Here is a 57,671-nt window from a genome sequence, read left to right as displayed (position 1 = left end):
TACTCCGAGGACGGCCTCAACTGGAGCGCGCGCCCGCGGGTCGTCCCGGAGGGCGCCACGTCGGCCGGGTTCCGCCAGGTCGCCGTCCACCAGGACAAGCTGGTGGCCATCGGCACCGCGCTGACGGACGGCTCCCGGCGGGCCTTCGCCGCCGTCTCCGACGACGACGGCGCGACGTGGCAGACGGCCTGGCTGCCCGCGGACCAGGCGGCCGCGGTGCACGACCTGGCCGCGACCGCGGAGGGTCTGGTGGCGGTCGGCTGGCACGGCGTGCCCGGCGAGGGCGACAGCGCGGCCTGGACCTCGCAGGACGGACTGTCGTGGAACCGCATGGCGCTCACCAAGGACCGGCTGGCGGGGCAGGGCATGCAGTGGCTGACGGCGGTGGCGGTGTCGGGGGCCGAGGTGGTGGCGCTCGGGCGGTCCACGACGTACAACGCCGACCATCTCATCCTGTGGACGTCCAGTCTCACCTCAAGCAGTTGACGGGCTCCCCGGGCTGAAGCCCGGGGACTCGGCCTGCGACGCCCGGTCATACGGCGACGCTTCCGCGGCTTCCTGCTTCACCGACCGCCCCCCTCCGCCCACGCGTACGCACGTGCGGCCTGGTCTTACCGGTCTCCACAGGCGTTTTCGGTCTCCGCTTCCCGCCCATCCCAGGCACGGGTTTCCGTCCAGCGGCGACCAGTCGCCTCCCAGCGGCCAAAATGTTGATCGCGGCGTTGACATCCCGATCATGGACCGTCCCGCACGCCCAGGCCCACTCCCGCACCCACAGCGGCATACTGTCCACGACCGTCCCGCAGGCCGAGCACAGCTTCGACGACGGAAAGAACCGGTCCACACGGGCGAACCTGCGACCGTACAGCCTGGCCTCGTACTCCAGCATGCGGGTGAACGCCGACCAGCCCGCATCGTGCACGCTCTTGGCCTGCCGGCTGCGCGCCGGCCCCGTCACCGGCAGGTCCTCCACGTAGATCGCTTGATTTTCGCGCACTATCGTTGTGGAGAGCCGGTGATGGAGCTCGCGGCGCGCGTCGGCGACCTTCGGGTGCCGCCGGGCGACCTTGAGGCGGGCCTTGGCCCGATTCTTCGATCCCTTCTCCTTGCGTGACAGCGCCTTCTGCAGGCGCTTGAGCTTCTTCTCCGCCCGGCGGAGGAACCTGGGCGAGTCGATCTTCCGGCCCGTCCGAGGTCACCGCGAAATGCCCTAGCCCTAGATCGACGCCGACCCCGGCGCCGGTCTCGGGCAGCGGCTCGGGGCGACCTCGACCACGAACGAGGCGAAGTACCGGCCCGCCACGTCCTTGATCACCGTGACGGACGAAGGTTCGGCGGGCAGAGCGCGGGACCAGCGCACCGCCATGTCGCCGATCTTGGGTAGCCGCAGTTTGCCGCCCGCTGTGACGGCGAAGCGGGCGTTGCGGGTGAAGCGGATCGCCTGCCGGTGGTCCTTGCGGGACCGGAAGCGGGGCTGGCCCAGCTTGCGGCCCTTACGCCGGCCGGAGACCGAGTCGAAGAAGTTGCGGAACGCCGCCGTGCAGTCGGCCCGCGCCTGCTGCGACGCCACCGCGGACACCTCACAAAGCCAGGCCCGCTCCGGCGTCTTCTTCGCCGCCGTGATCACCCGAACCGACAGTTCGGCGTCGGTGACGAACGGCTCACCCTTCTCATACGCGTCGTTGCGGATCGCGAGCGCGTCGTTGAACACGACGCGGGCGCACCCGAACGCCTTGGCCAGCGCGATCCGCCGGCCGGGGGTGGGGTCCAGCCGGTAGGAGTACCGCTACCTAAGATTCTCCTGACCTGACCCGGCACCCGGTGTTCAGCGGATCCCGCTTGGAACACTTGGAGAAGATCATGCGGGATGTGTTCGCCGAGGCTTCTCCTCCCGCAGGACGCGCCAGCAGTTCCCCAGTCTCACGCCACCATTACTGGCGGGCGACCAAGCTGTGAGCGGGCTCCTACTTCGCCGGTAAGGGGTGCCCCGATCGGTGTGCTGCGGCACTACATCGGACAACGCGTGAGACGCCGTTCGCCTGGCGGCGAAACGGCTTTCCCTGACCCGCTACGCGGGAGGGCCCGCTTCACCCCTATCTGAAGGCCGGAGCGCCGCGGACGATGCCGGTAGCACGCCCCAGCCGGTCAGGGTCTCCAGCAGGCCCTCGGAGAGGGGCAGGCGAGCCAGCTCGTCCGCCGTGCACCAGCGCACCTCGGCGGCGTCGTCCCCGGCCGCGGGGACGCCGCCGGCCACGGTCGCGAGGTAGTCGCGGATCACGTACGTGACGCCGCCGGGGCCGGGGCGGTCGACCGTGCCGGCCATGCGGCCCACCTCGACGTGGAGGCCGGTCTCCTCCAGGACCTCGCGCCGCAGGCCCGCGGCGTCGCTCTCGCCGGGCTCCAGGCGGCCGCCGGGGATCGACCACAGGCCCATGCCAGGCGGGTGTCCCCGCTTGATCAGGAGGATCCGGCCGGAGGCGTCGAGGATGATCGCGCCGACACAATTTACGCGCACATGACCAAGATTACGACGGGATAACGAGATGCGGCCTTGACGTGGCCGTACCAGAGAACGCACCGTGGGTAGTTGTGAGAGCGGCTCCAACCTGCCCACGGTGTTTTGGCCCGCTTCACGGGCCGAGCGCGTGGTCTAGTGCGTTTCGATGTGACACACACGGTGACGTCCTGCCCTATCAACCTCCATGGCCGCCGACCAGCACGGCGTTGGAGGCGATGCGCAAGAACTCCGTGGTGCCCGTGTGGCTCCCCTGGCCGTTGCCGGCCGGCTGGCTGGTGACCGGCTTCGGCGAGGTGGGTGATCAGCGCACCGGCGCCCGTGCCAGCATTGTCGCGCTGACCGGGCCGTCGTTGATGGAGGGGCCGGCCGACATGCTCGTCATCGCCGAGGAGCCGGGCATCGGGCTCGGCGCGGCGTTCGCCGGGCTGGGCGGTCCCGACCCCGGCGAGGGGTTCGACTCGGGGCCGCCGAACGCGAAGATCGAGGTGCTGGGCCATCCCACCCCGCTGTGGTGCGTGGACGGGGAGAGCGACCGCGCCGTCTACGCCGGCGAGGCCCTGGGCAATTGGCTGTGGACGATCTGCTGGCCGGCCGACGCCGGCTGCATGATCGCCCTCGCGGAGCTATCACTGATCGACGCGCGGGATCACGAGCTCGACGTGCCGTTCGGCGCCTTCTCCCCCCGACTGGAGGATTAGCGAGTCGCGTCGTCAGGCAGACCGACTAGAGTTCGGAGGCGTGACAGCGCGTATCGAGCGAGTGGTGACCGAGGGCGTCGTCGACATCGACGGCACCGAACACAAGGTCGAGAACAACACCTGGATCGTGGGTGACGACGACGAGGTGATCGTCGTCGATCCGGCCCGCGACGCCGAGAAGATCATGGAGCAGGTGGGCGAGCGGGAGGTGCTGGCCGTCATCTGCACGGCGGGCCTGCCCGACCACGTCGGCGCGGCCATCGAGGTGGCCAGCAGAGACGAGGCCGTGGTCGCCCTCCACCCCAAGGACAAGCCCCTGTGGCGGGAGACCTGGACGGAGACCTGGCCCGACATCGACATGGAGGACGACGGCGTCTTCGAGGTGGCCGACGTCCAGCTCGACGTCATGGAGACGCCTGGCGTCACGCCCGGCGGCGTGTCGCTCTACTGCGAGGCGCTCTCCGCCGTCTTCACCGGCAAGGCCCTGCAGGCCGACGGTCCCGGCAAGCTGGGCGGCGAATACCCCGCCCTGGCCGACCAGCTCACCTCGATCGGCGGGCGGCTGTTCACGCTGCCCCTCGACACGCGGGTGCTGGCCGCCCACGGCGACGAGGTGTCGATCGGCGACCTGGAGCCGCACTTCGACGACTGGGTCTCGGGCTCCCTGACCCGCGTCGACACCGAGGCCGCGGACGACGACGAGGGCCCGCTGCCCGACGGCACCAAGGCCTCCGGGATCAAGCTCAACCCGGGCGACGACTAGGTGGGGAGCGGCGGGAGAGAGGCGAGCGGAGGGATCGACGGAGGAAGGCGGCGTCTGGCGACCGAGCCCGCTTCACGGAGTGAGGCCGAATGAACACAGAGCAGCTTCCGCTGGAGGGAATGCCGCGGCGGCTCTATGCCTGCACGCCGTCGCGGTTGAACGCCTGGCTCGACTGCCGCCGCCGCTACCGGTTCACCTATCTCGACCGGCCTCAGCCGTCCAAAGGGCCCGCCTGGGCGCACAACAGCGTCGGGGCGAGCGTGCACAACGCGCTGGCGGGATGGTGGCGGGAGCCGTACGAGCGTCGCACCCCGCTGACGGCCGCCATCCTCGTCACGAACGGGTGGATCACCGAGGGGTTCAGGGACGCCGAGCAGTCGGGGCGCTGGCTGGAGCGCGCCCGTGACCTCGTGTCCGGATATGTCGCGACTTTGGATCCGTCCGACGACCCGGTCGGCGTCGAGCGCACCGTCGCCACCCGCACCAAGGTCATCGCCGTGTCCGGCCGCATCGACCGGCTCGACCGGCGCGGGGACGAGCTGGTCGTGGTCGACTACAAGACCGGGCGCCGCCCGCTCACCCAGGACGACGCCCGCGGGTCGCTCGCCCTCGCCGTCTACGCCGTCGCCGCGTCCACGATGATGCGCACGCCGTGCCGCACCGTCGAGCTCCACCACCTGCCGACCGGCGAGATCGTCGACTGGCGGCACACCGACGAGTCCCTGGCCCGCCACCTTCGGCGCGCGGAGGAGCTCGCCACCGAGGCGGCCGAGGCCGACGAACGCTACCGCGAGGCGGTCGCCCCGCCCGCCGGCGGCCGCTCACCCGGAGGCGGCCGGTCTTCCGGCTCGACAGGCGGCGGGCCGGCGGGCATGAGGACAGGCAGCGGATCCGCCGGTGTGGCGGCGGGCGGCCGAGCCGCCGCCGTGGCAGGCGGCGAGTGGCCGTCGGCTCCGGCGGAGCGGCAGGTGGTCGGGCCCGCGCCGGTGCCGCCCGAGATCGACGAGCTGTTCGCGCCCAACCCCGGCCCCATCTGCTCCTGGTGCGACTTCCGCCGCCACTGCCCCGAGGGCCGGGCGGCCGCCCCCGACCGCCAGCCCTGGGACGGCCTGGCGGAGTGACCGGCCGCCGCTCACACGGCCCCGCGCTCCCGCCGCCCGGTCCGGGAGGCGGGAGCGCATGGTGCCATCGGTCAGGACCCTGCGGCCGCTCGAGAGGTGAAACGGCGACGTCTCTGCGCCGACGTTCGGGACGACCGAGCCGCTGCGCCAAGGAACGGGAAGCCGGAAGGCCGTCGGGTCGCGGGGGAGTCGGTACGCCCTCGTGCTCGGGGAGCGGGTACGCCGTCGGGGCGATGCCGTTTTCGCGGTGAAACATTGGTTATGGACCATTTGTGACACGTGTGGGGCGGTTACCGGCAGCGGTGGTGCTGGGGTCCCTGTTCAATCCTCTGAACTCCTCCATGATCGCCGTGGCCCTGGCCGGCATCGAGGCCGAGTTCCGCGTCGGGATAGCCGCCGTGACCTGGCTGGCCGCCGGCTTCTACCTGACCGGCATCCTCGTCCCGCCCGTGATGGGCACGCTGGCGGATCGGCTCGGCCCGCGGCTGGTGTTCTGCGCCGGTCTGGTGACGATGGCGGTGACCGGCGTGCTGGCCGCCCTGGCGCCGACGTACCCGCTGCTGGTGGCGGTGCGGCTGCTGCAGGCGTTCGGGAGCTGCGCGACGATGCCGGCGGGCATGGCGATCGTCCAGGCCGCGATGGCGGGCGAGGACGGCAGGCCGCCGCCCCGCGTGATCGCGACGATCTTCATGGTGCTGACCGCCAGCGCCGCCGCGGGGCCCGTGCTCGGCGGATTCCTGATCTCGCTGTGGGGATGGCGGGCGATCTTCCTGGTGAACGTGCCGCTCGCGGCGGTCGCGCTCGTCGCGGCCCTGCGCTGGCTGCCCCGGGTACGCGTGGACGGCTCCCGCCGGGCCGTGCTGCCCCGGCCTGACCTGCGGCTGCTGGCCACCTGCGGCCAGTTCGCGATGGTCAACGTGGTGTTCTACTCGGCGTTCTTCGTCGTGCCGCTGTGGGCGCAGCGCTCGGCGGACGTGCCGGCGCACGTCGCCGGGCTCCTGGTGCTGCCCATGGCCGCGCTGGCGATCGTCATGACGCCCGTCGCGGTGGCGCTGGCCGCCCGCGCGGGCATGCGGGCCGTGCTGGTGCTGAGCGCGGCGCTGCTGCTCGGCGGCTCGCTGGCGATGCTGGCCGTCGGGCCCGTCGCGCTGGTCCTGGTCGCCGTGTCGCTGCTCGGCCTGGCCTCGGCCTTCAGCCAGTTCGGCCTCAACTCGCTGGTGTTCGTGCACGCCGCCGGGCGCGACACGGGGGTCGCGGTGGGACTCTTCCAGGCCTCCAGGTACGTCGGCGCCGCCACCGCGTCCTCCCTGCTCGGCGTGCTGTTCGAGCGGGCGGGCATGGGCGGGAGCGCGTGGACGATGATCGGCGTGTCCGCGGTCGTGCTGGCGGGCGGCCTGCTCCTGCCCGTCAGGCGGCCGGTTTCGCCGGTCGGCGGCGGGGATCGGTCAGGCCCCTGAGCCCTCTGCTGACGTCGTAGCCGGCCGCGCCCAGCCGCTCCCTGGCGGCCTGGAGCATCTCCCGCGTGGCCGGCATGAACGCGTGGTCGTGCACGGACTCCGGCAGCGAGTTGAGCCCCAGCCTGAACGCCTTCAGCGCCGCCGTGACCGTGGCCTGGGGCACCTCGGGCAGCGCGCCGTACATCTGCCTGGCCCAGTCCGGCAGCGTGTAGTAGCACAGCGCGCCGAAAGGGAAATAGGCAGGCTTGCCCGCGGACAACATCCTGAGCTCGCGCGGCAGCCGCGGCCACAGCAGGAACCTGACGGTCGAGGCGGCCTCGGGGGTCACGCGCAGGCCGGGGCGCACCTGCTTGAAGTACGCCTCCATCTCCGCGCACGTGCCCGGCACGTCCTCGGGGTGCAGGCCGACGTACGCGGCGCTCTTGCGCTGCTCGGACAGGTAGCGGTCGGCCTCCCGCTCCGTCAGGCGCAGCCCGCCGCGCCTGGCCACCTCCAGGTACGACGACACCTCCGCGCAGTGCACCCACAGCAGCAGCTCGGGGTCGTCCACCCGGTGCGTCCGCCCGGTGTCGGGATCGTGGATGCGCAGCGCCTTGTGGATGCCGCGCACTCGCCGCCCGATCTCGTCGGCCTCATCAGGGCTGCCGAACGTCACCCGCCCCACGAAGTCGGCGGTGCGCCGCAGCCGTCCGAACGGGTCCTGCTGGAAGTCGGAGTTCTGCCAGACGCCGCGCATGGCCAGCGGGTGCAGCGCCTGCAGCATGAGGCCGCGTACGCCGCCCACCCACATCGAGCGGTCGAGATGCACCTGCCAGGTCGCGCTGTGTGGCGGCTGGACGACGATTTCTTCGATGCTCGCCATAGTAAGTGCATGATTACATGACATTGGACCTGGTGTCCAAGAAGTGCTTTTCGGCCGCGTTCCAGAACCGGACCAGCGCCGCCGCGGTCGTCTCCGGCGCCTCGACGGCGGGGGAGTGCGCCGCGCCCGGCACGACCACGCATTCGGCCCCGAGCCTCGCGGCCATCTCGGACTGCGTCTCGGGGGACCAGCCGTCGTCGTGCTCGCCGTACAGCACGAGCGTGGGCACCTCGATCTCGCGCAGCTCGTCGGTGCGGTCGCGCATGGTCAGCACCTGCTCGGCCATGCGCGCCAGGCCCGTGGGCGAATTGGCCAGCAGGCGCTTGTGCAGGAACGCCAGGATGTCGTCGGGCACGTCGTCGGCCAGCGCCTCCGGCTCGAACCTGTGGTGCCACACGTGCTCGAGCCCGAGCGTGGGCACTTCTTCCACGAGGTTCCTGCCGTGGCTCGCCCGCCTGCCCCCGATGGCCGCGGGGCCCGAGCCCATCAGCGTGAAGGAGGCGAACCGCGTCCGGCCGTCGATCACCGCCTCACGCGCGACCAGACCGCCGAACGAGTGGCCCACCAGGTGGACGGGGTCGCCGGCGCCGATGGCCTGGGCCAGCGCGTCGAGGTCGGCGCCGAGGGCGGCGCAGGTGTAGGCCTCGGGGTCGTCGGGGCCCGGGGTTTCGTACTGGCCGCGTAGATCCACGGCCACCACGCGGCGGCCCGACTGGGAGAGGGTCATCAGGACCGCGAGGAAGTCCTCCTTGCTGCCGGTCAGGCCGGGTGCCAGGAGCGCGGGCCAGCGCTCAACCACACCACTGACCGGAAGCGCCTCCAGGACCGCGAACGTGCCCTGTGGCGTCTCGATCTTCTGTGGTGTGACGCCAGGAGGCAGGTCGAGGAATCGCGGCGTACTCACGTGGGGCAACAATACCCAGAGGTCAGCGCCTCGACACCGGCATGGCGATTACGCTGGTGCGAGTTCGGAGGAGATGCGAGAAATGCCTGAGGTCGAGATCCGGCCCGCCGACTCGTGGGACGACGTCCAGACCGTCTTCGGTCCTCACGGGGCCTACTCGGGCTGCTGGTGCATGTGGTTCCGGGTGGCCGGGGCGGATCAGGGAGATGCGTCCCGGAGACCGTCGTGCGCGCCTCCAGGCCCTCGTGGAGGGCTCTGGACGGGCGCCTGGGGGCTGGCCTACCTCGACGGTACGCCGGTGGGGTGGTGCGCCGTAGCGCCGCGTGAGGAGCACGTACGGCTGCGCCTCGCCCTCCCGTGATCCGGCAGCGCGTTTCGCCGCGCTGCCCGACGGCCCACAGCGCACTCACGGGCGTCGCCGCATGCGATCGTCTAAGGCGGGCGTCTTACCTCTGACCCATCGGCCGCAACCTGTGTGACGCGATGGTCGCCAGGTCTGTGGCGCATTGGTCGCCGTCCCATGGACCCAAGGGCCGGCCCGATCATGCGCCTGGCCCTCCTGTACAACGCAGAGGCGCGCACCCGCGATCGGATGCGCGCCTCTGGGCGTGCCTCAGCCGGTGCGGCGGCGGTTGCCGCCCCCGCCGCCTCCGCCACGGGACGGGCGGCGCTGCTGCTTGCGCTCGCTGGCGGCGGACGGCGCGATGTCGTCGTCGTCCGTCGCCAGGTCCGGCGACTGGAAGATCACCGTGAACGGGCTGGGCGGGATGATCCGCTCCGGCTCCTTGCGGACCGGGGGCGGCGGCGTCGACAGGAAGCTCGGCTCGGCCTCCTGCCGCTCCACGACCGGCGCGGACTCCTCCATCACCGGCTCGGCGGCCTTGGCGGCGGCCCGCCTCGAGCGCGAGCCGTTGACGGGACGGGTGTCCGCAGCGGGCACGTCGGCGGGCCGGGTGTCCTCAGCGGGCACGTCAGTGGCGCGGGTGTCTTCAGCGGGCACGTCGCCGGCGTGAGTGCCCTCGTCCGGCGCCTCGGCGGCCGCCTTGCGGGAGCGGGTCCGCTTCACCGGAGCCTCCGCCACGTCGTCGTCCGCGGCCTTGCGCGTACGCGTGCTCTTGACGGGAGCCTCCGGGGCGTCGGCGAGCGCCTGCTCGATGGCCGACGTGGCCGCCCCCCTCCGCGTACGCGTGCGCCTCGGCTCGGTGGCCGCGGCCTTGATCTCGTCCGTTGAGAAGATTGCGGGAGTCTCCTCCGCCTTGGCATCCACGAGCTCGACCTCCGAGGTCTCGACGGGTGCGGTCTCCGCCAGCTCCCTGCCGCCACGGGTGCGGCGGCGCTGGCGCGGCGTACGGGCAGGACGTTCCTCGCGCTCGTCGCGGCGGCGGCCGCCACGCCCGCGGGGCCTGCCGGTCTCGCCGAGATCCTCGATGCGCTCCGCGGACAGCCCGGCACGCGACCGTTGCGCGTGCGGCAGGACGCCCTTGGTGCCCTCGGGGATGTTGAGCTCGGCGTAGACGTGCGGCGAGGTGGAGTAGGTCTCCTCGGGGTCGGCGAAGTCGAGCCCGAGCATCTGGTTGATCATCTTCCAGCGGGTCAGCTCTTCCCACTCCACGAACGTGACGGAGATGCCGGTTTTCCCGGCCCGGCCGGTGCGGCCGATGCGGTGCACGTACGTCTTGTCGTCCGTGGGGCAGTCGTAGTTGACCACGTGGGTGACGTCGTCGATGTCGATGCCGCGGGCCGCCACGTCGGTGGCCACGAGCACGTCGATCTTGCCGTTGCGGAACGCGCGCAGGGCCTGCTCGCGCTGGCCCTGGCCGAGGTCGCCGTGGACGGCCGCGACCGCGAAGCCGCGGGTATCGAGCTGCTCGGCGACCATGTCGCAGGCCCGCTTGGTCTCGCAGAAGACCATGGTGAGCCCGCGGCCGTCGGCCTGCAGCAGCCGCCCGAGGATCTCGATCTTGTCCATCCGGTGGGTGCGCCACACGATCTGGCGCACCTGCGGCGTGGCCTCGCCCTCGCCGCTTTCGTGCTCGGCGCGTACGTGCGTCGGGCGGTTGAGGTATTTCCGCGACAGCGCGACGATCTCGCCCGGCATCGTGGCCGAGAACAGCATCGTCTGCCGCTCCGCGGGGATCAGTTTGAAGATGCGCTCGATGTCGGGAAGGAAGCCCAGGTCGAGCATGCGGTCGGCCTCGTCGAGCACGAGGCTGGTGACCTGGCCCAGGTCGAGGTGCTTCTGCTTGACCAGGTCGAGCAGGCGGCCGGGGGTGCCGACGATGACGTCGACGCCGGCCTTGAGCGCCTCGATCTGCGGCTCGTACGCACGGCCGCCGTAGACGGTCAGGACGCGGGAGCCGAGCTTGCCCGCGGCGGTGACCAGGTCTTCGCTGACCTGCACGGCCAGCTCGCGGGTCGGCACGACGACCAGCCCGCGGGGCTTCTTACGGTTCTTGCGGGGCTTGCCGATGCTCTGCAGCATGGCGATGCCGAACGCGTAGGTCTTGCCCGTGCCCGTGCGCGCCTGACCGATGAGGTCCTGGCCGCTCAACGCGAGCGGGAGCGCCATCTCTTGGATGGGGAACGGTGTGACGATGCCCTCAGTCTCGAGGGCATCGGCGATCTCCGGTGTGACTCCGAGGTCTCGGAAAGTCGTCAGCTTGGCCTGCCTCAATCTCCAATGAAGGCGGGCCTGCCGGGACCGACGGGCGGAAAACGCCCCTGTTTCGTGGGTCCTCGCGGTAGAGCCAGCCCTCTCGCGTCATCAGCGACCGCATCTCCGGGAAGTGGAGGTATTCGGGAGAAACCCCCGAATTTACACAGTGCGGTCGCACTTTCACAGAGCAGTGTACTCGATACCACAACGCTGGCCGAGCTTACGTATGTTCCCGAAGATTTGCCGAAGTACGCTGCCTTGCATGAAGGAGTCCCCAGGAGTCGTCGACCTGCTCGGTGTGCTGGCGTACGCGGAGCTCAGCGCCTACGCCAGGATGACCGAGGACGCCGCCACGCTGGCGCCCTCGCTGGCCGACCGGGCGGCGCTGAGCGAGCTGGCCGTCACCGAGTACGCCCATTTCCGTCTGCTGCGCGACCGGCTGGCCGAGCTCGGCGCCGATCCCGACGAGGCGATGACGCCGTTCGTCGCGGCCCTGGACGCCTGGCACGCGCAGACGCGGCCGGCCGACTGGCTGCAGGCGCTGGTCAAAACGTACGTGGGGGACGGCATCGCGCTCGACTTCTACCGCGAGGCGGCCAGGCATCTCGATCCCTCGATCGCCGAGCTGGTGGACGAGGTGCTGGTGGACGAGGGACGGTCGCAGTTCGCGGTCGAGCGGGTCAGGGCCGGGATCGAGGCGGATCCGCGGGCGGGCGCGCGGCTGGCGCTGTGGGCGCGGCGGCTCGTGGGGGAGGCGCTCAGTCAGGCGCAGCAGGTGGCGACGGCGCGGCCGGAGCTGGCGTTGCTGGTGGTGGACCCCGATGGGGGACAGAGTGACATTTCCCGACTTTTCGCGAAATTGACGGAGGAGCACGGGAAGCGCATGGCTGCCATGGGCATCTGAGCCGATCGTCTTCTCATTGAGCGGCGCGAGGGCGGGAAACGGTTGTACCGTGCCAGGCATGAGGGCCTCGCGCCGCTACGGCAGTTCCTTCACGAGATGTGGGCCGAATCGCTGGACCATGCGCGCCGTCTTGAGGAGGGGCAGCGCGGTTTGTCCGGCCACCGAGCACCGGCGGCATGACGCCCCTCGCCGCCCACGCCCCCGCGGCTGCCGGCTCGGCACCCCAGGCCGCTGACCCCGTCGCCACGGCCCCGCGCCGCTGAATCCCCGCCGCAGGGGCCACGGCACTCGCACGGGCCACGGCACTCGCAGGGGCCACGCCGCCCGCAGGGGCCACGCCGCCCGCAGGGGCCACGGCACCCGCACGGGCCAGGCAGCCACAGGGGGCACGCTTCGCGCACCGCGCCACGTCATGGGCACCGGCCACGTCATCGCCCAACACGGGCCACCTCACCCCCAGGCGCCACGGCACTCGCACGTGACGCCTTACCCGCACGGGACGCGTCACCTGGGACGGGAGCAGTGCGATCATCCCTGCGCCAGGGATGGCGCAACGTCCCCTACGCGTCGACACCGCTGGTTTCCTACACCTGTGCGGGATGCTGCCTTCCGGACGCTCCAGTGGCGCCACTTGCCCTGCGCCCCGCCGGAACCGCCTCCCCTGTGTCAGGAGCCCATACGCCGGTGCCGGAGCCCATACGCCAGCCCGCCCACCGCCGCACCAGCCCAATGACCGGCACGAAAGCGACCACCGGCCGCACACCCGCCGACCAGGACCGCGGCCCGGGCGTCGTTCGCGCTCTGGATCCGGCCGAGGGACCGGATGGCGCGGCCCGGACGGGGGGACCGGATGGCACCCCACACAGATGCCCGGTATCGGCGCGCGCTCACCGCCACCTGCGTTCCTGTACGCCCGTGCAGGGGTACGGCAACCCGCGGCCGTACCCCCGGTCATGAGCCCTTAGAGGGTGCCGCCGAAGCCCACCGGCCTGGCCTCGTCCTCGCCGATCTCGACGAACCCGAGCGCGGCCACCGGCACGACGACGCGCCTGCCCTTCACGTCGGTGATGGCGAAGACGCCACGATCAACCGACAGCGCGTTCCTGATCTCCTCCTCCACCTGCTCGGCGGTGAGGTCGGTCTCGACAACGAGTTCGCGGTGTACGGAGCGTACGCCGATCTTGACTTCCATCGTGGCTCCTTAGTCGACGGGGCTGGCTCATCTCCATCGTGGCCGCTCGCGCCCGCCGACGACGTAAATGATCGCGCCGAGCGAACGTGTTATGCCGTACGCGGAAAACCGCTGATGCCACGCCAGGCGAGCCGGGCCATGAGCTGCTCGGCCGCGTCCTTCGGGATGGAGCCGTGTGTGGTGACCCAGTAGCGGGCGCTCACCTCCGCCATGCCGACCAGACCGACGCCGAGCAGGTGCGCCTCGTCACTCGTGCACCCGGTGTCCTCCTGGATGAGGGCGCTGACCATCTCCGCGCACTCCTGCAGCGACCGCTCCACCCGCTGCCGCACCGGCGCCACGTTGCGCAGGTCGGACTCGAAGACGAGGCGGAAGGCCTCGCCCTGGGTGGAGACGAAGTCGAAGAACGCCTGGAAGGTGGCCTGCACGCGCAGCTTGTTTTCGTGCGTGGAGGCCAGCGCCTCCCTGACGCGGTTGACCATGTCGTCGACGTGCACGTCGAGCAGCGCCAGATAGAGCTCGAGCTTGCCGGGGAAGTGCTGGTAGAGCACGGGTTTGCTGACCCCGGCCCGTTCGGCGATCTCGTCCATGGCGGCCGCGTGATAGCCGTTTTCCACGAACACTTCCTGCGCGGCGCTCAGCAACTGCCGACGGCGGGCGAGTCGGGGCAGCCGGGTGCCCCGGGGCTTGGCGTCCGGGGTTGCGGTCACGCGGGTCTCCATTGGTCTCTCAGCGGGTCGTGCGGACATCCTACGTGCGCGAGGCTAACCCGCAGTGATTGTCATCACCTACGCGTGCGCCTGCGGTGAAGCGACCGCACGCGGATGCCCGTCACACCGATAACAGGTGACACCGACGGTTCGGCGCTCGGCGTCGGTCAGTCGGTCAGTCGGTCATCGATATTCGTCGTCGTCGAGGTCCACCACGCGGTCCTGCTCGGCCGCGTCGCCGGGGTCGACGTCGATCGGCAGCTCACGGCGCAGCGTGCCGCCGTTCTGGCGCATCTCCCGATGCTGTTCGACGGCGTCGGCCTCGGGCGTCTCGATCGACAACTCCGTCTCCTCCTCGTCGTGGAAGCCCTCGTCCCCGCGAATGTCCATTTCCGACATCTTTTGGTCCCCCTCTTGGTGCGGACGCAACCAGCCTACGCCCGGCCGAAAAGGTCGCCACGCTTCTCCACTCTGACGAGCACGTCCGGAGCCGTGAACACCAGATCCTCGGGCCGTTCGCAATCCTCGACCTCTTTCCAGGTCAGCGGCGTGGAGACGGTCGGCTGCTCCCTGGCGCGCAGGGAGTACGGCGCCACGGTCGTCTTGGCCGGGTTGTTCTGGCTCCAGTCGATGAACACCTTGCCCGGCCTGGCCTTCTTCGTCATCACGCTGACGACCTGCTTGGGATGTTCCTTCTCCAGGAACTGGGCCAGCCTCTTGGCGTACGCGGAGGGCTCCTCGCGGCAGTCCCAGTCCGCGTACAGCTGCATGCCCTTGCTGCCGCTGGTCTTCGGCCTGGCCTTGAGCCCCTCGGCGTCGAGCACGTCGCGCAGCATGAGCGCCACCTCGCAGCACTCCACGATCGTCGCCGGCGCCCCCGGGTCCAGGTCGAACACCAGCAGGTCGGGCGGCAGCGCCTCGCCGTCCTCGTCGACCCGCCACTGGGGTACGTGGAGCTCCAGGGCGGCCAGGTTCGCGTAGTAGACGAGCGTCGGCAGGTCCTCGACGACGGCGAAGTCGATGCTCTCGCGGTTCTTGGTGCTGCCGGGGACGGGCAGGTTGACGCGCCTGACCCAGTCGGGGGTGTGCTCTGGGGCGTTCTTCTCGAAGAAGAACTGCCCGGTGACGCCGTTCGGGTACCGCTTGACGGTCAGAGGGCGGCCCGCGAGGTGGGGCAGCAGGACGGGGGCGACGCGGCTGTAGTAGTCGATGACCTCGGCCTTGGTGAAGCCGTAGTCCGGATAGAGCACCTTGTCCAGGTTGCTCAGCGTCAGCTCGCGCCCGTCCACCTTGACGGGGACCTTCCTGGGCATGTCGTCACCTCCACACCTCCGCGGGGATCTTGTCGGGCCGCAACCCGCGCCACACGGGGTGCCGCAGCCGCTGCTCGTCGGTCCACATCGTGTAGGCCACCTCCCCGACCAAATCTGGCCTAACCCATCGATTACGCCACGGAACCTCGTTGCAGAACGGGCTGCTCGGGATCTCCAGCGGCCGCAGCACCCGGTAGAGATCGTCGAGCAGGGCGTCGGTGAAGCCGGTGCCGACGTGGCCCACGTACGTCAGGCCCGCGTCCGTGAACACCCCCATGACCAGCGAGCCGATCCCGCCCGCCCGGCGCCCCTTGCCCGGCTTCCAGCCGCCGATCACCACGTCCCTGGTGCTCAGGTGCTTCACCTTGATCCACCACGGCGAGCGCGTGCCCGGCCGGTAGGGGGAGTCGAGCCGCTTGGCGATCACCCCCTCCAGCCCCTGCTGGGACGTCGCGGAGAGCAGGTCGGACTCGCCGGGGAAGTAGGGCGGCGCGCCGATGTCGAGCTCGTCGAGCAGCGCCCGCCGATCGCGGTACGGCAGGTCGAACAGCGGGATCCCGTCGAGGTAGAGCAGGTCGAACGGCATGTACGTGACCGGGTACAGCTGGAGCATGACCGGCTCGGGGTCGGTCAGGTGCATGCGGTGCTGCAGGCGTACGAAACTGGGCCGCCCGCGCCGGTCGAGCGCCACGATCTCCCCGTCGATGATCGCGTTCTTGATCCCGAACCCCGATATCTCCGGATACCGCCGCGTGTACTCAACCCCGTGCCGCCCGGTCAGCCTCAACCCACCGTCGAGGTGCACGATGGCGCGGATGCCATCCCACTTGACCTCGAGGCCATACCGCTCGCGATCGGAGGGTAGTTCCCCAGGTACGGCGAGCATTGGTTCGATCGGGTATGGCATTGGTTGCCCCATGCCGGGTATGTGCCCATTGCCGAGCCGTTGAGAGCGGAGGAGTGGCCATGCGCAGCATCTGGAAGGGTGCGATCTCCTTTGGCCTGGTCACGATCCCGGTCAAGCTCTACTCCGCGACCGAGCAGAAAGACGTGACGTTCCACCAGGTGCACCGCGAGGACGGCGGCCGCATCCGCTACAAGCGCGTGTGCACGATCGACGGCGAGGAGATCCCCTACTCCGAAATCGCCAAGGGGTACGAACTGGCCACGGGCGAGATGGTCGTGCTCACCGACGAGGACTTCGAGGACCTGCCGCTGAGCACGTCCCGCAGGATCGACGTCCTCCAGTTCACCCCCGCCGAGCAGATCGACCCCATTTACTTCGCCAAGTCGTACTATCTGGAGCCCGACGCGCAGGGGGAGAAGCCGTACGTGCTGCTCCGCAACGCCCTGGAGAGCTCGGGCCAGGTCGCGGTGGTCAAGGTGGCCCTGCGCCAGCGCGAGTCCCTGGCGACTTTGAGGGTCCGCGACGGCGTCTTCGTCCTGGAGACGATGTTGTGGCCGGACGAGATCCGCAAGCCCGACTTCGAGTTCCTGGAGGAGGACATCGAGGTGCGGGCCCAGGAGCTGAAGATGGCCGAGTCGCTGATCAGCACGATGGAGTCGGACTTCGACCCGAGCGAATACCGCGACAGCTACCGTGAGGCGCTGCAGGCGGTGATCGAGGCGAAGGTGGCGGGCAAGGAGGTCATCGCCCCGCCGGAGGAGGAGGAAGCCGGCCCGGCCGTGGACCTGATGGCCGCGCTGAGGGCCAGCGTGGAGGCGGCGAAACGCGAACGCGAGGGCGCACCCGCCAAGCCCAAGAAGGCCGCGTCCGGCAAATCCAAGGAAGAAGAAAAGCCGCCTGCCAAGCGCAAAGCCCGCAAATCCGCCTGAGCCGCAGGCGCTGCTTCGTGCGTGAGGCCGGGTGCCCGTGTTCCATGTCGGGTCATCGCCTTGCCGGAGCGAGTGATGCCGCTGTGGACGCGGGCGCCCGGCCGCGGTTCGCACCGATCGGGATGCGGCGGCACGGCCACCTTTCGGCCGTTCAGCACGCTGCTGTAGAGGGTGGGAGGATCACTCCTCTTCGTCCTCCGACTCGACCTCCGCACACTTGTTGGCGGGTTCGAGCTCCCCCTGGTTCAGGAACTCGGACGGGGTCCAGGAGGGGCTCTGGGATGAGCTCTGGTACGAGGAACGGGTCTGGAACTGGCACGCATGCTGGTCCCCGCCATGGCTTGTGTAGCCGGTGGCCGTGGCGGTCGTGGCGGCCGTGGCGGCCGTGGCGGCCGTGGCGGCGTCGGCGGAGGACGTGGTGGCCAGCGCGCCCACGCCGATGATGGCGCCGCACGTGGCGGTGCCCAGTGCGACGCCCACGATGACACTTGTGAACTTGGGCATTGAATTTCCCCCCAAGGGTTCGATTACTCCAGTTCTTCTCGACATTTTCCGGTTTGGTAGGAAAACATCGCGCATGATGGCGAAGGTGCCATCTATTGCCACTTGTTACCGGGCGAGTGTCACACAAACGGGCTTTGTGGTGTTTTGCCCAACTCAAGCGCTATTGCCGCGGCTACTCGAGAGGCTTATCTCTGAAATAAGATGATTTCGTCTGATTTGTTCCCGTTGCGCGGCGGCACAAGGGGCCCTCTGCTTTGAGACATCGCGAGCGCATATCCGGCGCCCTCGATCCACGAAGGGGCACCGCAACCGGGTGGTCAGACGAGATCCGCAAGCCCGGCTTCGAGTCCTTCGAGGAGGTCATCGCGTCGCCGAGAGAGGAGGAAGCCGACCCGGCCGCGGACCTGATGGCGGCGCTGAGGGCCGGCGTGGAGGGGCTCATGGATACCAGGCGGTGCGGCGCCTGGCGTCAGTGGTGTGAGTCGAGTCGGGTACGAGTCAGTCGTTCACGTCGTCGTCGTCGCTATGCGCCCGCGGTCGCGGCCGGAAACTGCTCCGGGACTGTGTCCGGGACCGTGTCCGGGACCTGGCCCATGTCGTCGTCGCGGTCCCATGCCTCCCATTGGCGCAGCGCCCAGAAGAGGGCGTACCAGGGGTGCCAGTCGTCGTCGTTTTGGAGTGCGACTTGCTTGTGCTGGGCAGTGGTCGTCTCTGCGAGTGCAGGAGTGGCGTACAGCGTCGCGGCCCCAATGGCGACGGCGAGTAGAGGTGTGAATAGACGCACCGTTCTTTCCCTTCTGTAATGATGATGTTGCTATACGTAGCAATGCGGGATGGTGCAGTCCAGTTCCCTCGCCGGTTAAGTTAGTGCCCATTCGCCGGGCCGGCGCAGGTGTCAGGCGGTAGATAAGCAATCGTTTCAGCAGTCATCGCGTGAAAGGCCAGATCAACCGAGGGGCCCTCCATGGACCAGGCGTCCAACCCACCCGATCCCGCCGGCGTGGAGGTATGGCTCCTGCAGATCCTCTGCCTGGCAGGCGCTCCATCTTCGGCCATGGTGAGCGCACCTGACGCCTCTCCGGCACCGATTACTCGCACCGGTGTGGCGGGGGAGCCATACGCCGCCTCTGTCCCGCCAGGCGATATGCCTTGATCGAACAGCGGCGGGATCCGCCGCCGACTGTCTGCTGTAACTAGCCGGGTACGGCCCTGGGCCCGCGATAGGCCCCGTTCCCTCACATCGACGAGTTCTGCGACCGTATGGACCGCCTTCGGTGGTCCTGCGGAAGGGATGTGAGCGCCGTCGGCCGATCGACCAGGTGCCGACCACGCTGGCCATCGGGGTCTGCTCACGATGATCGTGCAGAAAGCCGAGAGGGGCGATCCACGCCATGTGGAGGTCAAAGCCGGCCCTTGACCCTTGCCTGGTCCTGGCGCGGCATGGAAAGGCTGCTGGCCGCACGGTCCATCCGGTGCGGCCAGCAACGCAAGACTACGACGACGTCACGTCGTGACCGAAAGGCGTTGCGTTACTGCATGCCTCCGAACGGCTGCTGCTGTCCGCCTTGCTGCATGCCTTGGCCCAGGGTCGTGCCGTAAGGCTGTCCCTGCGAGATGCCGGCGCCGGCGCCGACGAGGTCGAGCAGTCGCGTCTCGACATAGCGCGGAGTGTGGTGCGACTTGTCCGCGATCCGCTCGATGAGATCGTTGACGTTGCGGGCGAAGTCGAGGTCCGCAGGGCTGACCTCGGCGAACTGGTCGAGAATCCGGTACCTGATCTGCCGCCAGTTCTGCCGCAACTGCTGCTCGACCTGCTGGGCTTGCTGCTGTTCCATCAGCTGTCCTTTCCTCGTGGTCCTCGCGGGAACCACCCGGAACCTACCCTCCGTATCGAGAGAGTTACTTATTGTGCAGTCACGGATGCTTTAGATCATTTCGTGGTCGATCAGGCGACGGTTCTCCATGTTCAGACCGTCGTTGATCTTCCTCCTGCCGCCTCATGGCTGCTACTGAGGCACTTGTGAAGGAGGCCGACCGGTGCCTCACCAGGCAACCTCTCGCTGTCGCCGCCTCTGGAAGGAGCGGAGTACGGCCGACACTGCCGAGCAGGCGTCTACCTGGGACGTTCCTCACCAGCCATGCGCGCGTTCCGATCAACCTCGCCGCTGAGCCCGAGTGAGGGACATCATCGCTGCAATCGGCATCACCGAGCGCCCCGCTCATGCCATCGTCACCGACCTGCACGAGGCGGGTCACGCGCGAAAGGTCCGCGACGGCCGCCGTAAAGCTACGAGGCTATCCGGGGCAGCGTCTACGGAACCCCGGCGTCCCCGTCCAAGCGCTCATCGACCTCCTCGCCACCCCAAGTCCAGCGGCTCACACGCCGCCCTGCTGAGCGCCCGCCGTTACGCTTGGGCCGCGCCCTGTGCCACGAAACGCGGAATGATGCGCCATGCGGGGACGGCATCCCCTCCGATGCCGTCCCCGTCTGGGCCCATCCTCGGAACACCACGGTCCGAGGTACCGGCGAAAGGGCTAATCAAGATGCCGGTCGGCCTGGTTGTGAGCAGATTGAAGGCCGTACACCACATCATCAGCAACCCCGCCCGCGCATACGCGTCATGCCCGGACACTTCCGGCGAATGTTGGTTCACTCTTGACCAGCCGGAGACGGCGGGCCAGCGTCGGGGACTTACCCCTCCCTCGGGGTCGGAGGTCGATATGGAGACGTCGTGAGCTCCAACCGAGTCGATGCACTCCCACCAAGTGGACTGCGTGCCACACCGGGCCCGTGTGACCAACGCCTCATGCATCCATTCGCAAACCACGGGTACGTAAATCTGACGATGGCGCGGAACCTCTCCCGTCCCCTCCGCCCATCAACCGGGCAGGTGACCATGAGTGAGTGACCATCCATCCATCCGCCTCCCCATCAGCCACGACCTTCAACGTATCCGCGATCTCGTCGCCGGCTACGCCGCCCGCCTAGGTCTGCCGCCTGACCGCGTGACCGACCTCGTCCTTGCCACCAACGAAGCGGTCACCAACGTCCTTGAGCACGGCGGAGGAAGTGGAACCGTCATCCTCACCGCCGACGACGCGCAGCTCACCGTGGACATCACCGATTCGGCCGGCAGGCTCACCTCACACCATTTGGCCGCCGCGCGGATCAAGCCCGCCCTCGCTCCCCGGGGCTTCGGCTTGTGGCTGATCCACCGCCTCTGCGACCACGTTCACCTCGATCACCCACGCGGCCAATCCCGCCTCCGGCTCGCCCTCCACCTCCCAACCTCGCAGCAGACGCGCACACGGCCCCGCCATTCCGCGCTCGCCGACGCATAGCCACGCTCACATGCAAAAAGGGCAGGCCCTTCACCCTGCCCCGGTTGATTCCCGCTCAGCGAGGGAACTTACGGCGGACCATTTCTCACGGCGGACCATTTCTCACGGCGGACGATTATCGTTCGAGACAACCCCGCGTATCTCTCACTCGTTGTCCCCCTCGGTCATCGCGACGTTGATCGCCGTCGATTCAACGGACCGAGAGTGCACGCACCCGTCCCCGCACGCCGGACCGCGGGGGCGAGCGTGCCGGCGGGCCGCCACGGACACACCTTCTCGCCCGAGCCTGTATCGCCCGCCAGTGCAGCCCGACGCGAAGCCGTCGTCACCGTGGCCCACGCGGCGCCTGCTCGGCTGAGGTTGATTCAGGTGTCAGCGGCTGCCGAATCAGGGCTGCTCCTGTCGACCAGGGATCGCGGCCCTCGCCATGCTCAGGCCGCACAGTCTCCGGGCAACGCGAAAGGCGAGGGGCAGATGAGAGCGCCGCATGTCGTTGACACGGTCCTGGAAAGTGAGCGGTGACCGGACGCCGGGGAGGCGTAGGCCACTGCCGCTCCGGTTTCGCCACCACCCGCACGGCTCGACGACCACCGCGAAACAGTAACCAACGAAGACCGCACGCGCTCGTGATGACCGACTCGGCGCTGTGGCTCCACCCCCTTGATCACCCTCTGTGATAAACAGGTCGCAGTGCGTCAACCTGCAGATTAGGTGGCGCGCTGACACCCGCAGAACATCCAAAAGGGAAAGCCATGCCAAAAATCGCAAGTATCACCGCTGCCGCCGGAATTGCCGCCGCGCTCATGGGTGGGGTCTTCGCACCCGCGGCCAGTGCCGACTCCAACCACAAGTACACGTGCACCAATCAGGGCGGCGGCCCGAACCACAGGGTGACCTGCATCGGCAATATCACCCTGAGCAACGCCCTCAATGACACGACCATCAATGTTGGGGACGTCAACGTGCTCAGCGACATCCAGCTCAGGAACCTGGAGGCCGAGCTGGTCGAGGTCGCCGACAACCACGTCAACGCACCTGTTCTTGTCCAGCTCGCCGCGCTCCAAGAAGCGGTGGTCAACGTCTACAGGAACAGGCTCGGCATCATCGTGCTGCCAAGTGCGATCAACGTTTGCAGCCCAGTCGTAAGGATCTGTGTCTGACCGGACCCCGCACTTCACCGCAGCATCGCGCATGATCGAATGGGCCGCCTGCAGCATGGCCGCGCCTGGGTCGAAGCTGCCTGCGGGGCCGTCCAGACCCTTTCTCAAGGTCGCCGGCCCTGGCCGCCTCCCGCATCACCGTGCCCTCCCATCGGCTGCGGCTCCCCCCTTTGTCCCAGGTCATGGGTCGGCCGATGACGGCAGGCATTGGCGAGACAGTAGAAGTTGTACGCCGCCTCACCCGCGATCGGTCGCATACGTTCTGATGCGCCACCCACGATCACATTCCTAAGCTGATCACGCTTGCCGAGACGGTCAGCCACTGGCGCGCCGAGATCGCCGCCGCGATCGTGTGGAAGATCTCCAATGTGAGAGCGACGACACCAGCCGGGTCATCAAGCAGTCGCCCGCATCCCCTTTGGTTTCCGCACCCTCGTCAACCCAGCGTCGCCGCTGCCGTTACGCCACCACCCGCACGACCCGACGCCCACCACAAAGGGTAACAAACGAAGATCACGCGCTGCGATCAAGTAAGAACACGAACCCCAGGAACGCAGCCCCGGCGAGCACGGTGATCAAGGCCATCGCCAGGACGTGGGTCGCGCTGCGGCCTTCTTCAGAGAAGCCCTCGGGGCGCTCGCCTTCGGCTCCACGGAGGCGTCGACCTGGTGTGGCTGGACCGGGATGCCCATCAGCCGTCATCTCGTCACAGCAAGCTTCTCCTCCACCGCACGCCGGGCGGGTGGGAGGGTGAGCGCGCCGGCGGGCCGCCCATGCACACAGCTTCCCGCCCGAGCCTGTGTCGCCCGCCAGCGCAGCCCGACGCGTACGCGGAACTCGAAGTCCGGCGCGCCTGCTTTCAGGTGGTACGGCGGCTTCGGCCGCGGTCCGTGTCGGAGTCGACGGACAGGACGATGGCGCCCCAGTAACCGTCACCGTCTTCGACGACCGTCACCACCAGGCGGTCGTCGAAATACGGATCATGGGTGTTGTACGTGTCACGCCCCCTGTGCTGCGCGTACGGCGGCTGGGACAGAACCTTCCAGTTGAGCTCCTCCTCGAACAGCAGTTGCGTGGTCAGCACGCGCGAGCCGCCCATGTGCACCATGGCGTGGATGTGCACCGTGCGCCCCGGATACCACCCCGGCCATATCGTCGTGAACTCGACGACGCCTTCGCCGTCCGTCACCTGCGCGCCGCGCAGATAGCGCTTCTCGTCAGTGGGTTTCAGGTCGGGCCAGGCCCTGTCGCCGGTGATCTCGCGCGACTCGACATGCTGGATCATGGACCCCCGCTCGCCTCCCGAGTAGAGCCCGGAGGCGTCGCACTGCCAGACGTCCACCACCACGCCTGGCAGCGGCTGGCACGTGGCGCTGTCTTGCACCTTGATGGCGAGGCGCAGCCGGACACCGGGCTTGTTGTCCCGGATGTCGCTGCGGATCTTGTCTGTGTCGAAGTAGAAGGGTCCTTTGGTCGCGGCAGGCGTGAGCTCGCAGGTCTGAGCCTTGGCGAACAGATCCTTTAGGTCTGTGGCCGCCGTGGCGCCGGCGCTGCGGGTGGCCAGGAGGCTGCCGAGCCCGAGCGAGCTGATGCCGATGTTCGTGATCAGCCGCCGACGGCTGACCCGCTGCCCTTCATGATCGTGTCTCACTGAGATCGTTCTCCGGCAGGTCAGGAGGAGCCCCCGACGTCTCCTCCGCTCCAGTAGAAGCTCTCATGAGATGTAGGGATTTCGATTGAGGCACGGCGCGTATCACCTGAAAAGCTGATCGAAAACCTTGTCGGCGATATGAAGATGCGACCAACCGCTCACCGGCTGATCAAGCTTCATGCGGTGGCGTGCTCCGGATGGCCGGGGGAGCCGGGCCATGGGCAGGAAGCCGGGATGCCGGATGACCTACAGACTCCCTTTCTGCGAGCCCGTCGATCAGCCACGTCCATGCGGACATGAGAGTTGCTCGAAGTGCTTGGACTGTTCAGGCCGCATCGGTGCAGTGTCCGATGAAGCCCATTTGGGTGTCATCGGTGTCGAGGGCGATGTTCAGGGTGGCGTCCAAGGCTTCGGCCAGTTTGGCGAGAAGGGGTAGCGTGGGGACGGTATCGGAGCCTTCGATCCGGGAGATCTTCGCCTGGGTAAGCCCCGCGCGGTCGGCCAGTTCTGTCTGGGTGAGACCGAGTTCGGTGCGCCGGTCGTACACGGCCTTCGCCAGGGCCATGGACAGCCGAATCTCGCGACGAGCCTCAGCCACGTCCTCCGGCTCGGTGAATCCCTCGGCGAGCTTGCGCTCACGCAAAGTCTTCCAGCGGCTGTGGATCATTACTCCACCTCTCCTTCCTCAATGATGCGGACGAACTCCTCATGCGCCGGGCCGTGCTCGGCCTCGCCGACCTTCTGAGCGAGTTTGGCGCGCCTGACCTCGGCATCTTCCCGCATCCTTGTCTTGTGGAAGACGGTCAGCAGGACCGCGGTGCGGTTCGGCGTGAGCCAGCACGTGATACGTATGGCAGCACCGTCGAGTGTGGGGCGCTGCTCCCGGACTCCGTCGCCTAGGTAGCGGGCGTAGGGCACGCCGAGTGCGGCGGCATGTTCGGCGAGTAGCCCCGACATACTCGTCGATCTTGAGGAAGTGCTTGGCGGGCGATGCCTCTTGCTAGTCCCGCACCGCCGGCTCGACCTCGATGGTGAAGAGTGCATCCCCCTATATGTCGTAGACGACATATTCAAGACAGTGCCCCGATGCCAACCGTGGCTGGAGCCCTCGTGGCGAGGGTAGGAGAGGGGGCTAGTGTGGTGGGCGGCTACGATCCGCCGCCGCGCTGTGGCTGAGCCCCAAGTTTCGTCACAGCCGTTCGACGTTGGGGCCCCGGCAGCGGTTGCGCGTGTCGAAGACGAACGGGCTCACCTGCTCGATCATTTCATAGTCGAAGCAGTCGTGGTCGGTGAGGATCACCACGACGTCAGCTTGCGCGAGCTCCCAGCCCGTGGCTTCGATGATCTCGATGTTCAGCGGTAGCAGGGAACGGTCGACGTGGGGGTCAGCCGCTCGTACTCGGGCGCCGAGCTTGCAAAGAGACCTGGCCACCTCGATCGCGGGGGACTCACGGCAGTCTCCTGCGTTCTTCTTGTACGCGAGTCCGAGCAGGACCAGCCGACTGCCCTTGATCGGCTTGGCGCGCTTGTTCAGCGCTAGGCCGAGCCGATGTACGACGTGGCTCGGCATGCTCCTATTGATGTCGTTGGCCAGCTCGACGAACCGGAAGTTGTGTCCCAGACCTCGCTTGACCGCCCATGACAAGTACGACGGGTCGATCGGCAGGCAGTGCCCGCCGACGCCGGGGCCCGGGGTGAAGCGCATGAAGCCGAACGGTTTGGTGGAGGCGGCGTCGATTGCCTCCCAAACGTCGATCCCGAGCTGCTGCGCGAAGATGGACAGTTCGTTGACCAGGGCGATGTTGACGTGCCTGAAGGTGTTCTCCAGGAGCTTGCACAGCTCGGCCACCTGGGGAGAAGAGACGGCAACGACTTCCCGGACGATCTGCCGGTAGAAGACCTCGATCTTCTTCAGTGAATACTCGTCGATTCCCGACACGACCTTCGGCGTGTTCTGCAGGTGCCATCGGGAGTTGCCCGGGTCGATGCGTTCAGGGCTGTAGCCGAGGAAGAAGTCATCGGGCGCGCGCAGCCCGGAGCCCTTCTCCAGTATCGGGAGAAGATACTCCTCCGTGGTGCCGGGATAGGTAGTGGACTCGAGAACCACCGTGGCACCTCGCCGGATCAGAGGCGCGATGGAATGGCCGGCCGAGGCGATATGACGTAGATCCGGAGCCCCCTCGCGCAGAGGAGTCGGTACGGTGATCAGGCAGATGTCGAAGTCCTTGGCCTTGGCGTAGTCGGTGCTGGCCATGTAGCGGCCGCCGCGCAGCGCGGCCTTCACCTCGTCGTTGTGGATGTCCTCGACGTAGGACTCGCCTTCGCCCAACCGCTTGATCCGCCACTCGTCCACGTCGATCCCCACAACTTCGAACCCCGCCTCGACCCCACGCATCGCCAGCGGCAGACCGACGTACCCCTGGCCGATGACCACCAGTTTCTCTCTCATAACCGGCCCCCGTCACCTCGATATGAGTTAAGACTGACTGTAGGTGCCCCGTGTCCTCATATCGCCCATTTCAGCGCTACCTCTGGCGTGTCGTGTCCCAACCATCCCCACGATGGGCTCAGCCGCGCCGAATCCATCCCTTCCACGATTTGGCGTAGCCCGGGGCGACAGCTGAAGTCGGCGACTTGGGATGTGATGGCAGGCCCTCGTTCTCGAGCCACGGTGTGGCGCCACCGCTACCTTCACCGGATCCCGGCTACCACTGGCGTGTCGGCAAAATTCAGCAACAGTGTCGAGGCTCGCAACAAATCGCCCGTTTTCGAGGAACAGCAAATTTAATGCAAATTTGCGACAGTTACCCTGTTTTGGTCAAGGCCTGCTGGCTTTCACCGATACCGTCTTGCAGTGTTCGGGTTCGGCGCGACAGAGGAGACCGGTATGGGGCGAATAGCAACGGCCCAGAGGTGGGCCAAACACAGTGGTATCAGGCCCGTCGCCGAGGTCGCAGGTAGCTGGATCACCGCAAAGATCGCGCCAGGCTGGATACATCGGAACAGTGCGCCGACTGTCCGGGACTTCCTCGGTATGAGCTCTCCATTCGCAACATCGAGCCAGGTCTTTCTAGAAAGACTGGGCTGGTCGGCCGCTGACATCGCCATCCTCGTCGACGAGTACAAGGAGATTCAGGAACGCCTCACCCGACAGTACAAGAGCACCACCCTCGCACTTCCGCTGAGGTTCGGCGTGGAGCGGGAAACGGGATTCTTCCTGTATGCGGCCACCCGGCTGACGAAACCGCAAAAAGTGGTGGAGACCGGCGTTGCGGACGGTCGATCCTCGTTCATATTCCTCGCCGCGCTCGAACGCAACGGCGGGGGTCTCCTCCACAGCTTTGACATCAATTCCAAAGCCGGCGGGCTCGTGAGAGCGCATGATCAATGGCACCTCAAGATCAGTGACCCGACGGCGCCGGAACTCTCGTTCATCCAGTCGCTACTGAAACTAGGCAAAGTGGACTTTTTCTTTCACGACAGTGACCATCGCTATCTCGGACAGCTTTTGGAATATGACTTCGTCTGGCCCAGGATGCGCGCTGGCGGCCTGTTCGCGAGCGATGACGTCGACGTCAGCAAGGCGTTCCTCGACTTCTGCAGGCGACATGCCCAACGCCCTGAATTCCTGTTCGACAGCCGGAAGATCACCGGAGCGCTGAGGATTTGATCCATGTGGAGTGAATGAGCCAAGCACTCCGCCGCTGACATTGGCCGCCCAACGCCTCGGCACTATGAAGCGATTGGAATTCCGGCATGACTGACCTGCTGCAGCGTGTCAACGCCTGCACCCGCCCGCCGAGCCGATGCCTGACGATCTTCGCGTCGCTCGGCATGGCAACTCAGACGGAGGCAGGACTGTGTATGTGGCTTTTCGTTCGAGACTCGCGCTTGGGGGACACCAGGCAGTGCTTCGTCTCCCTCCGGCTGGACGCCGGGATCGCGTATCTGTGCGTCGCGATGACCGTCGGCCTCCTGGCCACCAGCGTGCTCGTGGTCAAGATCGGGCGCACTGTTGTCGTGGCGCTGGGAAGCCGGCCAACAGGGCGAAGCCGCCCTCCGATCGGTTGTGCTAGCACGGTGGTGGCACAACTCCACTCTCGGCTGACCGCGGCTGTCTTCCGCCATGACGGCGCCGGGGAACGAGGGGATGTCCTCCGAGCGTCGGCACGGCTATGGAGCGTGGGATCGGCTTCGGTGGCTGTGCTGCGACCGCTTGCCGGCACGATGCCGGAGTTTATGTACGGATCAACTCATGTCACGTTGGCGCCCGTCATGCGCTCATGGTGGGACCTCTTGCGTTCAGGGACAGTCGTGTGGTCTGAAGTCTTTCCTCTGGCTGCGTCATCATGAGGGCTGTATCTCCAGGAGCCCGTTGGAAGGTGAGCGTGGGCCGACGGCGCATTGACCCGATGCTGCCGATGCGGTTGATGACCAGCCTGACCCTCGTGGTACTCGCCCAACTCGGGGGCGCATCCAACGACGCCCCGCTGTCGGTGGCACTGATGTGCCTGGCACTCCTCATAGTCCCGACCGATCTCCTCCCCGCCATCGTCCTCATCACGGTACGAGATGACGGGGCCTTCATCGGTCCTCTCTTCCTGAGCGATGTGGCCGCCCTTGTCTGTGTGACGCGGGTGGTGTTGAGTCCGCAGGGGCTCAAGATACGTTTCAGTGCCTCACGCATCGCACTGTTGGCCTTTTTCCTGTGGACAGCTTTTGTCACGATCACTGGACTAGGGGTCTTGACGGCTCTAGGACGGGTGGCCCTCTACGCAGCCATGGGCGTAGCGGTCAGTTACCGGCCGCCAGCCAAGCGATACCTGTTCGCAGGAATCGTCGGACTGGCCGTGATGGAGATCATTCTCCATATGCCGTATCTGCCCAGTCGGTTGCACGGCCGATTCATCGACGATCCATCCCATGCGGGCGGGCTCTTCATCGCAGCCCTCCTCGTCGTCTGGACATCCCGTCTTCACCGGCCACTCAAGGTCCTCCTGGTGGGACTGATTGCCTTCGGAATCGCAATGACGCTCACGCGCTCCGTTTGGTTCGCGGTAGGCGCCGTCGCCTTCGCCGCCGCGCTGCCGCGCCGATGGTACGTCCCACTGCTGTTGCCCCCCGCCGCCGGTCTGGCCGCGCTACCGCTTGTCCCCTACGTCAACAGTATGCTCGGATTGTACGAGTACTCCGTGACCGTTCGCGTCAAAAGCATTTCTGCCGGGTGGCGGCAGTTTCAGGAGAATCCGATCGTCGGTCACGGCTGGCAGCTCGCTTCGGCGGTTCGCGAACTCGGGATCATCGGACCGAGCGACGTGGCGATTTACAATCTATGGATCCATCTCGGAGTCAGCTCGGGCATCGTAGGACTCATACTCTTTCTGACTTTCGTCTCCACGCTGGCTCGTGAGGCCCTCAGCGACCAGAAAGCCTACCTTTTCCTGGTGGCGACCCTGGCCATGTCGCTTTCTGAGATGCATCTCTACGGCCAGTCCCTGCTGGCGCTGCTCTTCTTCACCATGACGTTCACATGGAGACCGTTGAAGGCCGCACAACCCTTTGCATCCTTCGAAGTTCCCTGCCGCCGCATCGGCCAAAATAGAGCAAAGCGCCGTCCTCTGTTTGGTTGTCCGGGTGGTCCGGCAGAGCTCCATGAGACGGGGAACACTACACTCACCGGTATTCGATTGGCCATGAGAGGAGGCCGTCGTGAGACGGGTGGCGACGGCTCGGCGGTGGGCGAAGAACTGTGGAATCAAGCCGGTGGCAGCGATAGCGGGCAGCTGGATTACGGCAAGAATCGCACCTGACTGGATCCACCGAAACAGCCCGCCGACCATTCGCGACTTCACCGGCATCTGCACGTCGCTTGCCACGTCGGGCCGGGCCCTCCTCGAAAGACTGGGGTGGGGCTCAGCTGAGACGGAGAAACTCGCTGACGAGTACGACGAAGTCTCCCAGCGTCTTGCCGGCCAGTACCGGACGGCGAGCCTTTCATTCCCGGAGAGATTCGGGGTGGAGACGGAGACGGGATTCTTCCTTTATGCTGCCACCCGGCTGGTCCAGCCGGTCACGATTGTGGAGACCGGGGTGGCGGATGGTCGATCCTCGTTCATATTCCTGGCCGCGCTCGAACGAAACGGCTCCGGGCGCCTCCACAGCTTCGATGTCAACCCCAGGGCGGGCGTCCTGGTAGGTGAGCATGATCAGTGGCAGCTCACGATCTGCGGCCGCAGCGCACCGGAGTCCTGCTTCGTCCAGTCTCTACGGCGGATCGGAACGGTGGACCTGTTCTTCCATGACAGCGATCACAGGTACCTCAATCAACTCCTTGAGTACGACTACGTCTGGCCTCTCATGAAGCCCAATGGGTTGTTCGCGAGTGACGACGTCGATGTCAGCAAGGCGTTCATCGACTTCTGCAAGCGGCGAGGACTGCATCCGGAGTTCCTCTTCGACAGCAGAAAGATCACAGGGGCGTTGAGGACCTGATGTCCGTCGAGTTGAACGGTGGACCGGCGTACGACCGCCTCGTAGTCATGGCGAATCGACGTCTGCGTGTTCTCGGGAAGGTGCCAGAACGACGGTGTGCGGGATAGCCGGTGTGGTTTCGACGGAGCGGCCGGATGCCGACCTTGTCCGCCGGATGTGTGACGCGCTGATCCACCGCGGTCCGGACGACGTCGGCTACCACGAGGACGCGCATGCCGCCCTCGGGATGCGCAGACTGGCCATCATCGACGTGGTGGGCGGAGCCCAACCCGTCTACAGCGAAGACGGCTCCATCGCGGCGGTGTTCAACGGCGAGCTGTACAACTTCCCCCTCCTTCGGGAGGAACTACGCAAGAGGGGGCATCGCTTCAGGAGCGACGGGGACGCCGAGTGCCTCGTACACGCCTATGAGGTTTTTGGTGACGAACTCGTCCACCGCCTGCGCGGCATGTTCGCCTTCGCCATCTGGGACGCCCCACGACGACGGTTGCTGCTTGGCCGCGACCGGGTGGGAAAGAAGCCGCTCTACTGGCGGTCCCATGGAAGATCACTGATCTTCGCCTCTGAGTTGAAGGCCTTGGTGCAGGATCCCGCGGCGCCTCGCGAAGTGGACCTCGTCGCGCTGCACCACTATTTGACCTTCCAATACGTCCCCGCGCCCTGGTCGATCTACCAGGGAATCCGCAAAGTACCTCCAGGACACCTGCTCGTCTGGGAGCAAGGCGACGTCGACGTGTTCCCCTACTGGCGGCTCGACTGCACGCCAGGTGAGATCCACTCCGAAGCCGAAGCTGCTGCTCGCCTCCGCGATCTCCTGCTAGACGCCACGCGGGCTCGCCTGGTAAGCGAACGTCCGCTGGGAGCCTTCCTCTCCGGCGGTGTCGACTCATCGGCCGTCGTGGCGGCGATGGCCCGCGTGAGTGAAGGGCGCATCAAGACGTTCAACATCGGCTTCGCCGAACAGGACTTCGATGAACGACGCTATGCACGTTTGGTTGCGGAGCGGTATGGCACCGATCATCACGAACAAGTTGTCACCCCCTCGGCTTTGGACGTGCTGCCGGAGCTGACGTGGCATTTCGACGAGCCGTTCGCCGACTCGTCCGCCATCCCGAGTTTCTACGTCGCGCGGATGAGCCGCGATCATGTCGCCGTCGTGCTCAATGGAGACGGGGCCGACGAGAGCTTCGGAGGTTATCGCCGGTACGCGGCGATGGCGAAGATCCAGCGGATCAGAGCGCCTCGGCCCGTCAGAGGTGTGCTGGAGAAGGCGGGAGCGCTCCTGGCCGCGCATTCTCGTGCCCGCTCCCGTTTGAGCGATGTCGGTCGTGTCGTCGAGCTTCTTGGCCTTCCCGAACAGCTTCGCTACGCACGGCTGATGTCCTGCTTCACCCCGGAGCAGAAGATGACTGTCTACTCCGACACCTTGCGAGAGCAGCTTGCGGGAACAGACAGTTTTCGGCTCCTGAACGACGCCTTCGCCGCTTCCCGCGCGGACACGTGCGTCGGCCGCCTCCTGGACGTCGACGTGAACACCTACCTTCCCGGCGATCTTCTCGTGAAAATGGACATCGCCACGATGAGCAACTCACTGGAGGCGCGATCTCCGTTTCTCGACCACCATCTCATGGAATGGGCCGCGTCCCTTCCGTCTCATTTCAAGGTACGATCCGGCACCACGAAATATTTGCTGAAAAAGGCACTCGCGGGATGGCTGCCGGCGGATCTTATCAAGCGTCCGAAGATGGGGTTCGGCATCCCGCTGGCCGCGTGGCTGCGGACCGACCTGCGAGATCTGTCATGGGACGTGCTGACGGATAGAACCGCACGCTCTCGTGACCTGTTTCGGAACGACGCGGTGACCAAACTACTCCGCCAGCACGGCAAAGGCCATGATCATGGCAGTCGCATCTGGACCCTCATGCAATTCGAACTGTGGCATCGCATGTTCATCGATGACCGTTGTACCGGCATTCGACCGCGCGGGTGCCAGGCTGCGCAGGGCTCGTCCCCGCATGCGCGTCCAGGGAATTGACCGTTTCATGGTGATTCCATGTCCACGAATATTCTGATGGACATGCCCGGCGAGTTGGGATACAAGGGGATCGGCCCCTTAGAATCCGAATTATGAGCATTTTCGCCATCGCTCGTAATGCGATGCGCCCGACATATCTGCCGGTCATGACACACAAGGTCTACGTGCGAATAAGACATGGACATGACCGGGAACGCAAGGCCGCCACCGCATGGGCCTCCAGCCAGGCGGAAAGCCTCGACGAATGGGGTAGTCGCATCGATCCCCTCCTCTGGAGGGAGGCGGAGAATTATGCCCGCCTCCTCACCGAGTCGGCGGAGCCACGGGTGAGGGCCCTGGCGGAGCTCGGCGTGGACCTCGGTGGGCCGGGTGGCATCGAACTGCTGTACTTCCTGACCAGGATGCTGTGCCCGAAAGTAGTGGTGGAGACCGGTGTCGCCGCGGGCTGGACCACCGCCGCCATTCTCGCGGCAATACAGGCGAACAAATTCGGCCACCTGTACTCGAGTGATTTCCCGTGCTTCCGGCTCGGCGACCCAGAGCAGTACATCGGCCATGTCGTCGCGGAGCCGCTGAAGGACTCATGGACGCTCCACCTGGACGGTGACCGACGAAATCTCCGCCGTATACTCCGCGCTCGGATGAAGGTGGACCTGGCCCACTACGACTCTGACAAGACGAGAGCGGGAAGAGAGTTCTTTCTCCGGCGGATTTCCCCGCACCTGACGGATGGCCATGTCTTGGTAATGGACGACATCCAGGACAACCTGGTATTCCAGGAATATGTGGCTGCAAGGCAGCTCTTTCACGTCTTCGAGTACCGCGGCAAGTACATCGGCATGACGGGACCTGGGCTAGCGGACCTTGAGCAGGGCAGGCATTCTCGATGACTCCTTCATCACCCGTTCCGGGCAATACGGATTTCCAGACCGACTGGCACGATACACTGTGCTGTATTCACTGCGGATGCTCACTCAGGGCAGGAAGGAAGCTCTGCTGCACGCGATGTGGGGCGACATACCCGATTGACAACGGAGTGCCAAGGTTCGTAGCCAAGGACAACTATGCCGCGGGCTTCGGCTACCAATGGAACCAGCATCGGCTGACCCAGCTCGACTCGCACTCGGGAATGCCAATCTCGCGCGACCGGCTGATGAGCGCCAGTGGTTGGTCCGTCGCCGAGCTGCACGGCAAGAACGTGCTGGAATGCGGCAGCGGCGCCGGACGCTTCACCGAGGTGCTCTGCGAGACCGGTGCCTCCGTCACATCGTTCGACATCTCGAGCGCTGTGCACGCGAACGTGGCCTCGAACGGTCACTTCCCCAACCTGAGACTGGTCCAGGCCAGCATCTATGAACTCCCGTTCAAGAAGGAATCCTTCGACTTCCTGGTCTGCTTCGGTGTGCTCCAGCACACGCCAGACGTGGAAAAGGCGTTCAAGACGATATTCCAGTACTTGCGGCCGGGAGGTCGCTTCTGCATCGACGTCTACGCGGCGATAGTCGCGTATACGCACCCTCGGCACCTACTGCGTCCGCTCACCAGACGAATCCCGCCGGCTAGGCTCTATACCGTGGTGGAGAAGGTCGTGCCACGCCTGCTCCCGCTTTCGATGATGCTCAGCGCGGTTCCGGCGGCAGGACCGTACCTGGCCCGCCTGGTTCCGGTCGCGAACCATCGGTATCTGGGCCTCAGGAACAAGAACACGCTTCGCAACTGGTCGGTCCTGGACACATTCGACTGGTTCGCACCCCGGTACGAAACACCACAGACGCGTCGACGTCTTGAACGCTGGACGACCGAACTACACCTGCGAGACGTGTCGATCGAGCGCCGTCGTGGATTGTACGTGATTCGCGGCACTAAATAGCCGATCGTCGCCTGCAGCTCATGACCGGGTGACGACCGCGAATGATTCAGAGGGTTTACGAGAATGAGCACAAATGCCCGCGACTCAGCGACACATGTGGCGAGCCAGTCCATGCGACAGCTGATCGCCTCAGGGGCAGCGTGATAGGTGTCGGTTATCTGGGCGCGACGCACGCCGCCAGCATGGCTCGGCTGGGTCATGAAGTCGTCGGCATGGACATCGATGAAGAGAAGATCTCTCTGCTCTCCGCCGGAATCGTTCCCTTCTACGAGCCCGGCCTGAGCGAGATGCTCCGCAAGCTCGTGGAGGCCGGACGGCGCGTTTCGCCACCTCCTACAGAGAGGTCGGGGCCGAGGCGGACGTGCACTTCGTCTGTGTGGGGACACCGCAGCTCACCGGATCCCACCGGGCTGATCTCAGCTGGGTGGAAAGGGCGTTCGCGGAGCTGGCTCCTTATCTGCGCGCCCCCTCCCTCGTCGTGGGCAAGTCAACCGTTCCGGTCGGCACGGCACGGCGAATGGCTCAGATCGTTCGCGGACATGCGAAGGGAGGGGTCAGGCTGGAAGTAGCGTGGAATCCGGAATTCCTGCGAGAGGGCCGAGCGCTCGAGGACATGCTCAGACCGGATCGCCTCGTTTTCGGTGTCGCATCGCCATGGGCGGAGCATAGGTTGCGTCATGTCTCTCTCACCGTAGCGGTAGCCGTCCGGGAGGAAGGAGCAGACGTTGTCGTCCACGACAACGTCGCCGAGGGCAAGGCCCGGCGGGCCCACCCGGAGCTTGAATACGCGGACACTCTCCTTGCCGCGGCACGTGACGCCGATCTGCTGATGCTGCTGACCGACTGGACCGAATTCCGGGATATGGATCCCCACGTGCTGACTCAATCGGTTCGACAGCGAAATGTGGTGGACGCCCGCCACGCCCTGGCGCCGGACCTCTGGCGCTCGGCGGGGTGGAGCTACCGGACATGACCCGGATTCAGAGTTGTGCCATGAGCCGCTGTAGGCACTGTTTCCGCAGGGCGCAGCCCCCGGTCGCGGGCATGTTGACGCCGGGGCGTTCCCGGGTTCGTGGCGGCCGGCGCACCCGGCTACCTGGCCAAGTCTTGGTTGATCCTTCGCGACGCTTCGGGGACGTGGCCTCAAGGGTCAATGAAAGGGCGTCGTGGAGCTCGATTCCGCAGGAAAGATGCGTGCGTTCCCCAAAGAATGAATCAGCCAAGGTGTGGCCTTCGGCACGCTTCCGGATTCATGCCGCACCCTGGCAAGGCGAGAGTCGCGGCCATGAACGCGCCTCCACCTGTTCAGAGAGGACCATGATATGGCTGGTCGACAAGGAATGCTGAGGGTTATTCTGGACCACTCCGCAAACCGTGGCGATCGTGGAGCGGCTCTCGTCCGTACCGCTGTCTGGCAGGTATGGAAGAGATTGATACGCCGTCCATTTGACTTGACCGTGTACGACGACATGAAACTCAGGGCATACCCCGACGGCCAGGCCAGCCGGTTCTTCTACTTCGGCCGACTGCCGGACTACGTCGAGATGACGTTCATGCACCGCTATCTTCGGCCCGGCGACGGCTTCATCGACGGCGGCGCGAACGAAGGCGTCTACACGCTTCTCGCGGCCAAGCTGGTCGGCTCATCTGGAGAGGTGCATGCCTTCGAGGCGGTCCCTCTCTACCTTGCCAGATTGCGTGGGAACATCCGGGTCAACCACCTCACGATGGTCACGGTCCACTCCGCCGCCATCGGCGCGAAGCCAGGCCAGATGCCCTTCGTGCTCCGCGGAGTCGGCTCCCGTATTCAGACCCGGGAAGACCGCGCGTCCGACGTCAGCACTGTCGACGTGGACGTGGTCCGCCTGGACGATGCGTTGCCGGACCGTGAATGGGCGATGGGCAAGCTCGACATCGAAGGGGCGGAGCACCAGGCTCTGGCCGGTGCAGAGAAGCTTCTCGCTCGCGGCGAGCCCGCCGTCTGGATGCTGGAACTCGTCGATCGCTTCCTCCTTCGATTCGGTTCGACCGTGACGGAGGTTCGAGAGTGGCTCGCCGACTACGGCTATGACTTCATGTACTACGAGCCCGGCCACAACGGTCTTGTCACGTCACCGAGGTCAAATATTGAGACACCGAATGTCCTCGTCGTCTCACGGGAGCGGCGAGCCGAAGTGGAAGCTCGGCTGAATGGAGCGCGGTGAAAGGCTTGCTCGGGTTCGTATCGCGCCGTTGGCGCAGGCGGACGGGGGCTCGGTCACTGGCAGGCCCGTGTCATCGGCGCGTCGCAAAAGCAGAATATCCTCTCATGCGATTCAGCCAGCCGATGCACAAGCCCACGATGAATCGCTTTGCCGCGCTCAACTCTTGTCGCCAGCGGTCGTCTTCGCGGACTTCTGCGGCTCGGGACGCTTTGACCTTCGGATTTCCGCCGATTCCCAGATAAGGATGCGCGCGGAAGTCCAGCATCGCTTCGTGATAGTCAAGATCGAGGAAGGTGCAGATATCGCGAAGGGCCTGATCCGGTTGTGAGGCGAACTGTTCGTACCGGACCTCCATCCACTCGTCCGGTGAGAAGATCCGGCGGAGATACAGGGAAGCGAGTTCCGCGCGACTCCAGGTCCGCATCCCCTCATAGAGGCTTCCGTACCGGCGGAAGTAGGAGTAGGAGACTGCCCGGCCATCGCGGACCAGGTGGATCACCTTGATGCGAACCGCGCGTGAGCGCTTGAGGAGCAGGAGACGTTGCGGGGACTTGCTCGCGTCCGACAGAACGGGGCAGCCGGATACGGCGTGTGACGCTCTGAGAATCGCCAGGTTTCTCTGGATCCATGGCTCCGCCTGCGCCTGGCTCATGCGCGCGGCCTTCAGCAGGCGTGGCTCTATGATGTCGATCTTCTCGAACGGCTGGTACGTGTCCTTCTCGTACGCTTCCTTCACCTGGCTCCAGAACCTGCGGTACGACTTCCACGACCGGAGCGTCGCATAGTCGTCTTCGGGCGGGTCGAAGGGGTTGTAGATTCGGTTCAGAGTGGACAGTTCGCCCAGTGCAAGTATGCTCGGATGGCCGGCCAGCATGAGATCTATGATGGTGGATCCGTTGCGGCCGCTGCCCAGCAGATAAACAAGGGTGTAAGGTTCCTTGGTCATTCGACTCCTCATTTTGGAAATGTCTCGTGCCTCGGTTCACTGCCGCCTCGCAATGTTTAAAGAAAAGTCTTGGTGATTTCTTTGCCGAGGTCGCGCGGTCCAGGATTCAGGCGGCGGTGCTCGCAAAGCGTTGGAAGAGCGGTCGCATCAGGCTCAGCCACGTCGTCCCGTAAGCGATGGCGACGGCAAGACTTCCCCACGCGAATATGAGCGCGCACTCCTCCGCGTGTGCGCCCAGCCGGGTCGCCACGACCAGCATGGCCGCGATCAATATGCCCTCGGCGACGACTACGGCGAATCGAACCCCGGGCACGCCCACCGCCAGCGGAAAGACCTTCGACCACACCACTGTCTCGCGCACACAGGCGGCCGCCAGCAGGATTACCAGCGTCGGGGCGAGAGTGACATAGGCAGGCCCGTAGACGAGCGTCAGCAAGACGTCGGCGACTGGCAGCACCATGGCTACCATGCCGAGTCCAATGACCGACAGCAGCGCGGTCGCTCGTAGGAGGTCCCGCTGGGCGCCGGCGCTGTCGTTGCTCACGACGGCGTTGGCCAGCCGTGGATACAGTTGCGCCGCCACCGTGCTGAAGCAGCTGCGCACCATCCGGGCGGGAGTGCCGGCGATCTTGAGAAACGTCACCAGGGTCGGAGCCCCCAGAAGGCCGGCGAGAGCCAGCACCCCGCTGTCCGACGCCAGAGCAACGGAAGTGGCCGCCGACGTCGTGCACGCGAAACGGATGAGCCCTTGCGGGGGGCGGCTGCACTCGGTGCTCGGACGGCCGAACGCCAAGACGATACTGCGAGCGGCCATGGCCACAAGCATGATCGTGGTTGCCAGGCCGGCGACCGCTGCCACCACCAAGTAGGCGATCAACCCTCCCATGAACAACGCCGTCATCGTCGCCACAAAGGAGAGGCCCGCGGCGACCATGCGCACTGCCCCGAGGAGCCTCAGACGTTCCGACAGGGCGAATCCGGCCACGGCTGTTCCCCTCGATACCGTCACGCCGCAACCCATCAGCACCAGAACGAGCAGCAAGGCCTTCTTGTCGTCGACCCAATCGACGTGATGCGCGAGCAATACGAGACCGGTGCCCGTGACGGCCGTGGTGATCCCGATTCCGGCGTCTAGGCGGAGCAGCCAGAAGAACAACCAGCTGCCAGGCCCGCCCTCGGTCCTACTCTGTAGTGGGACGAAGCGTTGCGCCGTGTCACCCAGGCGCGGATCCCATAGCAGAAACCACAGGTTCCCCAGGGATTGCGCAAAGAAGACTTCTCCCGCCTCCTCCGCACCCACCATGCGCACGAGTGCGATGGTGGTGAGAACGGCCAGGCCTGCCTCGACTTGCCCCGCAGCACCCAGCGAAAAGAAGACTGTCATGTGGCGTCGGCTGGGCAGGCGAATCCAGGTGCGAACATGGTGCAGAAGATCAGTCATGCGGCACCTTCATGCGCGTCACTGTGCGGAGGCATGGGAGTGCTAGGCCAACGCGGCAACGGGATGGCTGGGCCGGGACAGAAGCCACTTCCACTGCTGACTCATGCCTTCGACGAGTGGGGTCGCCGGCTCATAGCCGAGCAGTTCCCTGGCCTTGGTCAGGTCCGCTTCGGTGGCTTCCACGTCACCCGGCTGCCGGGCTTCGTGGACGACCGGGACATCGAGACCGGTGATCTCCGCGGCGCATTCGAGGACGTGGAGCATGGAGAAGGTCCGGCCACCACCGACGTTGACCACCTCAGCACGGGTGGGCGCGAACGCGGCGGCGATCGTTGCCGCGACCGCATCGTCGACATAGGTGAAGTCGCGGCGTTGACTGCCGTCGCCGAACAGGTGCATCGGACGGCGGGTGATGGCGGCCTCGAGAACTCGGCGGATCGCCATGTCGGGGCGTTGCCGGGGACCGTACACCGTGAAGTACCGCAGAGCCACGACACTCGTCGGCGTACCGGGTTTGATCGCATACGCGAGCGAGAGTCGCTCAGCGGCCAATTTCGTGACCCCATAAGGAGAGAGAGGGACGGGGAGGTCTTCCTCGCGCGAAGCACGATCGATGTTGCCGCCGTACACGCTTGACGACGACGCGAGGACGAGCCGTGGCACACCGACGGCGATGCAGGCCTCCAGCACCTGCTGGGTGACTGCGACGTTGGAGGTGAGATAGTCGCGGAACCGCTCGCCCCACGATGGCCTGACACCGGGCACACCGGCGAGATGGAACACCACGCCTGCGCCCTCGGCGACCGACGGCAGATTCAGCTCCGTCAGATTTTCGTTGATGAAAGTGAATCGCGGATGTCCCAGAAGTCCGGCAAGGTTCTCGGCCGCGATGGGATCGTGAGAGGGATGTCGCCTGTCGATCCCGAGGACCTGCGAACCTTGTTCCACCAGGGCTTCCGCCAGGTGAGAGCCGATGAATCCGGCCACCCCCGTGACCACCGCCTGCTCGATCCGGTTTACGTCGTCCACTGTCGCCCCCTGTCTGTCCGTTTGCGCACGGCCCTGCGTGCGTCGTCGATCTCAGGTGTGTTGCGTCATTGCGAGGTCCTCGTAGAGGTTCTCGAACCATTCGGCGGTGCCGCCCATATCCACGGTTTCGGAGCTGGCCAAGGCTCCGGCGCGGAGCCGGCTCAGTGTCGCGGGCTTCATCGCATCGAGGATCGCCTCGCAGAAGGCGCTCGCTGAATCCGGTTCCGTCAAGATTCCGTTCTGCCCCGAGCTGATCAGCTCTGGAACGCCGCCGACCCTCGTCGAGACGACGGGCACGCCTGCCGCCAGCGCCTCCATGACCACCACCGGCAGTCCTTCGTAATGGGAGCTGAGGACCACCAAGTCAGCGGCCGCGACCAGCCTCTTCGCCTGGGGGACCGGCCCCAGGACCCGAACCCGATCGCCCAGCCTGCGCTGTTCCACATCGCGGGCGACCTGCTCGCGCAGAGGCCCGTCACCGGCAAGCAGGAAAACCGCGTCCGGTCGCGTCTTGAGCACCTCTTGCGCGGCGTGGATCAGCAGCCGGTGATTCTTCTGAGGCCGGAAGTTGGCGACGCAGACCACGAGGACCGCGCCGTCAGGGACGCCGAACTCTCGCCGGACCGTGTCCGACCGCTCGGCCCAGTACCGCAGTTCGGCAACGTCGACCCCGTGAATACGAGTGAGAACGCGGCGCCCCCTGCTACCGGCCAATGAGCGAGCGACGAGTGACGAGACGGCAATCGTAAGATCGTCAAACCGTCGCGTCAGCCGATCGAAGAACACCGTCGCGGACGTCGCCAGATGATCCAGAAACACGCTCGTAGGCCGATGCGCGAAATGCACGGTCGATACGAGCACCGGCCGCTTGCGGGCGAATCTGACGAACGGTCGCAGGACGATGGCTGGTGTCGGGGAATGAATATTGATCACATCAGGGCGTAGCCGGCGAATCGTCGTGACCAGCTTGGCGTAGGCGAGCAGACGCGGCCGGCGATCGAGATTGACGACTCTGATTCTCGACGCACGCAAGCGGTTGATGAGTTCGTCGGTCGAAGCACGCAGACATACGACCGTGTACTCCTTGTCTACTTTGGGAGCCTGCCTCAGTCGCTCGACGAGCAGCACCTCGACACCGCCGACATCCAGGGTCTTGACCACCTCGCATACGTGCAGGTTCATCGCCCACCACCGCGGCCGGTGCCCAGCGCCATGCCGTACCACTCCTCGAATCTGTCGGCGACGGCAGGCCAGTCCAGCGCGGCAGCCGCACGCGCGCCCAAGACACTCATGCGGCGGCGGGTCTTCTCATCGCCGAGCACAGCGCCGAGAACAGCGACCAGTTGGTCGACCGATCCTGACGTGAACGTTCGGTACGCTTCACGATCTTGTATAACCGGATCAAGCGTCGCGTCCGACGACACGATGACCGGAGTGCCGAGTGCGAGAGCCTCCAGAGCGGCTGTCGGGACGCCTTCGCCCTTGCCCTCGAGGCGGCGTGAGGCGAGAACGAAGGCTTGTGCCCGCCGCATGAGCCTGTAGACCTCCTCACGCGGCAACTGGCCTGGCAGTTCGACACCGTTCCCTTCTCCAGCCAGCCCTCGCAGCCGATTCATTTCCGGCCCGTCGCCGACGATGACCAGCCGAAGTTCCGGTCGGGTCGCACGCAGGACGTGGAAAGCGTCGATGAGGAGGGCGTGATTCTTCATCGGCTCCAGCGAACCGACACTGACCACAAGGCCTGGCTGTTGTCCGGAGGAAGTTTGTGGGAGCGAGGTGATCGCCCGAAGGTCCAAGCCGCTGGAGGCAATGTGGATTCGGCGTGGATCCACGCCACGCCGGACGAGGTCATCGGCCGTGGCAGAGCCCAGAGCGATGAACGCATCGACGTTTCGCAGAGCCATGCTGGCGAATCGGTGGTGCCGTCGTGAGAGTGCGGCGTGCACGGTGAGCACGAGTGGGAGGCCGAGCCGCCGGCAGACCGGCCCCAGAATGGATGCCTCCATGTGATCTCCATGCAGATGTACGAGATCAGGGGTACGACAGCTGCGCAAAGCCCGTCCGACCTCGGCTGCGAAGGCCAGCACATCCGACTTCGCACTCAGCGCGCGTGACAGCGTGGTGGGCGTGGTGGCCAACACTTTCGCCCCCTCGGGCACCACCTTCCCCCGGCGGAACGCCAGGACGACTTCATGCCCGCGATTCAGCTGTTCTCGGGTGAGGCATTCGACATGCCGTTCTTTGCCGCCCGGCTCGGGTGGCACGCGGTAACTCACACGGACGATCATCATCGGGTGGCCATCCTGGGATTGCGTGCCGCCACAGCAGCGATGAACTCGGCGTAACGATCAAGGCTGCTCTCGACGCCGTGACGCTCGATGACCAGCGCTCGCCCGCGACGTCCCAGCTCGGCCGCACCCGTGGGATCGCGGAGGGTCGTGAGGATCGCGGCGGCCCACCCATCGACGTCGCCAGGCGGCACCAGGAGCCCCGCATCTGGAGGGACGATCTCTCGATGTGCGGGTATGTCGCTGCAAATGACCGGCAGAGCGCAGGCCATGCCCTCCAGCACGGCGCGCGGTTGTCCCTCGGACCAGGAAGCCTGCACGAAGCATTTGGCCGACGTGAGTATGTCCGTGAGCCGGTCATGTGGCACGAAGCCCCGCAGCTCCACGTTGTAGTGGAGATCAAGTGCGGCGATCTGGGCTTCCAGCCGTCGCCGGGCCGGCCCGTCGCCAACGATCAGCAGCCGGGCGTCGGGCAGCTGTTTCATGATCAACGACCAGGCCTGCAGCATGGTGCGGTGGTTCTTAACCTCGGCGAGCCCGCCGACCATGACGGCGTCCACCTTGCGGTCACCGGCGTGGCCGTCACTCCTCGGGGGGCGGAACACCTCGGTGTCGACGCGGCTGCCGACGACCGCGACCGGACAACGAGCGCTGGGCTCCACCGCCGAACGCAGGCTCTCACTGACCACTCTTACTCCAGACGCGCGTCGTGTGGCGAGCCTCGTCACCGCGCCCAGGGCAAATCGTTTGAGCCGGCCACCGTACTCCGGCCCAGGCGACACGATCTCCCCCTGGATATGGAAGATGTGGGGGCTTCTTCGCCTTGCTCGGGTGATCTCGATGATGATGGCGGCAAGCGGGTTGCTCGACATCAGCAGCCGCCGCTGCTCCACGGCGATGCGATCGACGATCCGGCGGGCAGCGAAAACATAGGCCAGGCGTGTTCGCCCTTTCACCCGGTGTATGTGGACGGGATGCAGATCGAGCTCCCCGGGCTTCGCCGCGCCGCAGGGCACGATGAAGTGGTAGGAGCCGCCGAGCCGATCGGCAAGCCCGTGGGCCACCTGGAGTTGAGGGTCGTCGTCGGCCATGGGAGTGGTGCCCACCACGATCACAGACACGGATGTCATAGCAGTCCCTGAAGCATTGCGGCGACGTTTTCTGTGGAGTAGTTCGCCTGGACCCTGGCCCGAAGCCGCGCGCCGAGAGCTTCGCGTTCCGCTGTCGACATCTGTGCGACCGCCATCAGGTGATGAACGAGTCCGCTAACGTCGCCGACTCCGGCGACGAAGGGGTAATGCGGCGAGAGCACGTCGACCGAGCCTCCGGCATTCGTCGATACGACAGGGAGTGCCGCCGACATCGCCTCGAGCAGCACTCGCGGAAAACCCTCTTCGAGGCTCGGCATGAGCAGGCAGTCGGCCGCGCCGTAGATCTTCGGCAGGTGGTGGTTCGGCAGTGCTCCCATGAGCTGCATCCGGCCACGAAGCGCAGGATCGGCGGCACTCTGCTCGATCCGGGCACGCTCCGGTCCGTCTCCCACCACAACAAGGCGCACCGGGAAATCCGCTTTGGACAGGAGCGAGTGAAGCAGCGGCGCCAGCAGTCGCGCGCCCTTGCGATACGACAGCCGGTGCACGAAGAGGATCACGAACTCGTCCTCGCGCCACCCCAAGCCTGTCCGCACGGCCTTGCGTTCCGTCAGGGGGAGAGGGGTGAACCGCTTGGTGTCCACGTCGTTGTAGAGGAGACACATCTTTCCAAGAGGCACGCGCCACCGGCGGCTCATGTAGGTCACCATGGACTCGGGTCCGGTGACAAATCGGTGCACGAAGCGCAGCTGCGCCCGGTTGATCGCGTTCTGAAGGCGGTGCCGCAGGGATCGCCGCAGCTCGGGTTGAACGACATCGCTGATTCCGCTACGCCAGAGCAATATGCGATGCCGGAAGAAAGGGCGAGTGACGACGAGAGCGGCCAGAAACAGCTGGGAGTAACGCAGGAAATAGGTGTCATAGCCGGCTGCGGAGCAGCGCCGGATGACATTGACGGTGCTCAGAAGCCGTCCGGCCCTGGTCCTCCCCGTCACTTTGACAACGTCTCGCACACCGTCGAGACGCGCTGGTGGTGCCCCCCGCTCGACGACCGCAATGACATCAACATTCTTGCCCAGTTCGGCAAGAAGCGCTGGGATATGGGCGAAGTGCTCGCACTCGTCCCTCGAGAGATGAGGTATCACATAGACCAGCTTCGAATGCTGATTGCTCTTTTCTGTCATGGGGAGCCGCCTCCGGATGGGATCGTCAATCCAGCGGGGCGGCGCGCCACCCAGACGCAGCACCTTCCCCAATGACGCAGGACGGGCAGATAGTCCATGATCGCAAGCGGCTTGATCGCCCACGGGGGAAGTCGCCAGCCGGCAAATTGGATAAACGTGTCCACCGTGTCGTACGTCCGTACAAACGGCACCTCGAACTGGAGATCCTCCAATAGCCGCCTCATACCCTCGGGGCTGAAGGCGAACTGGTAGAACTCCCCGGTGCGCTCCGCGGTGGGGGTGAACCGATCCGCTCGTGCCTGCAGCCAGCGGTTGAAACACGGAGTCGTGATGATGGCGATGCCACCGGGCCGCAGGATTCTTTGCGTCTCCCTGAGTATCTGTACGGGCCCTTCCTCGAAGTGCTCGCACACGCCGGGAGAATATACTGCGTCAAAGCTGCCGTCATCGCATTCCAGCTTGCGGACGTCCCCCACGTGCCAGGGAATCTCCGGAAAACGTCTCCGCAGTTCTTCGATCGTTTCCGAGGACCAGTCCAGACCTTCTGCGCGGTATCCGAGCACACGCGCGGCGACCGTGAAGTGCCCCATGCCACAACCCGCTTCGAGCACTCGGGCGCCCGGCTCGACGAATCTGCTGAACGTGCTGCGGAGCTGGTGCGGCAGGTGGCCTGCCAGTTGGCGGTCGTACGACCACTCCTTGGATTTCCACAGATCGGTCCAGTAGGCCGCGTCCGCGACCTGCGAATAGTATTTGAGGCGTCGCCCGGTCTCTCTGTTCTCATCCAGGACGATCACGTGATCCCTCATGGGACCTCCTGTTGTCCAACGCTCGGGTCTGCGAGCGGCGCCATAGCCATACGCGGTCGTTCGGGGCCGACGGCCGTAATCACCTCGAGCGGCCGCCTAGCTGCATAAACCATGACACCTGATGGTGTACGTAGCCTCCGTCGCCACGTGCGATGGCGAATCGTTTGTGTGTTGTTGACAACCGCACGCCGGTTCGTCGGGGCAAGGGATGACCGCGAGAACAACGATCACCTGTTGTGAGAAACTCCGGTCGTCCGCCGAACAGATCACGGTGCTGTACGCGCCGTCCTGGTCGGCGTGGCGAGGGCGGGCCGGCGCGCCACCCAGACGCAGCACCTTCCCCACTGCTGGAATACAGGCAGGTAGTCCATGACGTGAAGCGGCCTTTGCAGCCGGCGAGGAAGCCGCCAGTTCCCAAACTCCATCAGTGTTTCCAAGGTGCCGAAATGCCGTACCTGCAGCACCTCGAAGCCGATACGACGCAGGAGGCCGGTTATCCCATCGGAGCTGAACGCATACTGATAGAAATGACCCACAGGCACCGAGCCGGCGAAGAGCCGGTGTGCGCGCGCCTGCAGCCACCGGTTGTAACACGGTGTCACGATGACGGCGATTCCGCTCGGAGAAAGAATCCGCCGCGTCTCGGCCAGGATCTGAGTGGGGCCTTCCTCGAAGTGCTCACACACGCCGGGGGAGTAGACGGCGTCGAAAACGCCGTCGTCGAATTCGAGCTTCCGAACGTCTCCAACATGCCACGAAATGCCGGGAAACCTGGCCTTGAGTCTGTGGATCGTCTGCTCGGACCAGTCCAGTCCCTCGGCGCGGTATCCAAGCGCGTGGGCCGCCACCGTGAAATGAGCTATACCGCAACCCGCTTCGAGCACACGAGCACCGGGCCTCACCCATTTCAGGAACGTGTCGCGAAGGTAGCGGGGCAGATAACCCTTCAACTGCCGATCGTACGTCCATTTCTTGGACGCCCATAGAGTGGTCCAATAATCGACGTCAGCGTTTTTTGAGTAGTATTTAAGGCGTTGACCAGTCTCCCGATCCTCATCTACGACAATAACGTGATCACCCATATGATTCCTTTGTCACAGTCTGCGGAAGATTGCCTCTTGTCGTCCACGCGCACATCGCGGCGTTCGCCGACATCACGCGTCGGGTACAGCCCTGTCGTCGCCGGTTGGTCAACGGCCACCACCACATTACGTGGTTCTCCCGATTTCTCATTGCTAAGGAGGATCCGGCGTGTCACGGGCGGCCTTGGCGCTGCAATCACTCGATCATCCACAGGTAGGGAAATAGGAAACTTTTCGCCACCCATGCGACGTGATCGGCGGATTGCCTCGATCGCCGGGTTAGTTTCTCCCGTGTTGGCCGAGACAGTGGTTAGGAGTCCGCATGAAACCGGATGGCCGGATCCGTGTCATGGAGATCATCGCCCGGTTGAACGTGGGCGGCCCCGCCACACAGGTATCGGGACTGTGCGAGCGGCTGAACCACGCCGAGTTCGACCATCGGCTCTACACGGGGCATGTGGATGCCGATGAGGGGGATCACCTCGACCTGAAGGCTTCGAGGGTGCGGGTTCACCGCGTGGCGGGTCTGGGCCGCGCGGTCAGGCCCTCGGACGACTACCGTGCTCTCCTCGGGTTGATGGCCGCCATGCGTACCTTCCGGCCACATGTCGTTCACACCCGGACGGCCAAGGCGGGCGCTCTCGGGCGGCTGGCGTCGCTCCTGTCCGGTGTCGGCGCCGCCCGGGTTCATGTGTTCCACGGGCACCTTCTCCACGGCTATTTCTCCCCGGCCAAGCGTGCTCTCTACGTGCGATCAGAACGGTTCCTCGCTTCCAGATCCGATCGGCTGGTGACAGTCGGATCGCGGGTTCGCGACGATCTACTCCGGGCGGGCATCGGCCGTCCCGAGCAGTATGTGGTGATCAGGCCCGGCGTTCGACTCGGTCCCGTCCCCGACCGCACTGCGGCTCGTCTCGCTCTAGGCCTGCCACCAGACGCGCCAGTCGTCGCCTACGTGGGGCGACTGACCCAGATTAAGCGGCCTGACCGGTTTGTTGCGGTGGCCAGAGCCGTGCTCCAGCAGGTGCCTGACTGTCATTTCGTGGTCTGCGGTGGAGGCGAACTCCAGGAGCAGCTCGAACGGGACATCCGATCCGTGCGGCGGTCCTTCCATCTGCTCGGCTGGAGAAAGGACGTGGAGTCTGTCTACTCCGCCGCCGACGCGGTGGTGCTGACCTCCGACAACGAGGGGACGCCGCTCACCCTCGTCGAGGCGGGGATGGCCGGCACACCGAGCGTCTCCACGCGGGTGGGAAGCGTCGCGGAGATCGTGAAGGACGGGCAGACCGGGCTGTTGGCCTCGACTGACGCAGCCGAACTGGCCGAAAAGACGATGAGCCTGCTCGCCGATCCCGCGCTTGCCCGCCGGATGGGGGAGGCTGCCCGTGACTGGACAAATGCCTCCTTCTCCGTCGAACGCCTCGTCGCCGATACCGAAGCCCTTTATCGATCGCTGGTCCAGGACCGGCGGGATCGACTCGCCGCCGCCTGAGCGAGAAGGAGCGAGCAGATGAGAGTACTGGTAACCGGCGGCGCGGGCTTCATCGGCGCGAACCTGTGCCGCGCGCTCACAGCGCGAGAGGAAGTCGAGAAGGTCACCGTCCTGGACGACCTGAGCACGGGGAATCTCGCCAATCTCGACGGCGTCGAAGTGGATTTCGTGAAGGGCAGCATTCTGGAGGACGATCTCCTGGCCACTCTCGTCGCCGACGCCGGCGCGGTCGTCCACCTGGCCGCCCGGCCCTCAGTGCCTCGATCGCTGGAAGATCCCCTGGCCTCGCACACCGTGAACGCCACGGGCACACTCAACCTCCTCGAGGCGTGCCGTGCAACCAAGCCTCACGTGATCGTCGCGTCATCGTCCTCCGTCTACGGAGACGCCCAGGAGCCGCACAAGCATGAAGACCTTCCTCTCCGGCCGCTCAGCCCCTACGGGGCGAGCAAGGTGGCTACGGAGGCTTATGCGCTCGCGTACGGCAGGAGCTTCAGCCTGCCCGTCCTGGCCTTCAGGTTCTTCAACGTATACGGCCCGCTGCAGTCGGCCGACCACGCCTACGCGGCCGTGGTGCCGACCTTCGTGTCGATGGCCCTGCGCGGCCGTCCGGTGCCCATCTACGGCGATGGGAATCAGGCCCGGGACTTCACCTATGTGGGATCCGTAGCGGAGGTGCTCGTCGAGGCGATCAACCGCATGGCCACGAACACTAAACCGGTGAATCTCGCATTCGGTACCCGCGTGACCCTGCGGCATCTAAAGGACGTCCTGAGCGAGGTTCTCGGGCGGCCGATCGAAGTGACCTTCCTGCCTCCCCGGATCGGCGACATCCGGGAGTCTCAGGCATCGCCTCATCTGCTTCGCCACCTGTTCCCCACAGTGCGTCCCGTACAGCTCGACGAAGGACTCCGCGCGACGGTGGCCTGGTTCGAACAGGCTGCGGTCTCGAGGCCCAGTGCCCATGTTGACCTGCCGCTTCCCCCCACAAATAAGACCTTTCCACATATGTGACAAGGGGAAGCCTGTGACCAAAGCAGAAAAGAGCACCTACCTGATAACAGGCGGCAGCGGATTCATCGGGTCGCATCTGGCCGATGCGTTGCTCGCCCGCGGTGACTCTGTCGTGGCTCTGGACAACTTGTCGACCGGGCGGCGGGAGAACCTCCGGCCGCATCCCAACCTCCGCTTTGTGCACGGGTCGGTCCTGGATGAGCTCATGGTCGACGAACTGGTCCGCCAGTGTGACGTGGTCGTCCATCTCGCGGCGGCGGTCGGGGTCAAGCTGATCGTCGAACAGCCGCTGCGGTGCCTGACGACCAATATCCGCGGCTCGGAGATCGTCATCGAGGCCGCGTATCGCTACAGGAAAAAGTTCCTGATCACCAGCACCAGTGAGATTTACGGCAAGAACTCTTCAGGGCCGCTGCCGGAGAGTGCTGACCGCATTCTCGGTCCCCCGTCCGTCGTGAGGTGGGCCTACAGCACGGCGAAGGCCGTCGACGAGATCTTGGCCAATGCATATCACCGGGAACGGGGTCTTCCGACGATCGTGGTGAGGCTGTTCAACACTGTGGGACCGCGGCAGAGCCCGGCTTACGGCATGGTCATCCCGCGACTCGTACGGCAGGCGATCAGCGGGGCCCCCCTAACGGTCTTCGGTGACGGGAGCCAGACCCGTTGCTTCGCACACGTCGCGGACGTTGTTGACGCGTTGCTCATGCTTCTAGATCTTGAGGCGGCAGAGGGGCAGACCTTCAACATCGGCTCAGAGGAGGAAGTGAGCATCCTGGAGCTTGCGAAGCTGATTATCCGGCACACCGGATCCACGTCCGGGATCGAAGTCATCCCGTATCACGAGGCGTACATCAAGGGCTTCGAGGACATGACACGCCGGGTGCCCGACACCACGAAGCTTCGCGAGCTCACCGGCTGGACTCCACGGCGCACTCTGGATGAGATCCTCACCGAGGTCGTCATGGAAGCCCGCGAAGACATTGCGGCGTCGGTCCCATGAACGCCACGACCATCTGGGCCGTGGGCGTGGCCGGGTTTCTGATCTGTTGTCTGGCCGTCGTCCCGCTGAAGCGCCTCGCGCTCCGGTGGGGACTGACCGATCAGCCCAGCGCCAACAAAGCGCACGCTCGCCCAACTCCTTATCTCGGCGGCATCGCGATCGCGCTGGGCACGCTCGTCCCTGCGGTCACGGCACTCGGCCTCGCTGATCAGCGCATCACCGCCGTGCTGCTGGCCGCCACGGTGATGGCCTTGGTCGGTCTGATCGACGACATCAGGCCGATGCAGCCCTTCACCAAGCTGACCGTGGGGACCGTGGCGGCGAGTGGAGTCGTCTCCTCTGGAGTCCACGTCACTCTTTTCGGCGGGTGGCTGGACGGTTCTCTCACGGTGCTATGGATCGTCGTGGTGGCCAACTCCTTCAACCTGCTGGATAACATGGACGGTGCGCTTGGAGCCGTCGCCACGGTCACTGCGGCTCTCCTCGCAGGGACGGCCTTCGTATCTGGTCATGAGTCGCTGGGGCTCCTACTGACAGCGCTCGCCTGCACGAGCCTCGGCTTCCTGCCGCACAACTGGGCACCTGCGAAGACATTCATGGGCGACTCAGGGTCCCTCTTCATCGGATTCATACTTTCCTGCTCCGCCGTTTTCCTGGTGTCGGGACAAGACCCGGACACAATGGTCGCCGGGCTGCTGCTTCCGACCTTCGTGGCGACCGTCGACACGGGCGTCGTGTTCTTCTCACGGCTGCGGGTGGGGCGCTCTCCTCTGACGGGTGGCACTGACCACGTGTCCCACCGCCTGCGCCGAATGGGCCTTCGCGTACGAGCGGTAGCTGTGGTGCTCGGCCTGGTGGCCGCCGTGGCCGGTGCCTGCTGCCTCGCGATGGCATTGAAGTGGATATCGCCGCCCGTCACAGCAATGATCTCGGTTGGAGCCGCCATCCTACTCATCAGTTTGCTACAGGGTGTAAGCGTCTACGCGCCGATAAATCACCCTATTTCCCGAAACCGTGAAAGGCAGGGTTGATTCAGTGGATCTGCTGACATGCCTAAGGCTCTTGTATCGCAACTGGCTGCTCATTCTCATCTCGCTGATCATCGGTGTGATATCAGCAGTCTGGATCACCGCGAACACGCCACCGAAATACGCCGCGGCGATCACATTGATGGTCAAGAGCGCAAAGGTTGACGCTCTTGGCGCGCACCAGCCAATCTCCACGCAGCAGGTGAAGTCCTACGCCAACCTCCTGTCCAGCCGGCGCCTGATCAGCCAGATCGCGGAGACTGAGAACGAGATTGGAGCCCTTCAGCAGAACATTACAGCGCAAGTCATACCGGATACCCTGCTTCTACAGGCGACGATCACCCATGGCGATCCCATCCGTGCCGTGCGCCTCGCTGATGCTCTCGGCGCCAGGTTGGCCACCATGGTGGAAGAAATGGAGCGACCAACCCCCGGCAGCTCTCCTAGCGTTACACTAGCGGTGGTTGACCCGCCGAGCGTGCCCAGCGGACCGATTAGTCCCAAACCGCTGGTAAATGTCGCGTATGGACTGCTTATTGCACTTTTCATCGGCATAGGATCAATCTTTCTCCGCGATCACTTGGACACCACCATCAAGACCTCCGAGATGCTCCAGCGGTTGGCTCAGAGCTACATGCTTGGAATCATCGGCTACGATAAGGACGCACAGCGTCACCCTCTGGTCGTCCATAACACGCGAAGTCCGTTGAGGGCTGAGGCGTATCGCTCGCTGTGTGGGAATCTGCAGTTCATCGATACCGACCGGCAGCCGAAGTCGCTTGTGGTCACCAGTTGTCTCCCGCGCGAGGGGAAGTCCTCGACCGCGTCCAATCTCGCGATAGCCCTGGCACAGGCGGGACGAAGGGTGATTTTGATCGATGGTGACCTTCGCCACCCGCGAATCCGAGACTACTTCGGTATCAACAGCGAGGCGGGTCTGACGGATGTGCTCATTGGCAAGGCACAGCTGGGTCAAGCGACACAGCAGTGGGGGAAGCTCGACCTGTACGTGCTGCCCAGTGGCCAGATCCCGCCCAATCCGAGCGAACTCCTCGGTTCGCGTGGCATGAGGCAAGTGCTCGAGGAACTCGTGAAGAGCTACGACATGGTGATCATCGACGCACCGCCGCTCCTCAACCTCACCGACGCAGCGACGCTTGCGGGGGCCTGCGATGGCACGATGCTCGTCGTGCGGTACGGCAAGACCCGGCAGGAGCACGTCGTCCGCGCTAAGGAACTGCTGTCATCGGTAGACGCCTGCGTGGTAGGGGCTGTCCTGAATGCTGTACCGGCCAGGGCCATTCGCTGTGGCCACGGTCGTGCGAAAGAGCCCAAGGTCAAGAGAGAGGTCACGATGCCGGTCTCCGGGTGAGCAACTGGAGCGGGGGTGGCGAGCGATTCGGCGACTCTATGCCACGGTTCAGTGCTCACCGATGGGAATCGGGATTTCGGGCTGGTCTACCGGACCCAGTCCGCGCCGTGTGACGGCCGGGGGTTTCGCGTCACTCCTTCGGCAACGTGTGCTTGGGCGACGGTAGGCACGAGGTCGGCCGTCGCCCTAGCTCAGCGGTGAGCTGGCGGAGGCGAAGTTCACTGGTTCGCCGCCGAGACCGAGCAGCCCTCATCGCCCGCTCATAAGGTGTTGCTGTGTGCGATATGGAACCGTGCGTGGTGGTGCCAGTCAGGAACGCGCCTTTGATGTCGTGTCCATGACACCCACCGTAAGACTAGCCCCTGGAAAGGGACCACGTGGCTCTATCCCCTGTGCCCCGCGTTCTGAGTGGTAGACGCCCCCGTGGGGCAGCCCTTGTTGTCCTGAGTGATCCTGGTGTACTGAGGACGGACCAGCGGTTGCACGGGAACCACCGGTGGGTTGGTTGAGTAAGGCTCCAGAAGGTCGAACTCCAGCGTCCTGGACTGTTTGGGTGCGAACTCCAGCAGTGCATCGTAAACAGGGTGGGATCGTTCGGTATGTCTGATGATCCGAGCCGGCTTGCCGTCGATCCGCAAAGCATTCGCCTTTGCGCCGGCCCCGGCGTAAAAAGACAGCCAAAGGCGGTTGGAGCCGTTGGACTTGGCAGCACGGCGATCCGGGGGGAGATCGAGTCGGTCTATGACGTACTTGGGTAGTTTCCCCTGCGGCACATTGTTGTTGAGTTGGATCCACACCTTGGAGACACGCGTTCCGTCGCTCCGGCACGGGCCTAGCTCATAGTGGAGCGATCGCTCCAGGTAGTAGTCGAGCTTTGTGCCGGCGGAATTGATGACCACCAGCCCGGCGAACGGCCCTGGCTTACGGGGAAGTACGCCGCTGATGGGGGTCGCCGCCAGGCGTCGCTGTTCGGAATCCCTGCGACTCCAGATCTGGATCCTGCGCTCGTCCACCATTTGTGACAGGGCGGATAGCAGAGCAAGGGGGTCCGGGCGGGATTGGGTGATGGCCTTGCTGACGGTACTGGCGATCGCGATGAGAAATTCCTTGCGCTTCAGCGGGTCCGGGTACCGCGCATACGCTTCCCGCTCGGTGAGGTCGACCACATTGTCAGCGGTCACTCTCTCGCCGCTGGGCAGGGTGACGGGCCCGATCACCTTCAGCAGGTAGGACAGCGCGACGGGATCGGTCGCGATCGCGCCGTCCAGTTGCTCTCCAGTCTGACGTTCCCACAGTCCCAGCCAAGTCTTCGCGGCGTACGGGAAATGCGGAGAGAGGTTGGAATTGGCCATCAGAGAGACCGCACTCGGACCGTAGCGCTTAAGGAAGGCCGGGCCATGGTCGACGACTGGAACGGTGCCCCCAACCAGATGATTGTTGGAGGAGAGGCGCTCGATGCTGAGATGGCCGTCGTTGGCTTTCAGGATGCCGAACGCGCCGACCAGCCCTCCGGTTCCCCGTGCCTCGGCGTTGGTCTGGAACGCCAGAAAGTAGCGGCGCTGTCCGTGGTAGCCCAGCATCTCAGGCAGCAATGCGGCAGTGTCTTTCACGGCGGCATCGTTCGCGATGGCCAGCCACCCACGCAGTTTGTCTATTTCGCGCAGCGCTGTGGCACGGGCCTGGTCAAGCGCATCCACCCCGGTCTCGGCTGGGGTGGAGGCCAGGCCCGACCGGATCAGGTCGATGCGGCGGGCGGCGTCGCGGAGCACCGGGGTTGCCGATTCCAGACTGGCCGGGAGCGTTTCCACGTTGTCCAGGGAAAGTCCCTTGACCGAGATCAGCCCCGCCACGACGCGGTGGACATCTCTCAGCACGCCGGTCAGTCCGGCGGCAGCCTCGGCGAGTCCGCGGACGGTCGTCGCACCGTCTCCTATCGGGGAGATACGACCGATCAACGACCAGCTCTGACCGCTGGTGAGCCGGCGTGCTTCTTCGGCGTGGCGCTGCGCGTCCGCGAGTGATCCGGCTGCCCCTGCCGGGTCGCTCGCACCCAGCCGCACCAGTGCGTCTTGGGTCGCCTGGAGGTGATCTCGCACGCTCATCCCGAGGTAGGCCGACCAACCAGCGGCCAGCGTGAGACCTGCCGCGGGGCATAGAACGCCTATGGCGATGAGGCGCCGCATGCTACTTCCCGCCTGTGGTTTGGCGCTGCCGAATGGCCTTTGCCATGCCGACGGATCCTGCTAGCAGTAGAGCCGCGCCCGTCGCGGCCAGGCCCCCCACCACCGGTGCCCCGGTAGTCGGCAACTCCTCCACGTCCGCCAAGCCATAGTCGCGTGCCTGCCCGTGTTCGCGAGGGCTGATGTCGACCCGTACCGTCGAGTGCTTCCGCTGGTGCTGCACCGCCTCATGCTTCTTGTACTGCTTCTCGTCCTGATGCTGGAAGCGGGTCTGCTCCTCCTCTAGTCCTGGCGGGTACGGCTGGCTGTACGAGGCCGTCGCCGACCCGATGGTTCCCAATGCGAATCCGCTCCCGAGCATTGCTGAGAGCAAAACAGATTTGGTGATCTTCCGTGCCATTGCAGCGGCCCCCGGTGAGGTTCCTCGGCTATCCGAACATTTGATCCGAAAGTCGGCAGCATGTTCGCTATGACACCGTTATATGTGGTCGGGCGATAGGTACGTGTTTCTCTGGTTGTTTCTTACCGAATGCCCACTGATCATTCTCCGTATGTTGACAATGTGCCGTGACTGTGGCAACGAATGGGTCGGTCTTCACCGTGCGCTTCGGCGTTGTTCTATCGCTCCACTGTGGTGGGGAGAGCTGAGTCGTGGAGGCGGATGGCTGCCGCTGCCCCAAATAGTGCGATATGAGTTCAAGTCAAGATAAGGGCAGGGCTGGGTGGCCAATTCGAGAAAGATGAACACCGAGTGGACATCTTTGTGTTATCGTTCCGCTTGTTTTGCCGTAATTGCATGTTTGTCTATGTGTTCACTTTTGTTGGGTCGGGTATCTTCGCAGCGCATCGTATGGCAACGCGGTGTCCAAAAATCAATCATCGCAACGGGGGAAATCTATTGATTTCTTGTACGAGCAGCTCGGCCTCACGTGCAGGCGCCATCTGTCGCCATCTGCTGACGTGGGCCGTCGCGACAACGATGGCCTGTGGGACCGTGGGACTCTCAGGTGCAACGACATCCGTCCACGCAGCCACCGGACCAGAGAGGGATGCTGCCCACCAGCAGGTAAAGCGGGACTATGGGCCATGGCCCGACACGGAGTTCGTGAAACTCCGGGGTGCCACGGACGCGTACGAGGGCCACCTCTTTGCGGTCGCGGTCAATCATGGTGTCCCGTGGGTCTACGATCCCCGCCTGCCTGCCGGGCAGCGATGGCAAAGCCTCAGGAGAGTGCCGGGAAGCCGGGGGAACCACGTTTTCAAGATTGCCATCGGGAGCGATCAGAGCGAGTTCAATGGAAGCGGCGACGTCCAACTGCTGATCAGGGCGCGGACCGCCAGGGGTACCTTCGAAACGCGCTGCGATGTCCAGACCGCCGGAGCAACCTCATCAGATCCTGTGGCGCAGGTGCTGTTCCCGACCGACGGCCCTCTGATCAACTGCACTCGATGGGCAGCCAGCCGTAGCTCGTTGAATCAAGGCAACTGGTAGAGACATAGCTCATGAACTGCATGGATGGCGCCGATCAGTGCGTCCAGGCTAGGGACGGGGGCGCCTTGGACCAGGCCCGCCATCAGCGGGTGAGCGTAGTGGCCGAGGCCGGCCTGACAAGGCCAGCTTGGTGGCCACGCATCAGGTGGCCTTGTCAGGCCGGGTAGGTTCGTCCAGGCCTTGGGCACCAGATGTGCGACGGCGGCACACCTGGTCTCGGTGTGTCGCCGTCGTGAAAGGTACGCTCGACCGGCTCGAGTCACCGGGCTGCTCCAGCCCGTCCTAGTCAGCTCGCGGGCGGCATCCCTAGTGGGTGACCACAAACGCTGGCCGGGTCCGATCATGCGGCTTATGGCTGGCATCCAAGCGGTACGGCGTTCGCTGCGGATGCGGGCGCTTTTGTGGCGGTGGGCCTACCCGCGTGGAGTAGGTCGGTATGAAGCACAACTCCACCTTCGATGTGATCTATTGAGGAGTGCGCCGACACGTGGCAGCCTCGGCCTCATGGATGAACCGGTGGAGCAAGGGCTAGGCGAGTTCTTCGAGGAATCGTCGCAAAGGTACGAGTTCGACGTGGTTATGGGCGGCTACGACCGCCACCCTGTGAACGAGTTGTTCAACCGGATCCAGAAGACCTTCGATGGCACCGCCAGCGAACTCGAACGGGTCACTCCAGACGTCATCCGAGCCACAAAGTTCGCCGTCGTTATCCGCGGCTACCATCGCCAACAGGTGCATGACGCACTACTCGACTGCATTGTGCGATTGCAGTCACCTGCCTGAGACCCCAGCCAGGTACGGCCACGCGAATGGCTGCCCGGGGAGTGTGTTCACCCATGAGGCGCTGTGGTCTCGAGTGAAGATGGAGTGACCGACCGCGAACGTTGGTGGTCACCCCTTTGATCACGCGGCTTTATGGCGAGGGCGGCCCCACCGGTGCTGGCGTTCGCTGCGGGTGCGGGCACGTTCACGGCGTTGTGTGACGGGGTGGCGGGCGTTGACATTACTCCAGGCAGGTAGGCCTGCAGTTCACGGGCCAGGACGACGTGGTTGGGATGGTCCGAGCCGGCGATCACGAAGGTGCGCAGCGGTCCGAACTGCGGCTCGATCGGGTTGGCCCAGGAAGCGTAGGTCGGGGTGAAGCACAGTTCGACCTTGTTCTTGGCCGCCCAGGCGCGGATCGCCGGTGTCTTGTTGGCCGACAGGTTCCAGGATGACGTAGATCGGGGCGCCGTCGGGGCGTGCGGCCCGGATCGATTTCAAGGCGGCCAGCGTGTTGGCGCCGGTTCTTGCCGCGCCGGGTGATGCCCCACAAGGTGTCATCGCCAAGCGAGTAGCAGCCGTGGAAGTAGCACACGCCATGAGTACGGGTATAGGTCGCCGGCAGCCGGTCCGGCTTGCCACGCTCGGCCCATCCGGCGCCCTGGAAGGGCCGGATCGACAACGGCCCGAACTGATCGAAGGCGAAGCACCGGTTAGGGAAGCGGCTGGTCACCTCCTCGATCCGGTCCAGCTTGGCGTCGAAGTCCGGATCGGTGGAGGTCTTCCAGGTGCGAGTGCGCTGGAAGGTCACGCCGTGCTGGTGCAACAGCCGGCGCAGGTGCTCGCGCCCGATGACGACCGTCCGCTCGCTGTAGCGGATCAGGTGCTCGGCGAGCTTGCGCACGCTCCAGTGTGTAAACGGACACCCCAGCCTAGCCGGGGGCGTTTTGGCCGTCTGGATGATGACCGCGATGTCCTCATCACTGATCAGGCGAGGACGGCCTCCCGCCCACCGAGGGTCCAGCGCGGCCAGCCCCCGCTCGTTGAAGGTATGGATCACACGCGCACCGTGTCTTCATGCGCCGCGACAAGCCGTGCGATCGACGGAGCAGGTGTCCCCGATTCCGATGCCATAATGATCGGCGCACCCGGAACGAGTCATGCCTGCCCCGGCGAACGATCTGCTGCAACCAGCGTCCCTCGTCCTCACTCAACTGCCGCGCTCTGACCGGCTCCGCCATCCACGCACCTCACCCTCGACGACAA

49 protein-coding genes and 4 pseudogenes (1 of these 53 only partly in view) are annotated in these 57,671 nt (G+C 65.5%); 25 read left to right on the top strand and 28 right to left on the bottom strand.

Annotated elements, in window-relative coordinates; genetic code table 11:
- A protein-coding gene (locus ID574_RS30645) for a DUF6242 domain-containing protein (protein WP_188192466.1) crosses the window boundary here: on the top strand, positions 1-486 show its end. Its footprint begins 2,454 nt before the window's first position; the window shows 486 of its 2,940 coding nt (coding positions 2,455-2,940); its start codon lies beyond the left edge, outside the window; it ends in the stop codon at positions 484-486.
- A gap of 46 nt (positions 487-532) precedes the next feature.
- Here ID574_RS30645 and ID574_RS62955 read toward each other — a convergent pair.
- The 3 genes and pseudogenes from ID574_RS62955 to ID574_RS30635 all read right to left on the bottom strand — a co-directional run bounded on the left by ID574_RS62955 (position 533) and on the right by ID574_RS30635 (position 2,515).
- Positions 533-1,570, bottom strand: a pseudogene (locus ID574_RS62955) (RNA-guided endonuclease InsQ/TnpB family protein).
- 105 nt (positions 1,571-1,675) lie between these two features.
- Positions 1,676-1,774: pseudogene (locus ID574_RS62950) on the bottom strand (helix-turn-helix domain-containing protein); the annotation flags it as partial.
- A gap of 294 nt (positions 1,775-2,068) precedes the next feature.
- Positions 2,069-2,515, bottom strand: coding sequence for an NUDIX hydrolase (locus tag ID574_RS30635; RefSeq protein WP_188192465.1), 447 nt, complete (start codon positions 2,513-2,515; stop codon positions 2,069-2,071).
- Between the two features lie 41 nt (positions 2,516-2,556).
- Between ID574_RS30635 and ID574_RS30630 the strand changes: the two genes are divergently transcribed.
- The 4 genes from ID574_RS30630 to ID574_RS30615 all read left to right on the top strand — a co-directional run bounded on the left by ID574_RS30630 (position 2,557) and on the right by ID574_RS30615 (position 6,557).
- Complete coding sequence (locus tag ID574_RS30630; RefSeq protein WP_336245569.1) at positions 2,557-3,216, top strand: DUF6758 family protein; 660 nt, start codon at positions 2,557-2,559, stop codon at positions 3,214-3,216.
- A 40-nt stretch (positions 3,217-3,256) separates the two neighbouring features.
- On the top strand, positions 3,257-3,979 hold the full coding sequence (locus ID574_RS30625) for an MBL fold metallo-hydrolase (protein ID WP_188192463.1): 723 nt from the start codon (positions 3,257-3,259) through the stop codon (positions 3,977-3,979).
- An 89-nt stretch (positions 3,980-4,068) separates the two neighbouring features.
- Positions 4,069-5,100: a RecB family exonuclease gene (locus ID574_RS30620; protein ID WP_223167236.1), complete on the top strand. Its 1,032-nt coding sequence runs from the start codon at positions 4,069-4,071 to the stop codon at positions 5,098-5,100.
- A 272-nt stretch (positions 5,101-5,372) separates the two neighbouring features.
- Entirely contained in the window at positions 5,373-6,557 is a 1,185-nt protein-coding gene (locus tag ID574_RS30615; protein ID WP_188192462.1) for an MFS transporter, read from the top strand.
- Here ID574_RS30615 and ID574_RS30610 read toward each other — a convergent pair.
- Positions 6,508-7,419 (bottom strand): oxygenase MpaB family protein, encoded by a 912-nt coding sequence (locus tag ID574_RS30610; protein ID WP_188192461.1) that lies wholly within the window; start codon positions 7,417-7,419, stop codon positions 6,508-6,510. The two genes, ID574_RS30615 and ID574_RS30610, sit on opposite strands and share 50 nt — an antisense overlap.
- 13 nt (positions 7,420-7,432) lie before the next feature.
- Positions 7,433-8,323 carry an alpha/beta fold hydrolase gene (locus tag ID574_RS30605; protein ID WP_188192460.1) on the bottom strand — a complete coding sequence of 297 codons (891 nt, stop codon included), beginning with the start codon at positions 8,321-8,323 and terminating at the stop codon, positions 7,433-7,435.
- Positions 8,324-8,405: 82 nt separating this feature from the next.
- On the opposite strand from ID574_RS30605, the gene ID574_RS30600 reads away from it, so the two are divergent.
- Positions 8,406-8,684 carry a hypothetical protein gene (locus tag ID574_RS30600; RefSeq protein WP_188192459.1) on the top strand — a complete coding sequence of 93 codons (279 nt, stop codon included), beginning with the start codon at positions 8,406-8,408 and terminating at the stop codon, positions 8,682-8,684.
- A 252-nt stretch (positions 8,685-8,936) separates the two neighbouring features.
- Here ID574_RS30600 and ID574_RS30595 read toward each other — a convergent pair whose 3' ends face one another.
- Positions 8,937-10,892 (bottom strand): DEAD/DEAH box helicase, encoded by a 1,956-nt coding sequence (locus ID574_RS30595; protein ID WP_188192458.1) that lies wholly within the window; start codon positions 10,890-10,892, stop codon positions 8,937-8,939.
- 349 nt (positions 10,893-11,241) lie between these two features.
- Between ID574_RS30595 and ID574_RS30590 the strand changes: the two genes are divergently transcribed.
- Positions 11,242-11,883: a ferritin-like fold-containing protein gene (locus ID574_RS30590; protein ID WP_188192457.1), complete on the top strand. Its 642-nt coding sequence runs from the start codon at positions 11,242-11,244 to the stop codon at positions 11,881-11,883.
- A 961-nt stretch (positions 11,884-12,844) separates the two neighbouring features.
- Here the strand turns inward: ID574_RS30590 and ID574_RS30585 are convergent.
- The 5 genes from ID574_RS30585 to ligD (ID574_RS30565) all read right to left on the bottom strand — a co-directional run bounded on the left by ID574_RS30585 (position 12,845) and on the right by ligD (ID574_RS30565) (position 15,984).
- A complete protein-coding gene (locus ID574_RS30585) occupies positions 12,845-13,075 on the bottom strand; it encodes a DUF3107 domain-containing protein (RefSeq protein ID WP_188192456.1) in 231 nt (76 codons plus the stop codon).
- Between the two features lie 89 nt (positions 13,076-13,164).
- Positions 13,165-13,785, bottom strand: a complete 621-nt coding sequence (locus ID574_RS30580) for a TetR/AcrR family transcriptional regulator (protein ID WP_223167235.1) — start codon at positions 13,783-13,785, stop codon at positions 13,165-13,167.
- A 183-nt stretch (positions 13,786-13,968) separates the two neighbouring features.
- Positions 13,969-14,175 (bottom strand): hypothetical protein, encoded by a 207-nt coding sequence (locus ID574_RS30575; protein ID WP_188192454.1) that lies wholly within the window; start codon positions 14,173-14,175, stop codon positions 13,969-13,971.
- Positions 14,176-14,219: 44 nt separating this feature from the next.
- Complete coding sequence (ligD, locus tag ID574_RS30570; protein ID WP_188192453.1) at positions 14,220-15,098, bottom strand: non-homologous end-joining DNA ligase; 879 nt, start codon at positions 15,096-15,098, stop codon at positions 14,220-14,222.
- A 4-nt stretch (positions 15,099-15,102) separates the two neighbouring features.
- Positions 15,103-15,984, bottom strand: coding sequence for a non-homologous end-joining DNA ligase (gene ligD, locus ID574_RS30565; RefSeq protein ID WP_223167234.1), 882 nt, complete (start codon positions 15,982-15,984; stop codon positions 15,103-15,105).
- A gap of 80 nt (positions 15,985-16,064) precedes the next feature.
- On the opposite strand from ligD (ID574_RS30565), the gene ku reads away from it, so the two are divergent.
- The gene (ku, locus tag ID574_RS30560) at positions 16,065-16,934 is read left to right on the top strand and encodes a non-homologous end joining protein Ku (RefSeq protein WP_188192451.1); all 870 of its coding nucleotides are present in this window, start codon (positions 16,065-16,067) and stop codon (positions 16,932-16,934) included.
- 180 nt (positions 16,935-17,114) lie between these two features.
- Here ku and ID574_RS30555 read toward each other — a convergent pair whose 3' ends face one another.
- Both ID574_RS30555 and ID574_RS30550 read right to left on the bottom strand, forming a co-directional pair.
- On the bottom strand, positions 17,115-17,438 hold the full coding sequence (locus ID574_RS30555) for a hypothetical protein (protein WP_188192450.1): 324 nt from the start codon (positions 17,436-17,438) through the stop codon (positions 17,115-17,117).
- A gap of 1,529 nt (positions 17,439-18,967) precedes the next feature.
- Positions 18,968-19,273 carry a hypothetical protein gene (locus ID574_RS30550; protein ID WP_188192449.1) on the bottom strand — a complete coding sequence of 102 codons (306 nt, stop codon included), beginning with the start codon at positions 19,271-19,273 and terminating at the stop codon, positions 18,968-18,970.
- Between the two features lie 1,066 nt (positions 19,274-20,339).
- Between ID574_RS30550 and ID574_RS30545 the strand changes: the two genes are divergently transcribed.
- A complete protein-coding gene (locus ID574_RS30545; protein WP_188192448.1) occupies positions 20,340-20,780 on the top strand; it encodes an ATP-binding protein in 441 nt (146 codons plus the stop codon).
- Positions 20,781-21,532: 752 nt separating this feature from the next.
- Positions 21,533-21,940 (top strand): preprotein translocase subunit TatB, encoded by a 408-nt coding sequence (locus tag ID574_RS30540; protein ID WP_188192447.1) that lies wholly within the window; start codon positions 21,533-21,535, stop codon positions 21,938-21,940.
- Between the two features lie 859 nt (positions 21,941-22,799).
- Here the strand turns inward: ID574_RS30540 and ID574_RS30535 are convergent.
- The 4 genes from ID574_RS30535 to ID574_RS30520 form a co-directional block, all read right to left on the bottom strand.
- Positions 22,800-23,591 (bottom strand): dioxygenase family protein, encoded by a 792-nt coding sequence (locus tag ID574_RS30535; RefSeq protein WP_188192446.1) that lies wholly within the window; start codon positions 23,589-23,591, stop codon positions 22,800-22,802.
- 325 nt (positions 23,592-23,916) lie between these two features.
- On the bottom strand, positions 23,917-24,258 hold the full coding sequence (locus tag ID574_RS30530) for a helix-turn-helix domain-containing protein (protein ID WP_188192445.1): 342 nt from the start codon (positions 24,256-24,258) through the stop codon (positions 23,917-23,919).
- Positions 24,258-24,548, bottom strand: coding sequence for a type II toxin-antitoxin system RelE/ParE family toxin (locus ID574_RS30525; RefSeq protein WP_223167233.1), 291 nt, complete (start codon positions 24,546-24,548; stop codon positions 24,258-24,260). The genes ID574_RS30530 and ID574_RS30525 overlap by 1 nt, the downstream gene beginning before the upstream one ends.
- A gap of 232 nt (positions 24,549-24,780) precedes the next feature.
- Entirely contained in the window at positions 24,781-26,040 is a 1,260-nt protein-coding gene (locus ID574_RS30520; RefSeq protein WP_188192444.1) for a nucleotide sugar dehydrogenase, read from the bottom strand.
- Between the two features lie 405 nt (positions 26,041-26,445).
- Between ID574_RS30520 and ID574_RS30515 the strand changes: the two genes are divergently transcribed.
- The 9 genes and pseudogenes from ID574_RS30515 to ID574_RS30480 all read left to right on the top strand — a co-directional run bounded on the left by ID574_RS30515 (position 26,446) and on the right by ID574_RS30480 (position 36,192).
- Positions 26,446-27,261 (top strand): O-methyltransferase, encoded by an 816-nt coding sequence (locus ID574_RS30515; protein WP_188192443.1) that lies wholly within the window; start codon positions 26,446-26,448, stop codon positions 27,259-27,261.
- Between the two features lie 712 nt (positions 27,262-27,973).
- Positions 27,974-29,401 carry an O-antigen ligase family protein gene (locus ID574_RS30510; protein ID WP_188192442.1) on the top strand — a complete coding sequence of 476 codons (1,428 nt, stop codon included), beginning with the start codon at positions 27,974-27,976 and terminating at the stop codon, positions 29,399-29,401.
- Positions 29,355-30,083 (top strand): O-methyltransferase, encoded by a 729-nt coding sequence (locus tag ID574_RS30505; protein WP_188192441.1) that lies wholly within the window; start codon positions 29,355-29,357, stop codon positions 30,081-30,083. Before ID574_RS30510 ends, ID574_RS30505 begins: the two co-directional genes overlap by 47 nt.
- Positions 30,084-30,177: 94 nt before the next feature.
- Positions 30,178-32,118: an asparagine synthase (glutamine-hydrolyzing) gene (gene asnB, locus ID574_RS30500; protein WP_223167232.1), complete on the top strand. Its 1,941-nt coding sequence runs from the start codon at positions 30,178-30,180 to the stop codon at positions 32,116-32,118.
- A 92-nt stretch (positions 32,119-32,210) separates the two neighbouring features.
- Entirely contained in the window at positions 32,211-33,008 is a 798-nt protein-coding gene (locus tag ID574_RS30495; protein ID WP_188192439.1) for a class I SAM-dependent methyltransferase, read from the top strand.
- Between the two features lie 146 nt (positions 33,009-33,154).
- Complete coding sequence (locus tag ID574_RS30490; protein WP_188192438.1) at positions 33,155-33,988, top strand: class I SAM-dependent methyltransferase; 834 nt, start codon at positions 33,155-33,157, stop codon at positions 33,986-33,988.
- A gap of 41 nt (positions 33,989-34,029) precedes the next feature.
- Positions 34,030-34,604, top strand: a pseudogene (locus ID574_RS62945) (hypothetical protein); the annotation flags it as partial.
- The gene (locus ID574_RS62940; RefSeq protein ID WP_442939338.1) at positions 34,602-34,961 is read left to right on the top strand and encodes a UDP binding domain-containing protein; all 360 of its coding nucleotides are present in this window, start codon (positions 34,602-34,604) and stop codon (positions 34,959-34,961) included. The pseudogene ID574_RS62945 and the gene ID574_RS62940, both read left to right, overlap by 3 nt.
- Before the next feature lie 484 nt (positions 34,962-35,445).
- On the top strand, positions 35,446-36,192 hold the full coding sequence (locus ID574_RS30480) for an FkbM family methyltransferase (RefSeq protein WP_188192437.1): 747 nt from the start codon (positions 35,446-35,448) through the stop codon (positions 36,190-36,192).
- Positions 36,193-36,262: 70 nt separating this feature from the next.
- On the opposite strand, the gene ID574_RS30475 is transcribed toward ID574_RS30480, so the two are convergent.
- The 9 genes from ID574_RS30475 to ID574_RS30435 form a co-directional block, all read right to left on the bottom strand.
- Positions 36,263-37,138 carry a sulfotransferase family protein gene (locus ID574_RS30475; RefSeq protein ID WP_188192436.1) on the bottom strand — a complete coding sequence of 292 codons (876 nt, stop codon included), beginning with the start codon at positions 37,136-37,138 and terminating at the stop codon, positions 36,263-36,265.
- Positions 37,139-37,244: 106 nt separating this feature from the next.
- A complete protein-coding gene (locus ID574_RS30470) occupies positions 37,245-38,579 on the bottom strand; it encodes a lipopolysaccharide biosynthesis protein (RefSeq protein ID WP_188192435.1) in 1,335 nt (444 codons plus the stop codon).
- Positions 38,580-38,621: 42 nt separating this feature from the next.
- On the bottom strand, positions 38,622-39,608 hold the full coding sequence (locus ID574_RS30465; protein WP_223167231.1) for an NAD-dependent epimerase/dehydratase family protein: 987 nt from the start codon (positions 39,606-39,608) through the stop codon (positions 38,622-38,624).
- Positions 39,609-39,659: 51 nt separating this feature from the next.
- Positions 39,660-40,790, bottom strand: a complete 1,131-nt coding sequence (locus ID574_RS30460) for a glycosyltransferase (protein ID WP_188192434.1) — start codon at positions 40,788-40,790, stop codon at positions 39,660-39,662.
- A complete protein-coding gene (locus ID574_RS30455) occupies positions 40,787-41,899 on the bottom strand; it encodes a glycosyltransferase family 4 protein (RefSeq protein WP_188192433.1) in 1,113 nt (370 codons plus the stop codon). Before ID574_RS30455 ends, ID574_RS30460 begins: the two co-directional genes overlap by 4 nt.
- The gene (locus tag ID574_RS30450; protein WP_188192432.1) at positions 41,896-43,017 is read right to left on the bottom strand and encodes a glycosyltransferase family 4 protein; all 1,122 of its coding nucleotides are present in this window, start codon (positions 43,015-43,017) and stop codon (positions 41,896-41,898) included. Before ID574_RS30450 ends, ID574_RS30455 begins: the two co-directional genes overlap by 4 nt.
- Positions 43,018-43,022: 5 nt before the next feature.
- Positions 43,023-44,171, bottom strand: coding sequence for a glycosyltransferase family 4 protein (locus tag ID574_RS30445; protein ID WP_188192431.1), 1,149 nt, complete (start codon positions 44,169-44,171; stop codon positions 43,023-43,025).
- Positions 44,168-44,980 carry a class I SAM-dependent methyltransferase gene (locus tag ID574_RS30440; protein ID WP_188192430.1) on the bottom strand — a complete coding sequence of 271 codons (813 nt, stop codon included), beginning with the start codon at positions 44,978-44,980 and terminating at the stop codon, positions 44,168-44,170. The genes ID574_RS30445 and ID574_RS30440 overlap by 4 nt, the downstream gene beginning before the upstream one ends.
- 266 nt (positions 44,981-45,246) lie before the next feature.
- Positions 45,247-46,062 carry a class I SAM-dependent methyltransferase gene (locus tag ID574_RS30435; RefSeq protein ID WP_188192429.1) on the bottom strand — a complete coding sequence of 272 codons (816 nt, stop codon included), beginning with the start codon at positions 46,060-46,062 and terminating at the stop codon, positions 45,247-45,249.
- Between the two features lie 322 nt (positions 46,063-46,384).
- Here ID574_RS30435 and ID574_RS30430 point away from each other — a divergent pair, with 322 nt between their 5' ends.
- Genes ID574_RS30430 through ID574_RS30410 form a run of 5 tightly spaced genes read left to right on the top strand, consistent with a single transcriptional unit; the run spans position 46,385 to position 51,971 of the window.
- Entirely contained in the window at positions 46,385-47,554 is a 1,170-nt protein-coding gene (locus tag ID574_RS30430; protein ID WP_188192428.1) for a glycosyltransferase, read from the top strand.
- Positions 47,555-47,572: 18 nt separating this feature from the next.
- On the top strand, positions 47,573-48,568 hold the full coding sequence (locus tag ID574_RS30425; RefSeq protein WP_188192427.1) for an NAD-dependent epimerase/dehydratase family protein: 996 nt from the start codon (positions 47,573-47,575) through the stop codon (positions 48,566-48,568).
- 13 nt (positions 48,569-48,581) lie between these two features.
- Positions 48,582-49,571 (top strand): NAD-dependent epimerase/dehydratase family protein, encoded by a 990-nt coding sequence (locus ID574_RS30420; protein WP_223167230.1) that lies wholly within the window; start codon positions 48,582-48,584, stop codon positions 49,569-49,571.
- Positions 49,568-50,602, top strand: coding sequence for a glycosyltransferase family 4 protein (locus tag ID574_RS30415; RefSeq protein ID WP_188192426.1), 1,035 nt, complete (start codon positions 49,568-49,570; stop codon positions 50,600-50,602). Before ID574_RS30420 ends, ID574_RS30415 begins: the two co-directional genes overlap by 4 nt.
- Before the next feature lie 4 nt (positions 50,603-50,606).
- Entirely contained in the window at positions 50,607-51,971 is a 1,365-nt protein-coding gene (locus tag ID574_RS30410) for a tyrosine-protein kinase domain-containing protein (RefSeq protein ID WP_188192425.1), read from the top strand.
- A gap of 383 nt (positions 51,972-52,354) precedes the next feature.
- On the opposite strand, the gene ID574_RS30405 is transcribed toward ID574_RS30410, so the two are convergent.
- Complete coding sequence (locus ID574_RS30405) at positions 52,355-54,154, bottom strand: DUF4012 domain-containing protein (protein WP_188192424.1); 1,800 nt, start codon at positions 54,152-54,154, stop codon at positions 52,355-52,357.
- Between the two features lie 1,993 nt (positions 54,155-56,147).
- Between ID574_RS30405 and ID574_RS30400 the strand changes: the two genes are divergently transcribed.
- A complete protein-coding gene (locus ID574_RS30400) occupies positions 56,148-56,426 on the top strand; it encodes a hypothetical protein (RefSeq protein WP_188192423.1) in 279 nt (92 codons plus the stop codon).
- A 120-nt stretch (positions 56,427-56,546) separates the two neighbouring features.
- Here ID574_RS30400 and ID574_RS30395 read toward each other — a convergent pair.
- Positions 56,547-57,646 (bottom strand): annotated as a pseudogene (locus tag ID574_RS30395) (IS630 family transposase).
- Between the last annotated feature and the right edge of the window lie 25 nt (positions 57,647-57,671).

The organism is Nonomuraea sp. SYSU D8015 (genome assembly GCF_008065375.1).
GTDB lineage: Bacteria > Actinomycetota > Actinomycetes > Streptosporangiales > Streptosporangiaceae > Nonomuraea.
This window is presented reverse-complemented; position numbering and strand designations above follow the sequence as displayed.

What these genes read in the sequence shown, in the direction of transcription:
- ID574_RS30400 (WP_188192423.1), top strand. Translation starts at nt 56,148, where the DNA reads ATGGATGAACCGGTGGAGCAAGGGCTAGGCGAGTTCTTCGAGGAATCG.
- ID574_RS30445 (WP_188192431.1), bottom strand. Translation starts at nt 44,171, where the DNA reads ATGACAGAAAAGAGCAATCAGCATTCGAAGCTGGTCTATGTGATACCT.
- ID574_RS30525 (WP_223167233.1), bottom strand. Translation starts at nt 24,548, where the DNA reads ATGTCGGGGCTACTCGCCGAACATGCCGCCGCACTCGGCGTGCCCTAC.
- ID574_RS30475 (WP_188192436.1), bottom strand. Translation starts at nt 37,138, where the DNA reads ATGACCAAGGAACCTTACACCCTTGTTTATCTGCTGGGCAGCGGCCGC.
- ID574_RS30520 (WP_188192444.1), bottom strand. Translation starts at nt 26,040, where the DNA reads ATGAGAGAGAAACTGGTGGTCATCGGCCAGGGGTACGTCGGTCTGCCG.
- ID574_RS30585 (WP_188192456.1), bottom strand. Translation starts at nt 13,075, where the DNA reads ATGGAAGTCAAGATCGGCGTACGCTCCGTACACCGCGAACTCGTTGTC.
- ID574_RS30470 (WP_188192435.1), bottom strand. Translation starts at nt 38,579, where the DNA reads ATGACTGATCTTCTGCACCATGTTCGCACCTGGATTCGCCTGCCCAGC.
- ID574_RS30595 (WP_188192458.1), bottom strand. Translation starts at nt 10,892, where the DNA reads ATGGCGCTCCCGCTCGCGTTGAGCGGCCAGGACCTCATCGGTCAGGCG.
- ID574_RS30590 (WP_188192457.1), top strand. Translation starts at nt 11,242, where the DNA reads ATGAAGGAGTCCCCAGGAGTCGTCGACCTGCTCGGTGTGCTGGCGTAC.
- ID574_RS30430 (WP_188192428.1), top strand. Translation starts at nt 46,385, where the DNA reads ATGAAACCGGATGGCCGGATCCGTGTCATGGAGATCATCGCCCGGTTG.
- ID574_RS30575 (WP_188192454.1), bottom strand. Translation starts at nt 14,175, where the DNA reads ATGGACATTCGCGGGGACGAGGGCTTCCACGACGAGGAGGAGACGGAG.
- ID574_RS30600 (WP_188192459.1), top strand. Translation starts at nt 8,406, where the DNA reads ATGCCTGAGGTCGAGATCCGGCCCGCCGACTCGTGGGACGACGTCCAG.
- ID574_RS30440 (WP_188192430.1), bottom strand. Translation starts at nt 44,980, where the DNA reads ATGAGGGATCACGTGATCGTCCTGGATGAGAACAGAGAGACCGGGCGA.
- ID574_RS30620 (WP_223167236.1), top strand. Translation starts at nt 4,069, where the DNA reads ATGAACACAGAGCAGCTTCCGCTGGAGGGAATGCCGCGGCGGCTCTAT.
- ID574_RS30460 (WP_188192434.1), bottom strand. Translation starts at nt 40,790, where the DNA reads ATGAACCTGCACGTATGCGAGGTGGTCAAGACCCTGGATGTCGGCGGT.
- ID574_RS30610 (WP_188192461.1), bottom strand. Translation starts at nt 7,419, where the DNA reads ATGGCGAGCATCGAAGAAATCGTCGTCCAGCCGCCACACAGCGCGACC.
- ID574_RS30435 (WP_188192429.1), bottom strand. Translation starts at nt 46,062, where the DNA reads ATGGGTGATCACGTTATTGTCGTAGATGAGGATCGGGAGACTGGTCAA.
- ligD (WP_188192453.1), bottom strand. Translation starts at nt 15,098, where the DNA reads ATGCCCAGGAAGGTCCCCGTCAAGGTGGACGGGCGCGAGCTGACGCTG.
- ku (WP_188192451.1), top strand. Translation starts at nt 16,065, where the DNA reads ATGCGCAGCATCTGGAAGGGTGCGATCTCCTTTGGCCTGGTCACGATC.
- ID574_RS30455 (WP_188192433.1), bottom strand. Translation starts at nt 41,899, where the DNA reads ATGATGATCGTCCGTGTGAGTTACCGCGTGCCACCCGAGCCGGGCGGC.
- ID574_RS30425 (WP_188192427.1), top strand. Translation starts at nt 47,573, where the DNA reads ATGAGAGTACTGGTAACCGGCGGCGCGGGCTTCATCGGCGCGAACCTG.
- ID574_RS30530 (WP_188192445.1), bottom strand. Translation starts at nt 24,258, where the DNA reads ATGATCCACAGCCGCTGGAAGACTTTGCGTGAGCGCAAGCTCGCCGAG.
- ligD (WP_223167234.1), bottom strand. Translation starts at nt 15,984, where the DNA reads ATGCTCGCCGTACCTGGGGAACTACCCTCCGATCGCGAGCGGTATGGC.
- ID574_RS30540 (WP_188192447.1), top strand. Translation starts at nt 21,533, where the DNA reads ATGCCAAAAATCGCAAGTATCACCGCTGCCGCCGGAATTGCCGCCGCG.
- ID574_RS30555 (WP_188192450.1), bottom strand. Translation starts at nt 17,438, where the DNA reads ATGCCCAAGTTCACAAGTGTCATCGTGGGCGTCGCACTGGGCACCGCC.
- ID574_RS30550 (WP_188192449.1), bottom strand. Translation starts at nt 19,273, where the DNA reads ATGGAACAGCAGCAAGCCCAGCAGGTCGAGCAGCAGTTGCGGCAGAAC.
- ID574_RS62940 (WP_442939338.1), top strand. Translation starts at nt 34,602, where the DNA reads ATGCTCAGACCGGATCGCCTCGTTTTCGGTGTCGCATCGCCATGGGCG.
- ID574_RS30415 (WP_188192426.1), top strand. Translation starts at nt 49,568, where the DNA reads ATGAACGCCACGACCATCTGGGCCGTGGGCGTGGCCGGGTTTCTGATC.
- ID574_RS30495 (WP_188192439.1), top strand. Translation starts at nt 32,211, where the DNA reads ATGAGCATTTTCGCCATCGCTCGTAATGCGATGCGCCCGACATATCTG.
- ID574_RS30405 (WP_188192424.1), bottom strand. Translation starts at nt 54,154, where the DNA reads ATGCGGCGCCTCATCGCCATAGGCGTTCTATGCCCCGCGGCAGGTCTC.